This is a genomic window from Microvirga sp. 3-52 (assembly GCF_018383585.1).
GTDB lineage: Bacteria > Pseudomonadota > Alphaproteobacteria > Rhizobiales > Beijerinckiaceae > Microvirga.
On record NZ_JAHAMK010000001.1, the window covers coordinates 337094 to 394764 of the forward strand.

Genomic DNA, 57671 nt, shown 5'->3' on the forward strand with positions numbered 1-57671 from the left:
CAGTCGGAGGAGCTCCTGCGGCAACAGCAGGAGGCACTCCAGAAGACGAACGAGGAGCTTGAGGACAAGGCGCAGTTGCTCGAACTCCAGAAGAGGGAAGTCGAGGCGAAGAACCAGGAGGTCTCCGTCGCAAAGACGGCCTTGGAGGAGAAGGCCGAGCAGCTTTCGCTGACCTCGCGCTACAAGTCGCAGTTCCTGGCCAACATGAGCCACGAGTTGAGAACGCCGCTGAACTCGCTCCTGATTCTGTCGAAGCTCCTGACCGAGAACTCGGACGGCAACCTGACCGACAAGCAGAGAGAGTTCGCCAAGACCATTCACGCGGCGGGCTCGGACCTGCTTTCGCTCATCAACGATATCCTGGATCTGTCCAAGATCGAATCCGGCACCGTCAGCATGGAAGTGTCGAGCGTCGGCTTCAAGGATCTCGTCGAGAATATGGAGCGGACCTTCCGCCAGATTGCAGAGGAACGAAAGCTCGACTTCCATGTGGAGGTCGATCCCAAGCTGCCGCTGGCGATCAGGACGGATTCGAAACGGCTGCAGCAGGTGCTGCGCAACCTGCTCTCGAATGCCTTCAAGTTCACGGAGCGCGGAGGCGTGACGCTCCAGATCGGTTCGGCCGAGGGATCGCCGCTGCGAGCCGGCAGCCAGTGGATCGCCATGTCGGTGACGGATACCGGCATCGGCATCCCGGAGGAAAAGCAGCGGATCATCTTCGAGGCCTTCCAGCAGGCGGATGGTACGACGAGCCGGAAGTACGGCGGGACCGGTCTCGGTCTGTCGATCAGCCGTGAAATCGCCCGCCTGCTCGGCGGCGAGATCGTGGTGTCGAGCACACCGGGAAGCGGCTCGACCTTCACGCTCTTCGTGCCGGTTGAGCCTCCTGCAAGTCATGGGATCGCCGGAGCGGGATCGTCCGTACGGTCAAACGGCGACGGGGCGGGGCAATACACGCCGTCTGACGATTCGGCGGGAACGATGATCCGCCAGCCGTCGGCCGCGATGGCACTCTCGGCTTCCCTGGATGATCGCCACGCGATCACCAATGGCGACCGGGTCGTCCTTATCATCGAGGACGATGCAATGTTCGCCTCGGTGCTACTGGAGCTTGCCCGTGAGGAGGGCTTCAAGGGACTGATTGCCATGGATGGCGCTTCGGCGCTTGCCCTCGCGCATCGCTATAAGCCCCATGCGATCACTCTCGATATCGGGCTTCCCGATATGGACGGCTGGGCGCTCCTGGATTTACTGAAGCATGATCCGCGGACCCGCCATGTGCCGATCCACGTGATCTCGGTCGACGACCAGAAGAAGCGCGGTCTCAGGGCAGGGGCCTTCGGCTTCCTGGAGAAGCCTGTCGACCGGGAGGCTCTCATGGGAGCGCTCAACCGCACGAAGGAGTTCATCGACCGGCCCGTGAAGAAGCTGCTTCTCGTCGAGGATGACGACAATCAGCGCATGAGCTTGTCCGAGCTCATGAAGAGCGAGCAGGTCGACGTGACGGCGGTGGGAACGGCCGAGAGTGCCCTGGAGGTCATCCAGTCACGGCAGTTCGACTGCGCCGTCGTCGACTTGGGCTTGCCGGATCTTCCCGGGGCAGAGCTCATCGAGCGCATCCGCAAGACGAAGGGCGGTGAGGAACTGCCGATCGTCATCTATACGGGACAGGATCTAGCGAAGTCCGAGGAGCGTCGACTGCAGGGCATCGCTGCAACGCTCATCGTCAAAGGCGAGGGGTCGTCCGAACGTCTTCTCAACGACACGGCTCTGTTTCTGCACCGGGCGATCAGTGCCATTCCCGAAGAGAAGCACATCATTGTCGAACGGCGGGCCGATGGCTCGCTCGACGGCCGGAAGGTTCTGATCGTCGACGACGACATGCGCAACATCTTTTCGCTGACGAGTGCGCTCGAGCAGCACGGGATCTCGGTCGTCTTCGCCGAGAATGGCCTGGAAGGCATCGAAAAGCTCCAGGCCAACCCGGATGTCGATTTGGCCTTGATCGACATCATGATGCCGGAGATGGACGGCTATGAGACCATGCGGGAAATCCGGAACATCCCGCGTTACCGTGACCTTCCCCTTGTCGCAGTGACTGCAAAGGCCATGAAGGGCGATCGGGAGAAATGCCTCGAAGCAGGTGCGACCGACTACGTCTCGAAGCCTGTGGATGTGGATCAACTTCTGGCTGTCTTGCGCGTTCAACTCAGTCGGAGCACATATATCCCGGACGGGAGAATTGCTCCCAATGGTGCGGCAGAGACCGGGTTGAACTCATGACGGACGACGCAAGGCGAGGGGAGTCGGGTCCGAAGCTGGATGATTTTCATCTGGTCGCGGCCCGTCCTCAGTCCGATCCCATCCCCGCCAAGATTTTGGTGGTCGATGACGACCCGAGAAACCTTATCGCTGTCGAGGAGGTCCTCCGGTCTCCCGGTGTGGAGATCGTGACAGCCGATTCCGGCGAAGGAGCTCTGCGCCACGTTCTGAAAGATGATTTCGCCGTCATTCTGCTCGACGTGCAGATGCCGCGCCTCGACGGATACGAGGTTGCCAGTCTGATCCGGAACCGGCCCCGTTCTTCACGGGTGCCGATTCTGTTTCTGACGGCATTCAACAAGGACGAGATGCACGTCTTCAAAGGGTACTCGGCAGGTGCTGTCGACTACGTCTTCAAACCCATCGAGCCCTTGATCCTCAAATCCAAAGTCGACATCTTCGTCGATCTTTACCGGAAAACGGAAGAGATCCGCCGGCAGGCGGAGCAGGAGCGCCGCCTGCTGATGGACAACCTTCATGTCCGCAGCGAGAAATTGAAGGCGGAGCAGGCCCTTCGGCGCCGCGAGGAACATCAATCGATCGTTCTGCAATCGCTTCCGATCGCGCTTTATACGGCGTCCGTCGAGGAGGACCACCGGCGGCTTCATTTCACCAACGAGAGTATCGAGCGCATCACGGGATTTCGACCGGAGGCTTTCCTCGAGCGCCCGGATTTCTGGTCCTCCCGGATCAACCCGGACGACCAGGAGCGTGTCCTGGCCCAGTTGAAGCGGCTGGAGGAAGAGGGTTCCGTCAATCTCGAGTATCGCTGGCTTTGCGCCGACGACGTCGAGCGGCATTTCCTCGATCAGACGGTTCTGATGAAGGATGAGGACGGCCGTCCACGCGAATTCTTCGGTATGTGGTTCGATATCACCGAGAGCAAGCAGATGGAGCAGAACCTGCTCCACGCCAGCAAGCTTGAGGCGGTCGGCCGCCTCACGGGTGGGATCGCGCATGATTTCAACAACATGCTGAGTGTCGTGATCGGCAATCTCGATCTCTTGAAGAAATCCATTCAGGGCAATGAGAAGGCGGAGCGAAGGGTACGGATGGCCCTGGAGAGTGCCCAGCATTGTGCCGATCTCACCTACAGGCTGCTGACCTTCTCACGGCGTCAAGCCCTGCAGGTTTCAACGATCGATGTCACGAGCCTCATGCCGAGCCTTCTGGAGCTGATGCGTCGAACGCTTGGCGAGCATGTCAATGCGGATTTCCGCTCCGGCGCCAAAATATGGCCGGTCCAGGTCGACCGTGCTCAGTTCGAGGCAGCCCTATTGAACCTCGCGGTCAACGCCCGCGATGCAATGCCCGACGGCGGCGATCTGACGATCAGTGTCGAAAACCAGGTAGTAGAGGAGGGGAGATCCGCACCCAGCGGTGAGTTCGTCGTGATCTCCGTGAGCGATACAGGAATCGGCATGCCGCCGGAGGTGCTGGAGAAGGTGTTCGAACCTTTCTTTACCACCAAGGAAAGCGGAAAAGGCACCGGCTTGGGCCTTAGCATGGTGTATGGTTTCGTGCAGCAGTGCCATGGCCATGTGGAGGTTGAGAGTGCGCCGAACGCGGGCACGACCATCCGCATCTTCCTTCCTCGCTCCCACGAGACCGCGGAAAGTGCGCCGGATGACCAGTCGGCCATTACGCACCCTTTCGGTGAGGGGCGTACGGTGCTTGTGGTTGAAGATAACCCGGCTGTTCGTCAGGTAGCGCTCTCAACTCTTCACTCTCTCGGCTTTAGGGTGCTGGAGGCGGAGACCGGTGATGAAGCCGCTCGCCTCCTGAAGACGAAGAAAGATATCAAACTCGTGCTCTCCGATGTCAGGATGCCGGGAGAACTCAGCGGCATCGACTTGGCCCGGCTCATTCAGCGCGAGCAGCCGGATATCCAGGTGCTTCTGACGACAGGCTATTTTGACGGGGAGGACAAGCTCGAAGATCTCAATCTTCTCTACAAACCCTACCGGGCGACCGATCTTGCAGAAAAGATCCAGTCGCTGATGAAGACCCCGCACAAGATCGAATTCGAAGCCGCAGCGATCCACCAGGCTGCTGCCGTTGCATGATTCCCCTACGGCGTTGCACAGGAAACGAAGGTTGGATTTTGATCGATCGCGTGTCTTGGTCTCGGGCGCCGTCGACTCTGGATCAGATCGTCCCGATCATGCTGTTTCGTTGCAGCCCTCGCGACCGGCGCTTACGTCTCGGCGCTGAGACTGTCCCTGCCATCGCACCAGGCGGTATAGAAATCGCCGGTCCGGTCTAGGACAAAGACAGTCGGTCTGTTCGACACGGCCGACCAGCAGGCGGATTCAACGGCGAACTTCAGGGCCTTTGCGCGAAAATAGAACGATCCGAGATCTCTTCCGAATTGAGAAACCGTCCAACGATTATGCTTGAATGCAACGCAGTATGCTCCGTGGGGCATGAAGCACCTCCCAAGTAGCTTTTCTGGCAAATCACAGGTGCCGTAGCTAACGGTCCTGGACGGATATTGCAACCGCGAATGACGGTTTATGCCGACAAAGCTTAAGGATCAGTTTCGAGGCGGATTCAGAGTGAGGCCGTCACGCCTCCATCAACATAGATGATCTGCCCGTTGACGAAATTCGCGGCATCGGAGGCGAGATAGACCGCAGTACCAATAAGATCCTCCAGTTCTCCCCAGCGACGGGAGGGAGTGCGGGCAATGAGCCAGTCGGAGAAGGCTTTGTCGTCAACCAGGGCTTGGTTGAGTTCCGTCTTGAAATAGCCTGGCCCGATGCCGTTGACCTGAAGGCCGTACTTGCCCCAATCGATCGCCATGCCTTTCGTCAACATCTTCACGGCACCCTTCGTCGCCGTATATGGCGCGATGGAAGGGCGGCCCAGTTCACTTTGAACCGAGCAGATGTTGATGATCTTTCCCCGAGCGCGCGGGATCATCTTTCTGGCAACTGCTTGGCCCACATAGAAGACGCTGTCGACATTCGTCGTCATCAACTCGTGCCAGGTTTCCTCCGGATAATCCTCAAGGGGGGCTCGGCACTGCATTCCCGCATTGTTGATCAGAATATCAATGGGACCAATGCTGCCTTCGATCCGATCGACGGCAGCCTTGACGGCCGTGCTGTCCGTCACATCGAAGGGCATCTCGAAGACGTGCAATCCCTCATCTCGGAATTTTTGAGCCGCATTGGCGACTTTGTCCGGCTGGCGGCCGTTCAGGACGACACGTGCTCCCGCACGCCCCAGGCCAAGTGCGAGAGCAAGGCCAATGCCCGTGCTCGATCCCGTCACGAGGGCAATGCGTCCGGAAAGATCGAAGAGACTCGGCATTTTCACGTTCATCCTCCGCTCCTGAATGAGCGAATGCATTCTTAGAGAATGCGGCCCGGATTGAGGATACCCTCAGGATCAAGCGTTTGTTTCATCTTCATCATCAAGGCAAGCTCGGTTTCGGTCCGACTCAAAGCAAGGTAGGGGCGCTTGATGCGTCCGATCCCATGCTCCGCGGATATGGATCCACCGAGCCTTGAGACCAGTTCGTAGACGAGCCCCTGAACGCCTTTCTTGATATCGTCGGTCATGTCGTGGATTGCCACGTTGATGTGGATGTTGCTGTCGGCCACATGCCCGAAGACGACGTAAACGGCATCGGGCCATTGCTTCGGCATTTCCCGGCGCAGATGGGCGACCGCCTCCGTCATGCGGTTCAGGGGCACGCTGACGTCGAAGCGGATCTCTTCCGGCAGGAAGCGGCCATACTCGTAGGGTGTTTCCCGATAGGCCCAGAACCGGTTCCTGTCGGCTCGTGACTGGGCGATGACGGCATCCTTGATGAGATCCTGTTCGTAGAATTCACTGAGCAGGAGAGAGAACGCTTCTGTTCCTGCCGGACCCTCGCCCATATCGGCCTCGATCAGGAGTGTCACGTCGTGTTCCGACTCGAAGGCAGGCGGAAGTCCGCAGATCTCGGTTGCGACGGTCATGAATTCCCGCCACATGGCCTCGAAGACCAGCAGGCGTCCTGGATGAGCCTGCTGGAATCGGCGCAGGACAACGAGAGCATCATCGAATCGGTCGACGGCGCAGAGAGCCGTTTGAAGGCCTTGAGGTTTGGGATGCAGACCGATCACCGCCCGGGTGATGATCCCAAGTGTTCCCTCGCTGCCGATGAAGAGCTGCGTCCAGTCATATCCCGCATTGTTCTTCAGCATCTTGTTGAGCGAGCGCACCACGGTGCCGTCCGCGAGAACGACTTCGAGTCCGAGCGTGTTGCGCCTGGCCATGCCGTAGCGCAGCACCTGATTGCCGCCGGCATTGGTTGCGATGTTGCCGCCGATCGTGCAGGTTCCGCGCGCTCCGAGATCGATCCCGCACAGGAAGCCGGCCTCGTCCGCCGCCTGTTGAACGACCGCGAGGGGCGTTCCAGCGAGCGCCGTGAGCGTCGCGCTCGCCGGGTCGATCTCCTCGACCCCGTTCATCCGCTCGAGGGACAGCGCGATCTCACCCGTCTGCGGGTGAGCACCGCCGGCAAGTCCAGTCAGCCCTCCTTGCGTGACGACGGATTGGCGATGCTCATGGCAGATCCTCAAGGCCGTTGAGACATCCTCCGTCGTCTGAGGAAGGATGAGCGCCTGGGGAACTGCCGGCTGGAGACCGCTGGCATCCGCATGATTGCGGGAGGGAATGTCGGGGCCGGTGCGGATCTTTGATCCCAAGGCTTCGACAAGGGCGTCAATCACATTGCTCATCGTGTTCCAACTCAAACTCTCAAATCGTCGCGGTCGAATGACGTAGCCGTACGTGGTCCCTTTTTGACTAGGGCTCGTTCGTCAGCCGGATGATCGCGTCCGGGCGCTTCCAGAGTTCCGGCTGCAGTTCAAGCCCCAGACCTGGCTTCATGTTCACCGTGACCTCTCCTCTTCTGACCGTCGGCAACTCCGTCACGAGTTCCGTGTACCAGCCAGTATAGAAGGCCCGGACGCTCTCCTGAATCAAGGCATTGCGCGCATGCAGGGAGAAGTGACAGGAGGCGGCGTAGACCACGGGGCCCGTGCAGTCATGGGGCGCGACAGGAACATGCCAGGCTTCGGCCAGCGCTGCGATCTTACGTGCCTCTGTCAGACCGCCGCACCAGGACAGATCGAGCATGGCCACGCCGGCGACGCCGGTTTCGAGGTATTCCCGGAAGGCGTGGGTGTAGGACAGGGTCTCCGAGGCACATACCCAGGCCTTCGAGTGCTCCGCATATTCCTTGAGGTCGCCGATATTGTCGAGGCGGAAGGGGTCCTCGTGCCAGTAGGTCTCGAACTCGGTCAGCGCCGAAGCAAGCTTCTTGGCCATCGGCAGGCTCCACAGGGAGTGGAACTCGACCATGATGTCCATCTTGTCGCCCACGGCATTTCGAATCTTGGCAAAGGGCTCGAGCGCCGTCCTCATTTCGTCGGGTGAGATGTCGTATCCATGGCTCCGTTCGGCCGCGACGTCGAACGGCCAGATCTTCATGCCCGTGATGTCTTGCTCCAGGAGGGAATGAGCGAGATCGTCGGCATGGTGCAGGAATGCCTCCAGATCTTCATAGGCACCCTCGGCATCACCGATACCCCAGTTGGCGACTTTCTGGGCACGACTGTCGCGAATGTAGCGGTAGCCCGCACAGGTATTGTAAACCCGGATCTTGTCCCGGGAGCGGCCACCCAGCATATCGCAGACTGGTTTGCCATGAGCTTTGCCGAACAGATCCCACAAGGCGATGTCGATGGCCGAATTGCCACGTGTCTCGACGCCCGCGGAACGCCAGCCCAGATAGTTCTGGAGATCGCGGTTGATGCCTTCGATCTGAAGAGGATCGCGGCCGATCAACTTGGCCGCGACCGTCTCGTGAACATACGCCTCGACGGCCGCAGCTCCCATGAAGGTCTCACCAAGGCCGACAAGCCCCTCGTCCGTGTGGAGAAGGACCCAGATGATGTTTGCGAATTCCTGGAGACGGATTGTCTCGACGCCTGTGATCTTCATGGGATCCTCGTCGCGGCTACGCTCTTGTAATTGTCAGCAGAGGCGGAAGGAGCAATCCGTCTCCCGGATATCATCGAAGCTGCCGCGCCGGCGATATCCACGGAAATGCTCTGCATAAGCAGGTATTCATAAGTCTAAGATGAAACAAAGGTGCATTTCAATACGTGCTCTGGTTCGCCCGGATTACCCCAATGACACTCACCTTGAAATCAGCATTGATCCTGTTCCAGGCGAAAAAACAAGAGAACGAAACCACGGATGGGCCATCCCCGCTGTCATGCATGGCAGTTTGCCTTCGGAACCGTTCCATCCGCTGAATTGACACGTTATGTACCTGAGCCTTAGATCGGGCACCATGTTTCGCCTTCAGAGGACTTGAAGAGTCCTCCGGAGCGAACAGAATCAATGGGCGCCGAGAAGGGTCCAAGGGCAGGGAGAGATTGTGAGCAGGATAATTTCCTTCTTCTTCAAAGGCTTGGAAGGCCTGCTGGTTCTTCTGCTGGCGGCCATGGTCGTCATGGTCTTCGGCAATGTCGTATTGCGCTACCTTTTCGATACCGGGATCGACGTTTCGGAAGAGCTCTCTCGCTTCTTCTTCGTATGGCTGACCTTCATCGGTGCCGTGGTAGTGGGACGTGAGAATGCCCATCTGGGCGTCGAAACACTGGTCGCCCGGCTGGGCGATAACGGGCGTAAAGTTTGCATGGTCCTGTCCGACCTGTTCATCATCGGCTGCTGCGCCGTCTTCTTCTGGGGGACATGGCAGCAGGCCGAGATCAACGCCACGAATTACGCGCCTATCACCGAGATCTCGATGCTCTGGGTTTACGGGGTCGGGTTCTTCACAAGCATCGGTCTGGGACTGATGGCCATCCTTAGAATCCTGCGTGTCGTCACCGGGCGCGTGAGCGAGCATGAGCTCAAGGCCTTTGCCGGCGACTACAGTGGTGATGAAGCCCATGCTCTGAGGGAGCGACTCGAGTGACAATCGTCGTATTCCTCACATCGCTTCTCGGAGCCATGGCACTCGGAATGCCGATCGCCTTCGCGCTGATCGTCTGTGCTCTCGCGCTCATGCTCTGGCTCGGCAATTTCGACAGCCAGATCGTGGCTCAGAACATGATCATCGGTGCCGACAATTTTCAGCTTCTGGCCGTCCCATTCTTCCTGTTGGCCGGAGAATTGATGAATGTCGGAGGCCTGTCGAAGCGCATCGTCAATTTCGCCTTGGCATGTCTCGGGCATATCCACGGCGGCCTTGGCTATGTTGCGATTGTGGCCGCACTCATTCTCGCTGCGTTGTCCGGCTCCGCCGCCGCGGATACGGCGGCTCTCGCGGCGATCCTGATCCCCATGATGCGGAATGCCGGATACGATATTCCACGGGCGGCGGGTCTCATCGCGGCTGGCGGCATCATCGCTCCGGTGATTCCACCATCGATCGGCTTCATCGTCTTTGGCGTTGCGGCTAACGTTTCGATCTCCCAGCTCTTCCTGGCAGGCGTTGCGCCTGGATTGATGATGGGTCTGTCTCTTGTCGTCGCCTGGGCCATCGTCAGCAGAAGGGACAAGATGAAGACGGCCCCGCGCACCACCATGCGTGAGCGCGGCAAAGCCTTCATCGATGGATTCTACGCCCTGCTCATGCCAGTGATGATCCTCGGCGGCATCAAATGGGGCATCGTGACTCCGACCGAGGCGGCCGTGCTGGCGGCCGTCTATGCGCTCGTCATCGGCATGTTCGTCTATCGCGAACTGAAGCCGTCGATGCTCTACGGCGTCTTCCTCACGGCCGCTAAGACGACAGCCGTGGTGATGTTTCTTGTCGCCGCGGCGCTCGTTTCCGCCTGGCTCATCACCCAGGCGAACATACCGGCCGAAATCAGCGGTCTCATCGAGCCTCTGTTGGGCAACAAGACCCTGCTCATGTTCGCCCTGATGTTCCTGGTCGTCATCGTCGGAACCGCATTGGACTTCTCGCCGACGGTTCTGATCCTGACGCCTGTTCTCATGCCGATCGTCAAACAGGCTGGCATCGATCCGGTCTATTTCGGGGTGCTTTTCATCATCAACAACGCCATCGGTCTCATTACGCCTCCGGTTGGAATTGTGCTCAATGTGGTGAGCGGCGTGGCCCGCGTACCCATGGGGGCCGTTATCCGCGGCGTGAATCCGTTCCTGATCGCCCAGCTCATCGTGCTCGTTCTGCTCATCGTCTTCCCCGACCTGGTTATGGTTCCCTTTTCCTGGTTGCGGGGACGATGAGCATGCTGACAAATCAAAAGAGAGAGGAAACTACCATGAAAGCTTTCAAATTCGCTCTTGCTGCCGGTATCGCCGCAAGCGCAATGGCGGCCCTTCCGGCCTATGCCCAGTTCACGGAGCGCAACATCCGACTGTCCAACGGCGTGAACGAAGATCACCCCAACGGCAAGGGTGTCGAGAAGTTCAAGGTCTGCCTTACCGACAAGTCCGGTGGCAAGATGAAGGTCCAGGGCTTCTGGGGCAACGCCCTGGGCGGCGATCTCCAGGCCACCCAGGCTCTCCGCTCCGGCACGCAGGAGATGGTCGTCACCTCGAGCTCGCCGCTCATCGGCATCCTGCCTGAACTTGGCGTTTTCGACCTGCCGTTCCTGTTCGCCAATGAGAAGGAAGCAGACACCGTTCTCGATGGCGAGTTCGGCAAGCATGTGGACGCGAAACTCGAAACGGTCGGTCTCGTCAATCTGGCCTACTGGGAGAACGGCTTCCGTAACCTCACCAACTCACGTCGTCCCGTCGAGAAGTGGGAGGATTTCAAGGGTCTGAAGGTTCGTGTCATGCAGAACAACGTGTTCCTCGACACGTTCAAGAACATGGGCGCCAATGCTGTGCCGATGGCCTTCGGCGAAGTCTTCACGGCCCTTGAAACTAAGGCAATCGACGGGCAGGAAAATCCGTTCGTGACCATCGACACCTCCAAGTTCTACGAGGTGCAGAAGTACCTGTCCGTGACCCGCCATGCGTATACCCCGTTCCTCGTTCTCTACTCCAAGAAACTTTGGGACGGGCTGTCGAAGGATGAACAGGCGGCTCTGCGTGATTGTGCCGTCGTCTCTCGCGACGAACAGCGCAAGGTTTCGCGCGAGCTCTCGCAGGCCTCGTTGAACAAGATCAAAGGCGAAGGCATCGTGGTCAATGAGCTGAATGCCCAGGAAGCCAATCGCATGCGCGAGCAGGCGAAATCGGTCTGGGAGAAGCATGCGGCAACGATCGGTCCTGAGACGGTCAAGTTGATGCAGGCAGAGCTCGACAAGGTTCGGCAAAAGTAATCCAGTCGCTCTGATCGGAGCTGCGCCGCTCGAACAAGTCAAACATCGAGCGGCGTAGCGATCCTTTTTTCAACCTGGACGTCACTTGAGACGAACGGGTAAAATTTGAAAAGATTGTTGATCGATGCAGATCCTCATTCTCGGGGCGGCCGGGATGGTCGGCCGCAAGCTTACGGAACGCTTGGTGAAGGAAGGCCGATTAGGGGGAGACGCGATCACGCGTCTCGTTCTGCATGACGTGGTCGAGCCCGAGCGCCCTCAGGCATCCTTCGCCATCGATACGCTGAACTCCGATTTCTCCATTCCGGGAGAGGCGGCGAAGCTCGTTGCGAGCCGTCCCGATGTCATCTTTCACCTTGCCGCCATCGTTTCCGGCGAGGCCGAGGCCGATTTCGACAAGGGATATCGGATCAATCTCGACGGCACCCGGTTTCTGTTCGATGCTGTCCGCACCATTGGAGACGGATACAAGCCACGGCTCGTCTTCACGTCCTCCATCGCCGTCTTCGGTGCACCGTTTCCGGAGGCGATCGGGGATGAATTCTTTCTGACGCCGCTCACGAGCTATGGCGCGCAGAAGGCGATGGGTGAGTTGCTGCTGGCCGATTATACGCGGCGTGGATTCTTCGATGGCGTAGGAATCCGACTCCCTACCATCTGCGTACGGCCTGGGAAACCCAACAAGGCGGCATCGGGCTTCTTCTCAAGCATCATCCGCGAGCCACTGAATGGCCAGGACACGGTCTTGCCGGTCTCGACGGATGTTCGCCACGCCCATGCCTCGCCGAGATCGGCCGTCAATTTCCTTGTCCATGCGGCGACCATCGATACATCCAAGATCGGTCCGAGACGCAATCTGACGATGCCGAGCGTGTCGGTAACCGTGGGTGAGCAGATCGATGCGCTTCGTCGCGTTGCCGGCGAGGGGGCCGTTGCCCGAATCCGGCATGAACTCGACCCGAACATCATACGTTTCGTCGAGGGATGGCCTCGCCGCTTTGATGCCAACCGTGCTGAAAGTTTGGGCTTCCGTGCCGAGGCCAGTTTTGACGAAATCATATCCATCTACATCGAGGACGAACTTGGCGGCGTCGTTCCAGCGTGACCGATGCTCCATGGGGGAGTGATGGAGGTGATCGACCGTCGAGAAGGCTCTCAGCCCTGAGGTCGCTCAGGAAAGAAGCGCTGTCTGAAGGAAGCCCATTTATGGATTGCCCAGAGCGTGAAGCGTCCCACGGGCTTCTGCAATATGGGTACATCATAGGCGATCAACAGAAGCCCCAAGGGAAGCATCCATAATCCCAAGAACGGGAGGATGGAGAAGATCCCACCAAGGATGAGGAGGATTCCCGCCGGAATCCTGACCCATCGCGAATCGGGATGGCGGAGGCTGCGAAGGGCGCGGGCGACCTTTCCCGGCACCTCATGCTCCAGGCGTCTGAATGCCCTCCTCAAAACGGCTCTTCCGCTTTCCTGTCTCATGCTCTTTGCAATATCCATCGCCGAGAGGAGTTCCGTGAATGTCTCGGAAGAGAGGCTAGGATGCTCTCAGGCTCGGCCTTTCTGGTCTATGGATATTGAACGCAAGCTGAATCCGCGCCTTATGTTCCGGTGCACGTCAGACAAAGAACAGGTGCGGTTACGCCTGCATAGCGTTAGAGATTGAGATCGGAGAGTGCGTCGGCGACAGCCTGCGCACCTTGTTCCCGAACCCGCATGATCCTGAGAGCGCGTTCTTTCTGCTCAAGACGGTAGAGATAAGGATCGAACTCGAGCGGAAGGACCGGATCGCCGAGATAGCGCGGCTTTTCTCCCCGTTCGTGATAGTCTGCCCTCAGCATCTGCCCGAGATGTTCCTGTACCGAGTGGGGGAGCGGCGGCACGTTATGACGCGCCGATAGTGCCATAGAGCCCGGTTGAACGGAATTTAGACCATTTGCAATGTTATCAAGCATCGTGTAGCCCCGCAAAACTGCCTAGGTTAACGCGCAACCAGCGACCGGGTTTCAGTTCCGATCGGCACAAAATGACGCGGATTCCGCGTTCAGCCCTCGGGCGGGGTTGGTTCGGCAAGCCCCGACCAAGCCCGGCAACATAGAGATCTTCTCCATTACCGAGTTTGGAGAAGAACCTTGCAACACGACTCATTGCTTGCTGAACGGCTCAGGTTCATGGGCATCGATGGTGGGGTTTGCCACGATCTTCAGTCGGTATGGAAAGATATATCCCCTGAACTGCCGAAAATCCTCGAGCGCTTCTACACGCATATGCATCGGCAGCCGCAGCTGTCCAAATTGATTGGGTCGCAACAGTCCCGGCTCGTTTCAGCTCAGATGTTGCACTGGGGTAGGCTTTTCAGCGGCAGCTTCGACGCAACCTACGTGGAAGGTATTCGCCGCATCGGTCTGATCCATAACAGGATTGGCTTGGAGCCCCGCTGGTACATTGGAGGCTATGCCTTCATTCTCAATGAGTTGGTTCATGTCCTCTCGAAGAAGCATCGCTTCAGTGGGGCATCGTTCGCGCGCAAGCTGACGGTGGTGAACCAGGCGGTCATGCTGGACATGGACTTAGCCATTTCCGTGTATCAGGACGCCTTCGTTCAGGATCGTCAGAAGAAAGGTGAGGTTCTGTCGCAGGCAATCGATTCGTTCTCCAACGCGGTGCGGGAGAGCCTGCAGATCTCGGGCCAGGCGAGCGGCGCTCTCTCGGAGAGTGCGACGGTCCTCGATGAGGCAACCGGAAGTGCCAGTAACCTTGCCATTCAGGTCACGACGGCGGCCGAGCAGACGGCTTCCAACATGCAATCGGGAGCCGCCGCGACGGAACAGCTGGCATCGTCCGTTCGTGAGATCGGGCAGCAGGCCAGCCGATCGGCGGATGTCGCGCGGCACGCCCTCGAGAGCTCTCAACGCACGAAGGAATCCGTCAACGGATTGGCCGACCAGGCCAAGCAGATCGGGGATGTGGTCGATCTGATCGAGCGGATTGCGGCTCAGACCAATCTGCTCGCACTGAATGCCACGATTGAGGCGGCCCGTGCCGGGGAGATGGGAAAGGGCTTTGCCGTTGTGGCGCAAGAGGTCAAAACCCTCGCCAACCAAACCGCCAAGGCGACAACCGAGATCGGCTCACGTATCGGTGCGATCCAGGAAGCGACGCAGCGCAGCGTGTCCGATATCGACGACATAGGCCGCATCATGGAGGAACTGAGCGGCATTGCGACGGCAATCGCGGCTGCCGTCGAAGAACAGGCTGCCGTGACATCGGAAATCGCCGTAAACGTCAACCAAACCACCGATCATACCCACGCGGTTGTCCGGAGCATCGAGGCTTTGACCGGATCGACTGCCTCTGCGGCAGCCGCAGCGCAGCACGTCTCAAGCGCCAAGCATACCCTGGATCAACAGCTTCAGCGCCTGAGACAGGACATCGACCAATTCCTTGCAACGGCAAGGGCCGCCTGAAGAAGGAGCGCGGAGAAGAGCGAACGTCACCGGCTCCTCCCGGCTTCAGGCGTCGGTCGGAGCGGACACGGCACAGCTGGAGGAATAGGGCCGACAGGGTCCGATCTACTTGTCTTGTCTGCCTGTACAAAGTCGACGGAAGTAGTTTTGGCCCCGAATCGTGTCTTTTCGGGTACAGACAGGACTCCGCAAATCAGACATCTTGCCGACAGTTGATGCCGGAATTGCTTTCCGGGTATTTGACGGAGCCGTGGGGGCTTCTGTGTGGGGGCACAGGTGGATCAGACGGATCAGGAAATCGAGCATATCGCTCGGGCATTTTTTGTCGCTAGGCATGAAGCTGGGGTTTGGGAAACTGCGTCGCGGATTTTGAAGCACGAGTTCCGTCTTTATGCCCGACATGCTCTCTGTATGCTTGAAAAGAAGCAAGAGAACACTTGGGTCGACAGCTATGATGTGGCCCCGGCTCAATCCCTTGAGGCTGCCTGACGAAGCCCTCCTGCCGCCGGAGGGACAAAGGTTTGATCCCTAAAGCACCTCCGGGAATGGACCCTATGGTTAGACGTCTGATCGAGCCGATACAGGCATCACGGCTTTTTGTGCGTCAAAAGGGGGAGGCCTGTTGAAGGCTTCGCATTTCCTGCCATTTTGAATGGGTGCAGACTCTCTGCCGGGAGTCTGAGGAGCATTTCATGCAATCACCCGACGAATGGGAAATCCCTCCTGAGTACCAGCCTGATCCGAGAACCCTCGGGTATGACCTCAAGGATGCTCTGGCCGCCGTAGTTTCCCTTCGGGCACGGGTTTCCGACGATGCGTTCACCGCTGAGACGCTCGGTACGGAACGGGCAGGACAGGGTGTCGTCATCCGGGATGATGGCCTTGTCGTCACTATCGGCTACCTGATTGCCGAAGCCGAGGAGGTCTGGCTGACCACCAACAAGGGCCGGGTCGTCCAGGCGCATGTCCTTGCTTACGATTATGAGAGCGGTTTCGGATTGGTGCAGGCGCTCGAACCCCTGGGCGTGCCGGTGCTGGCCCTCGGCGACTCCCGCCATCTGGAACCCGGCGATCAGGTCGTCATCGGGGGCAGCGGAGGACAGAGCCATTCCCTCGCCGCACAGGTCGTCGCCTGCCAGGAATTCGCCGGCTATTGGGAATATCTCATCGATCCGGCCATCTTTACCGCGCCGGCCCATCCCAACTGGGGTGGAACGGCTTTGATCGGGCCGCGTGGGGATCTGGTCGGCATCGGTTCGCTCCAACTCCAGCATCAGGCTTCCGGCGGCACGGTGGTGCCCCTCAACATGAGCGTGCCGATCGACCTCTTGAAACCTATCCTGGATGATCTCTTGACCCGCGGGCGGACCAAGAGCCAGCCGAGGCCTTGGCTCGGATTCTATGTTGCGGAGGCAGAGGACGACCAGCTCACGATCATCGGCTTGGCCGGTGATGCGCCAGCACAACGGGCGGGGTTGCGGGCCGGGGATCAGATCCATGCGGTTGCCAGCCAGCCCGTGACATCCCTGGCGGAATTCTATCGCGCCATCTGGGCCCTGGGCGCCGCCGGCGTCGACGTGCCGCTGACACTTGAGCGGGAAGGGGACATGTTCGATGTGACCGTTCGGTCTGCTGACCGGGGCCGCTTCATGAAGGGGCCCCGCCTGCAGTAACCGTCGTCGGACGGAAGCGAGTGCTTTGCGCTGACCGCTGCGTCGTTCTCGCCACAATCCGGCAATTCCTGAACGGGCATCGATCCTCAGGTGGAGATTGAGACATGAGCCTGAAAGTCGCGCTGCCAAGTGGTGAAACCGTGCCGGCCCTCGGGCAGGGAACGTGGCAGATGGCCGAGACGGCAAGCCGCCGGGGGCAGGAGATCGAAGCGCTTCGCGTCGGTGTCGGGCTTGGGATGACGCTCATCGATACGGCCGAAATGTATGGCGAGGGCGCCGCAGAGGAGCTCATCGCCGAAGCTCTTGTAGAACAGCGGGAACGGCTTTTCCTCGTAAGCAAAGTCTACCCCCATAATGCGAACCGCGTTGGCGTCGTGCAGGCCTGCGAGCGCAGTCTCAGGCGCCTGAAGACAGACCGGCTGGATCTCTATCTGCTGCATTGGCGTGGAGGTGTGGCATTGGAGGAGACGATCGCCGGGTTCGAGGAGCTTCGCAGCTCCGGCAAGATCCGCCAATGGGGCGTCAGCAACTTCGATGTCGACGACATGCAAGAACTGCTTGAAATTCGTGGAGGAGAGAACTGCGTCACCAATCAGGTACTTTACAATGTGACACGCCGAGGTCCGGAGTTCGATCTTATCCCCTGGATGGCCGAGCATCGTATGCCGCTCATGGCCTACAGCCCGATCGAACAGGGCAGGCTTCCGCGTGGTGGTGTTCTACAAAAGATCGGACGGAAGCATGGAGCAAGCGCGTTCCAGATTGCTCTGGCTTGGCTTCTCCAAAAGCCGGATGTGATTGCGATTCCGAAGGCTTCCAGTCCCGGCCACGTGCGGGATAATCATCGAGCACTTGAGATCCGGCTCGATCCGGAGGATCTTGAGGCCATCGATGCAGAGTTTCCCCCGCCAGAGCGCAAGCGCCCGCTTGAGATGATCTGATACGCTATCGAGACGCAGGACACCGAAAACCCATGACCTTCACCCGAGCCGACGCACTCGCCGTCGCGGATATTCTCAGAACAACGGCGCAAGCCGAGATCCTGCCGCGCTTCCGGAACCTGTCGGCTGACGCCATCCGTACGAAGTCCTCGCAGCTCGATCTTGTAACGGATGCCGATGAGGCGGCCGAGCGTGTCATCGAGACCGAGCTCCTGCGCCGGTTTCCGGCGGCTATCGTCATCGGGGAGGAGGGTGTCAGCCGAAATGCGCGGCTGCTCGACGGACTCGGCGAGGCCGATCTCGCGTTTATTCTCGACCCCGTCGACGGCACCTTGAATTTTGCCTCAGGCCTGCCGCTCTTCGGCGTGATGGCCGCCGTGGCGATGAAGGGCGAGATCGTCTGCGGGGTGATCCTGGATCCGATCTCTGACGATTGGGCCATGGCGGTTCGCGGAGAAGGTGCCTGGACTCAGCGCCCGGACGGCAGCACCAGTCCGCTTCAGGTTTCTTCGCCGGTGCCATTGGCGCAGATGGCGGGCAACGTTTCATGGCGTTATCTGCCCGAGGACGTTCGCCCCATAGTGACGGGAAATCTGCCGAAGGTCGCTATGGCGGCCGATCTCCGCTGCGCGGCGCATACCTATCGCCAAATCGCGGCCGGTTACCTTCACTTCTCGTTCTCGTCGAGCGTGATGCCATGGGATCATGCGGCAGGCTGGCTGATCCATCGTGAGGCTGGCGGCTACACGGCGCATTTCGACGGTTCGCCCTACCGCCCTGTCAATCGCGGCGGCGGTCTCATCAGCGCGCCCGACAAGGAAAGCTGGCAGGCCGTGCGCGATGCGCTTCTCCCGCCTCAGGACTGATCTTTTTTAAGATAGTTGTAGACCGTTGCGCGGCCCAGACCCAGCAGGCGCGAGATATAGGCCGCTGCATTGCGCCCGCCGAAGGCCCCATCGCCGGCAAGATCGGTAACAAGCTGCTGTTTCTGGGCGCGGCTCATCTCTGCGATGGTGACGCCGCGTGCGCGGATCCATGACTGGATGTATTCGTTGATGCGCTCGTGCCAGTCCTCCTTGAACAGCGAGGCCGGCTTCTCGGGGGATTGAGGCACGGCAACGAGCGCAGTCAGGGTCTGCATCACGGCGTGAAAATGTGAAACATCCATGTTGATGCAGAGAATGCCGACGGCCTTTTCTGCTAAGCGCAGGACAGCACTGACCGATTTGATGCGCCGCCCGTCCCAGTTCACCTTCTCATAAGGTCCGATGATGATGTCCGACGGCTTGAAGTCGATCTCGTGCAGGAGAGACGGCTCACCGAGCTCCCGCTTGGAAAAGGGATTGGACAGGTAGACCACAGTCTCGGTCGAGAGATCGTGGAGCACCACCTCCGCATAGGGTTGGAAGAGCAGCGCGATGGCATCGCAGACAGGCGCATAGCTCGCCAGTTCCGGCGCGAGCGTCACCGTGGCGTCGGCTTTGCGCGTCCGGCTCATTTGAGCCCTGTACGCACGAAGGACGCAAGCCGATCCAATCCTGCCTCAAGATGATGGGCGGGTGCCCCGATTCCGATCCTGATGTAGTGATCCATGCCATAGACGTCGCCTGGCAGAAGCATGATGCCGCGCTCTTCGCGCAGGCGGTGCACCAGTTCGGTCGAGTTCATCGACATGGCGTAGCGGATGAAGGCCATGCCTCCGGCTTCGGGCGGCACGAAGGAGAAAAGGTCGCTGTTGGCATCGACCCAGCGCTGCAGCAGCGCAAGGTTCTCACGCAGGATGCGCTTGCTGCGGGCGAGGATCTCCTGCCGCTTGGCAGGCTGCACGGCGATCTCCGCCACGAACTCGCTCACGGCGCCCGTCGTGATCGAGGTGTAGTCCTTGCGCTGCCAGGAGGCGTAGATTTCCTGAGCAGGACCGACGAGCCAGCCGATGCGCAGGCCCGGAAGTGCCATCGCCTTTGACAGGCCACTCGTGATGATGGCTTTTTCATAGAGATCGGCGAAGCTCGGAGGCTCGTCCTGATTGAGCTCCGCGCCCTTATAGACCTCGTCCGCATGGAGGTAGATGCCGTGATGGCGGGCGATCGCGACGAGACCGTCCATCGTCTCGCGGGACAGAACGCTGCCGGTGGGGTTGTTGGGGTTACAGATCGTCATCATCTTCGTGCGATGCGAGATGGCCTTGCGCACGTCATCGAGATCCGGCGTCCACCCGAGTTCCTCGCGCAGCAGGACCTCCTTGACGGTCACACCGATGGCGCGGGCCCAGCCCCAGATCTGCAGGTAATTCGGAACGAAGACCACAAGTTCGTCCCCAGGCTCCAGGAGCGACATCACGAGAAGGAAGTTCGCCTCGGCCGAGCCGTTGGTGACGATTACGTGGTCCTCGTTGCGATCGGGGTGAAGGCTGGCAATTGCCCGCCGTAGCTCCACGCGGCCGTTGGTCCAGCCATAGCCGAGTTCCACGTCGAGCACCTGGCTTTGCTGCTCCGGCGTCAGAAGCTCGCGCAGGGAATAGGGGTGCACTCCGCTGTCGGACAGGTTGTACTCAACCGTATTCTCGTAGAGCGACTGAATGCGCTCGAGCGTGAACTCTTCGATCTTCATGGCGATCCCCGCATCGTAGGACAGTTTATCCGGGCTCTAACATTAGATTATTAGACTTCATAGTCCAAGTTGGACTTGACCGTTTAATTCCTTGTCTGCCATGGTCCGCCTCTGCCGGCTGCCATGACGATGCTGTGGCGCGGCAGGTTCTCTAAGCTTGCCTCGACGCCATACCTCATTGGAGCATTTGGGTGCAGTTCGATACTTTCCTGATGGAGCGAAACCAGACGCTGTTTGAGAACGGCGTCGAGATCAATCTCACGGAGAGCGGGGTGCATCCCTGCACCATCGAAGAGATCCTGCCGGGGGACGAGGCCCAGGCTCTGCTGCGTCAGCCCCTCGGCTATGGTTGGACGGACGGGCGGCCGGATCTCAGGGCCGCGATTGCGACCTGGTATTCCGGAGCCTCTGCCTCCAACGTTCTGGTGACGAACGGCTCATCGGAAGCGACGATGATCACGCTGATGGCGATGATCGATCCCGGCGACAAGGTACTCTTTGCCGTTCCCAACTTCATGCAGGTGGACGGACTCGGACGCGCCTTGGGCATGTCCATCCAGCGCCTTCCTCTGCTGGCCGATCAGGGCTGGCAGGTCGATCCAGAAGCTCTGAAGAAGGCGATGGAGGGCGTGAAGCTAATTTCCGTCACCAATCCCGCCAATCCGACCGGAGCCGTTCTGTCGCGCCGGAGCCGCGAGGCTCTTCTGGACGCAGCGCAGGGATCAGGCGCTTGGCTTCTCGTCGACGAGATCTATCGCGGCGGCGAGATCGACGGGGCGGAGACGGAGACTTTCTATGGCGACTATCCTCGCGTCATCGTCACCAGCAGTCTGTCGAAGTCCTTCGCGTGCCCGGGACTGCGTCTTGGCTGGATCGTCGGACCTGAAGGCGCGGTCGAGGAAGCGGCGAAGCGGCAGGATTACACGACCATCGGAAGCGGAATTCTGAGCCAGATCCTCGGGGCTGCCGTCATGGAGCCGAAGAACCGCGAACGCATTCTGGCCAGGGGGCGAGCCCTGCTGCGCGAGAATGCCGATATCGTGGAGCGTTGGGTCGAGAAGCGGAATCGCTGGTCCTGGCAGCGCCCTGATGCCGGCGGTATGGCGTTTCTTCGCTATGATTTCGACATGCCGTCAGAAGATTTATCGAACCAGCTGAGGGAAGAGGAAAGCGTCTTCGTCGTTGCGGGAAGCTGGTTCGGGGTTGAAAACCACGTCCGTATCGGCATCGGGGTGAAGACCGAGCATCTGGTGGAAGGATTGGCCCGTCTGGACGCATTCCTTTCCCGGCATGGCTTAGCCCAGAGAGCATAGACGATGCTACCGTCTGAACACCTGGTGCGGGCAAGAGAGGATCTCCGGCGCCTTGTCCGCATTCCATCGGTGAGTGCGCGGGGGGAATGCCTTTCCGAATGCGCCCATGCCGTTCGCGACCTGCTCGTCGCGGCTGGATTTCGGACGGAGATCTGCGCTGGGGAAATCGGCCCATTCGTCGTCGCCGAGATCGGTGACGGTCCCCTGGCCGTCATGGTGTACAACCATTACGACGTGCAGCCCGAGGACCCAGCACCATTGTGGAAAAGTCCTCCGTTTGAACTGAGCGAACGCGATGGGCGATGGTATGGACGCGGCGTTGCCGATGACAAAGGGGAGTTCATCAGCCGCCTCGAGGGCTGGCGCCTGTTCCGCGAAGAACATCCCGGACCTTTGCCCTTCCGATTCATCTGGCTCATCGACGGCGAGGAGGAGATCGGCAGCCCATCGCTCGAGACATTCCTGAAGACACGGTTCCAGGATGAGAAGGTCGATGTCTGCTGGTGGGAATATGGCGAGATCGACTCCACCGGCCGCCCCATCGTCCTCTGCGGCTTCAAGGGCGTGATGGCCGTCGAGCTGCGTTGCCGGACGGCCAGGGCCGATCTGCACTCGAGCCTGGGTGCGGTCTTCGACAACCCATTGTGGCGGCTTGCTGCCGCCACGGCCTCCTTGCGCGACGGGTCGGGCCGCGTTCTGATCGAGGGTTTCTATGATGCAGTTCGGCAGCCTGCGCAGGACGGGCTCGATGTCGCGGCCAAGCCTCCATTTTCGTTCGACAGCCTGGTTCAGGCAACGGGCGGACAGAAGGTTCTGGACGGCATCGATGAGGCCAATTTCTATGCGGCGATGAATTTCGAGCCGTGCATGAACGTCAACGGCTTTTCCGGCGGTTATGCCGGCGAGGGCGCCAAGACCGTGGTTCCGGCCGAGGGCTCCGTCAAAATCGATTTCCGCGTCGTGCCGGATCAGGATCCGCAGCACGTTGTACGTCTCCTACGAGCTCATCTCGACCGGCTCGGCTTCGAGGATGTCGAGCTCATCGTTCACGACGCCAATGTGAAGCCTGTCCGGTCGTCGACAGATCACTGGTTCATTCAGGATGCCCGAGAGATCCTGGAAAAACATTTTGAGCGACCCGTCATCGTGCAGCCGAGTTCGCCCGCCTCCGGCACGGCGCATCCCTTCGTCGAGCAGCTCGGCGCGGATATCGTGGGTATCGGACTTACCCATCACGGGGCCATGCTACATTCGCCGAACGAGAACATCATCATCGAACAGTTCGAGGCCATGATCGAATGCTCCGCGGCGCTCTTTCGGAGGTTTGCGGAGCGGGCAGCCGGAATGAGATCGGAGATCAAGTCAAACGACGTCTTTCCGATGAACGGGGTGACACCATGAACAGCATCGTTCTCGAAACCGCTGCACGGTCGGTTCAGGCGCGTCGGCGTATTCGCCAGCATATCTTCGAGACGCCATTGCTGCCGTCCCGCCAGATCGGCCCTCAGAGAGGATCCTCCGTCTTCTTCAAGGCCGAGAACTTTCAGCTCACCGGCTCCTTCAAGATCCGGGGTGCTGCGAGCAAGATGACAGCGCTCGGGCTCGACCGGGGCGTCATCACGGCATCGTCCGGCAACCATGGCATCGCATCGGCACAGGCTGCTGCGTCGACCAGGCAGGCCTTGACCGTCGTGCTGCCTGAGAACGTTTCGCAGGCAAAGCTCGAACGGATCCGCTCCTTCAACGTGGATGTGATCCTGCACGGCGCCGAGAGCGGAGAGGCGGAGCTTTACGCACAGCAGCAGGCTGCTTCCCGCGGCCTCGTCTATGTCTCACCCTATAACGATCCCGAGATCGTCGCAGGACAGGGCTCCATCGGACTGGAACTGCTCGAACAGGCCGACAGCATCGACAATGTCTTCGTTGCCATGGGCGGAGGCGGTCTGATCGGCGGCATCGGATCCGTGCTCAAGAGCTTCAGCCCGCGAATGCGGATTTACGGGGTGGCCGCTCAAAACTCGGCAGCCCTTGCAGCATCCATGGCAGCAGGGTGCGTGGTCGAAACCGAGCATTTCGACACACTTGCCGATGGTGTCGCCGGAGGCATGGACGAGGACAGTATCACGCTGCCGCTTGCACTCTCCGTCATTGACGAGGTCGTCACATGCACGGAAGCGGAAATTGCCGACGCCCTCAGGGACCTGGCCTTCAGGGAGAACCAGATCGTCGAGGGCGCGGCGGCTCTTGCCCTGGCAGGGTTCCTCAAGGTTGCGGATCGCTGCAAGGGGCAGACAAGCATCGTGATTCTTTGCGGAGCCAATTTCGATCGCGACAAGATTCTTTCTGTCCTGAACGGTTAGGCCAGTGAGCATGATGGCGGCTGCCTCTCCGATCGCCTTTCTCGATCTTCCGCAAATCGAGGAGCGCCTCAAAGGCCTTGATCTGGTCGGCCTGATGGAGGGTGCATTCGCGGCCTTCTCCCGTGGTGAGGCGGTGGTGCCGACACCCGGTGAACTGCTCCTCAGGGATCCGCCGGGCGAGGTTCATATCAAGTACGGGTATCTGACTGGAAGCGATACCTACGTGATCAAGATTGCTTCCGGATTCTGGAACAATCCGGAAAGAGGCCTCAGCAGCAGCGATGGCCTCCTTCTCGTCTTTAGAAAGGAGACGGGCGAGCTGGCCGCGGTGCTCAACGACAGGGGGCGGCTGACGGATCTGCGCACGGCTGCTGCAGGCGCGGTTGCTGCAAAGCACCTCGCTCCCGAGAGAGTCGATGCGATCGGTGTTCTCGGCTGCGGCATACAGGCGGACCTGCAGGTGCAATTGCTGCAATCCGTGCGGCCCTGCCGCGACATCGTGGTCTGGGGGCGCAATCCGGAGCGTGCATCGGCCTATGCGAGACGGATGCAGGACAAGGACTTTTCCGTCGAGATCGTATCATCGCCGTCAGAGGTTGCGTCTCGCTGCCGTCTGATCGTCACCGCAACCGCAAGCCCGTCGCCACTGCTCCAATGGAGCGATCTTCACCCAGGCACTCATGTTACTGCCATCGGGGCCGACAGCGCCAACAAGCAGGAACTCGATGAGACGATCATCCGTAATGCCGACGCTGTTGTGACTGACAGCAGGGTCCAGGCCCGGTCGCGCGGCGAGTTGGGGCGCGCCTTCGGGGTCGATATCAATGCTATGAACAGAGTGATCGAGATCGGCGAGATCGTTCTGGAAACGGCGAAGGGGCGTGTGAAACCGGACCAGATTACCGTATCGACCTTCTCAGGATTGGCTGTTCAGGACATCGCGATCGCATCGGCGGTTCTGAAGCAGCCATGAGGCGAATTCCGTCGTTCAGGCTGTCCGCGCGATGCGATCAATCAGAGCATCGATGTCCGCGATCTTCTTGAGACGGCGCTTGCATTGCCGGTCGAGATACCAGGCTCTGCCAATACTGAGGCCGAGAAAGGGCAGGGCCCAGAGGATGCTCACCGCATCAAGCAGAACCAAGCCCAGAAACGCGATGGAGAGAATCCATGCTTCCATCCGCCCAAAGCCTTCCGTCAGCCCGTTCTTCACCAGCAATTGCTGTCGCTCCATCAGAAGGTGAGCCTTGGCGTGGTCCATTCTGGACCTTTGCGCGACGGAGGGAAGAGCGCTGCGCAGGTTCCCGAGAGCCGCTTCGATATCCGTCAGGCGCGCTGCTCGTTCCGGCGTTTCGGGCTCTCGCGGAATTGGGACGAAAGCTGCAGCGATGCGGCGGTAGAACGCCACGAGCGCAGGCGGATGGTTATCCTGTTCGGTCCCGCACGGGCTGGATTGAAAGTTGCCCGTGATGCGGTTGCGGATCTGGACAACAACCGCCCCATCCTTGTTTCGCTCGTTTCTTTGAAAGGAACTGGCGACATGCTCGGCGATCGCAAGTTCCACCGCGGCCTCAGCCCTGTCCGTCGACATCAACAGCCTCCTTCGCCTCTGGTGCTTCGGTGGGGAACGGGCCGTGTTGGTGAAGCGAAATGCACAGGCCGAAACATCCGGCAGCGCCAATGTGGCGGCTTCCTCAAGGTGAAGGAGCATGGTTAATGGATGGTTAAGCTTGGCGCCAACCTCCACAGTATCAGGGAGATCACGCGCCCTTTCATCGGGAATGCCGATCGCTCTTCAGCGCTGATCGCCCGGGAGCATGTCTGCGAGATCCTGGAGGAACTTGATGGACGCGGGCGGCCGGCCCTCCTGTTCCGCGATCTTGATGATGTTGTGCAGGATATGGGCGATCTCGCTCAGCTTGGCGACGCGGCTCGCAGACAGGACGTGGAAGAATGTCGAGAAGGCGACGGCGATGGCTTGATCGTGTTCCTCGAGCCGGCGGTACTGCTCCTTGAGGGTCTTGATGTCCCTTTCCTGGGCCGAAACGATCTCGACCAGGGTCAGCATCTGTTCGGCCAGAGTATCCACGGAAGCGTTCATGTCGATCGGGCGTCCCAAGTCTTCGATGTTTGAGGGAGGAAGGGGATGAAAGTCGTCGGCAACGTGGTGCCGGAGCGACTCGCTGACGGCATGTAGCGCGGACAATACACGATCCGGTTCCTTCGGATGAGCGTCGGCCTTCGTGAGAGTCCGTTGACCAAGCCTGGCCTCAGACTCATCCGCGGTGATCCTGGGCAGTCCTGTCACCCGGCTGAACTTCGACACCGTCTGCCGCAGGATACGACGCAACTTTACCTGAACATCAACAATCACGTTCCCACGTCTGCTCCCGCCAACCTGCGCTCTTCCCTCTAAACAGGAAGGCACCGACGGTACCATGACTTCAGCGCAAATGCTTCAGGAAGCTCTTGGGCGGACGAGACAGGTTATCCTCTTGCATAGAGCAGCCGCGCCCGAATGGTCCCTTCCAGGGCACGGATCTCACCGAGGGTTTCGCGGCTTTGCTCGGGCAGCCCTTCCGCCTCGATCACGACATAGCCGATCTCGCCATCCGTCTGCAGATGCTGACCCGTGATGTTGAGGCCGCGTTGCGAGAAGGCATTGTTGAGGCGCCCGAGAATTCCAGGCACGTTCCGATGCACATGGATGTAGCGTGTGCCGGTGGCGCGGGACGGGAGCTGAACCTGGGGAAAGTTGACGGCTCCGACCGTCGTGCCGACATCGGAATACTCCACAAGCTTCTTCGCAACCTCGGCACCGATGCGCTCCTGCGCCTCTTCCGTCGATCCTCCGATATGAGGTGTCAAAATAACGTTGGCGAGCCCCTGCAGGGGCGTAACGAAAGCCTCCTTGTTCGAGGCAGGCTCGACGGGGAATACGTCCACGGCCGCTCCACGCAAGTGGCCGTTTCTCAGAGCCTCGGCGAGCGCGTCGAGATCGACGACCGTGCCCCGGCTGTTGTTGATGAGATAGGCACCTTTCTTCATCGCGGCGATCTCGGCCTTGCCGATCATGCCATGAGTGGCCGGCGTCTCGGGAACATGCAGGCTGACCACATCGCTCTGGTTCAACAGGGCATGGAGGCTGTCGGCCGGCTCCGTATTGCCGTGGCGAAGCTTGTCGGTCTGATCGAAGAAGATGACCCGCATGCCCATGGCCTCGGCCAAGTATGAGAGCTGCGAGCCGATATTGCCGTAGCCGACGATGCCGAGTGTCTTACCGCGGACCTCGTGGCTGTCGACGGCTGATTTGTCCCATCGCCCGTTATGGGCTGCGGTCGATTTGGGAAAAGTGCGCCGCAGCAGCATGACGATTTCGCCGATGACGAGTTCGGCCACGCTTCGGGTGTTGGAGAAGGGGGCGTTGAAGATGGGGATGCCCGCATGCCGGGCGGCTTCCAGGTCGACCTGGTTGGTGCCGACGCTGAAGCAGCCGACGGCGATCAGCCTGTTCGCAGCCTCTAGAACCTTGCTCGTCAGCTGGGTCCGGGATCGGATGCCCAGCAGATGGACACCCTGCAACGCTTCCACCAGCTGATCCTCGTCAAGGGCCGTCTTGAGAGAGGTCAGGTTCGTGTAGCCGGCGCTCCTGATCAGTTCGACAGCGCTGTCGTTCACCCCCTCGAGCAAAAGAACGCGAATCTTGTCTTTCTGAAGAGAGAACATCTCGGACATGTCGGCTCCATTCGGCGTGCGCCGGCATGCCATAGCGCGCCAGGGCGATGGCGCAAGCGTCTTTTGGGCATCGGGCCTATGCCTCGGACGGGAGAGCGCCCTCAATCGGAGCAGATCCCATACCCCCTATGCACCGTCACCCTTGATCGGGTCTGAGGTATGATGAACCAATCCGGTTGCAGCGGCGACCGGTCAAGGAGGCGGGAGCCGTTGCCGGATGTACGCACGGCTCCCGTTCCATTTTCAACGCGGCGCCATTCCATCCAGTATCAGGGCCTCCCACAGCTTGGCCGTTCTCTGCCATGTGAGCAATTTGGCCGTGCTGACCGCGCCGTTGTGGAGCAGGTTCCAGAGCTCATCATCTTCGGCAATCCTGCAGGCCTGAAGGCCAAGCTCCCGAAAATTCCTGCAGATGATGCCGTTGATCCCATGCTGAACCCTCTCGGAGAGGGAGCCGATGCCCAGCGTGATCACCGGCAGGCCCATGGCCTGCGCCTCGGCAGCTGCGATGCAGAAGGTCTCGTCGAGAGCGCCGGGATAGATCATGGCCTTGGCCGTGGCATAGAAATCGGCCAGCTCGCTCTTGAGCTTGGAGCCATGAAAGACAATGCGGCTCTCGGCCGCCTGAACATCCGTCAGACCGAGATCCTGGGCGAGGCTGCCGAAAATATGGAAGCTCGCATCCCTGATCCTGGGGGCGACATGGCGCGTCCAAGTGTCCAAGGTCTCCTTCAGACCGCGTTGGCGCTGAGAGGCCCAGACGAAATGCTTTTCGCGGGGGAGTTCGAGATTTCTGTTCAGAAAGAGGCCGGAAATCCCGTGCGGAATGACGTTTCGAGACCGGAACGGATAGAGAGACGTCATATCCTTTTCAGCGAACGTTCCGACGAACACCGCTTCCGGCCGGTGCCTGACGAGGGCCGGCAGCTGATGCTTGCGGATGGATTTTTCGAATGCCAGCGGATTGTGCAGCCACAGCAGCTTCCTCGTTCCCGGCTTCGCATGATCGAAGATGCGGGCGTCGTTGGAGCTGATCAGAACGTCGCAGCTCTGCTGCCCGATCGTGTCGAGAGGAACGGTCGTGACGCCGCTTCTCTCGAATGTATCCAAGGTCCGCGTTGCCAGAATGACCCTGTGCCCCCGATCTGCAAGAGCACGGGAGAGTTCGGCATTGGCCGTTTCCAGTCCACCGAGACGGGAATCCGATAGAGCCTCTATGGTGAATTCAGCCTTGGTGGGGCAGGCGACGACGATCTTCAGCACAAAGGGATTGCCTTGTTGTCTTCGGGCTTCAGGCCGATGGTTTCAGGGAGTCTCGTGGGCTTGCCGCCACAGCGGTATCGTCTTGCGGGGCGAGAGCCAAGAGCCCGCCGATCCAGACCGGCAGCCACAGGTAAAGGTAGAGGGTGTTCACAAAGGCGAACGGGTTCGAAAGGTCCGTGGCCACAAAGCTCATCGAGAAGAAGATTCCGAGGAGTGCGAAGGTGCGGCTCGGACTTGGCGATGCCGCGGCGGCCCGTTTCACGGCAAATGCAATGATGCCGAGGAACAGCAATGCCATCGGCAGGCCGAAATAGAAGGTCAGTCCGAGGATGCCGTTGTGAGGGTGGGACACGGCTCCTCCCGGGAAACGGTAGGTCGGCCCGATGCCGAACCAGAGCCGCTCCTGGATCATTCCCGATACGATGCTCCAGACATCCTGCCGGTTGGAGGGCCTGCACATGCTGAGGTGCGTGGTGCACGCCCAGGCCTTGAGCCAGGGCTCTGCGATGACGAGCGTTACCGGAAGGGCAAAGCAGAGAGCAGCCAGGACGAGCCCCGCCGAGACTCGTTTCGCAGAGGTCCGGAACAGTTCGAGGATGCTGGTTGCGACCAGGGCCAGGCCGATGGCGAGGATTGGACCTCTGCTTTGGGTGAGGACTACCGTTATGGCGATCAGGAGCAAGCCTGCCAGAATCAGGCGCTTTTGACGGAGAGCCGCCTTCGGATGGATGGCCAGGCCTGCGAAGAAGCAGGCGGCCAGTCCGCCGGAGCCCAGGATCTGGTGGCTTGCGCGTCCGATCGGCACCAATCTCTCTGCGAAAAGCTCGTTGACCGAGACGCGCCCGTCCTTCCCGAGGATGATGGCGTAGCGTACCAGCGAGATCGCCGCAGCAAGGCAGCCCAGAACGAAGAGGATCCTGAAAAGGCGGTTGAGGAATTCCGGATCGCGCTGCAGCGATGCAAGAAGCAGGGGAAGAAGCATGGCGATTCCGATGGCGCTGCCGAGAACCGCTGCGGCTTGCTTGTCGGTCGGTGTCCGGATGGCGATGCCCAGACATTGCCAGACCAGAACGCCTCCCATGAGGATCGTGAGAGGCAGAAGCTTTTTGGGGTCGAGCAGGGCGCCACGGGTGTCCGCATCGAACACGAGCGTGAGAATGCCTAAAATGACCAGCAGCCCTATGGTCGTGGACGAGACGATGCCTCCGATCGAGACGAGGAGAATCGTGGCCACGGTGATGTAGATCAGGAGAGCGTGGGCCTTTTGATCGGCAAAGGACCGATAGAATTGCTCAAAACGTGCTTTCATAGCTCAGCCACGGCATCAGATGGGCAAGAACGATCTGGATTATGTGATAAAGTTTCATTTAATCATGGCTCTATGCCGTTGAACGCATGGAAGCAACACAATCCAGAAATCGTTTGCGATGGCTTCATGCCGGCACTATGAGCGCTCGCGGAGCCTCCATACGGACGATAGAGTAGAGAAGCAATGGCACGGCATAAATCGAAGCTTACCCGAGCGCTGAATTTGAAGCCGCATGCCTATACGTTTTTCCGCCACCTCACGGCTCCTCTGCCCATCTCGCGGCACTTGCTTGGCTTCTATCCTGATATCGCCCCGCTTCCTGACCGGATCGATCGGATCAGCGAGTCCGTCGACTACCGAATCAGGCTCGTCGATCCGGCCTACAAGCCGGCCCTGGAGGTTCTGGCGGTTCACAACTGGGATATCGTCCGGCCCCATATCCAGCATCGGGATCCCTTCCTGGTGAGGCGGTTCGTCGGGATCGTCCGGGACGTGATCGTACCAGGACATACGCTCACGCCTGTCGACCCCCAGGGATGGCGTCAGATCGGTTTCGAGCTTTCAGGACGTTCGAACTGGAATTTCGCCCATCCGGGCCCCAGCATCTTCTCGAGCCGCCGCATTGCCGAGCCGGCCATCGTCGTTCCACCTTTCTGGAACTACTGGCACCTGTTCCTGGAGCACCTGCTGCCGCTCATTCAGGCCGCTCGGCTGAGGGCCTGGGGGGACGAGACCCTGAAGGTCATCACCAAATCGAAGAGGCCGCCCCTGATCGACGCCGTCATCGACGGATTACGGGAGGAGGGCGTCAATCTTTCCGTTGTGGAGGTCGGGCCGCGCGAGCACCTGCAGATCGACCGGCTGCTCGTTGCGGTGAACCAATGCCCGAATCTGGAGCGGATCTACGGCTTGGCCGAAGCAATCCCGACCGCGCGGCGGGTTTTCACCGCAGCCTATCGGCCGCGCCCTCAGCGCGAGAGCGTCGGGCCCCGCCTCTATATCAGCCGGCGCGGGACCAAGCTGCGCCAGATCGCCAATGAGGACGAGGTGGTCGCGGGGTTGAAGCGGCTGGGTTTCGCGGTTCTCCAATCGAAATGGGACAATCACCCTGAGCAGCTTGCCGCTTTCTCGGGGGCGGAGGTGGTCGTCGGCGTTCATGGGGCCGGCATGACCAACATCATCTTCTCGTCCCCTGGCACCAAGGTGCTGGAAATGTTCCCGAACAACCACCGCAAGACCTCCATGCTCCATCTCTCGGCGGAGCATGATCTGAGCCATCAGCCGTTCTTCGGGTCGGACGAAGGACACAACCAGACCTTTACGGTCGACGTGCCGCGTCTGCTCGAGCGGGTGGAAAGCCTGCTGCGCTGAATTGTCAGGCTTGGCGGGATCCAAGCCCCGCCGGTGTGTGTTTGGCTTCAAACCGTATTGGATGTGCCCTCCGGAGGCTGAGACGCCGTCGTGGCGAGGCATGACGAGAAGGGGGCCAAGTGCCGCGAATCCTGACCTACAACGTGCATCGCTGCCTCGGTACGGACGGTCGGCTCTCCCACTCGAGGATTGCGGATGTCATCGCGGCTTATGAGCCGGATGTGGTCGCGCTTCAAGAACTCGACGTGGGACGTCTCCGAACGGGCGGGATCGATCAGGCCCATGCGATCGCGCGGGCGCTCGGAATGCATGTGCATTTCCATGCCAGCCTGCGGGTTCTCGAGGAGGAATACGGCAACGCGATCCTGACCCACCGGCCGTCGCAACTGGTCAAGGCGGAAGCGCTTCCAGGGTGGGCCCGCAGGCCGAGCCTGGAGCCGAGAGGAGCCCTCTGGGCGTCGGTTCAGATCGGCGGTACCGAGGTTCAGGTGATCAACACTCATCTGGGTTTGCGCCGACACGAGCGGCTGGCCCAGGTCGATGCCCTGCTGGGTCCGCACTGGCTTGGCCATCCGGCCTGCCGCGAACCGGTGATCCTTGTGGGCGACTTCAATGCCACGCCTAGTTCCCGGGCCTACCGGCGCTTGTCTTCGCACCTGTCAGATGCTCAGGCCCAGACCAGGCTTTCCCGGCCCAAGGCGACCTTTCCCTCCCGCCTGCCGATGCTGCGCATCGACCATGCATTCGTCAGCCGTTCGATCCGCGTCCTGAGGGTCGAAACCGTGCGGACATCTCTCGCCCGCCTGGCCTCGGATCACCTGCCGCTGCTCGTCGAGTTCCAGATCGCCCATGGCAAGGGGCATAAGCCCAGCCTTGCCCATGCACAGGAATAGGAGACGCATGGTCAGGGTCACGGATCACCGGAGCCTGAACCGCGTTAGCTCCCTGGAGCGGAGGCGTTCGCAGCGAACGCGCTAACGGGATTGAGGAGAGCGGATGCGGAACTGGAAATATGTGATTGCTGCGGCGGCCATCGGCCTTGCAGCCTTCCTGCTCTACCGCACGCTCAGCCGCTACAGCCTGGACCAGCTGATCGCAGCCGTCACGGCCGTGCCCGTGCCGAGGCTCTTGGGTGCCGCCGGGTTCGCCGCTGCGAGCTACCTGTCCCTGACTTTCTTCGATTATCTGGCCCTTCACTACGTGAAGCGGCCGCTGCCCTATCCGAAGGCGGCCTTGGCCTCCTTCACTGCCCTGTCTCTTGGCCACAACATCGGATTGGCCGCCTTGAGCAGCGGCGCGGTCCGCTACCGTTTCTACAACCGATGGGGATTGAAGACGGGCGAGGTCGCCAAGGTGATCGTCTTCTGCGGCATCACCGTCGGACTGGGCCTCCTGGTTCTGGGTGGCGCGGCGCTTCTGCTGCGCTCCGGGCTGGCGGTGGAGATCACGGGTCTCACCAAGCCCGCTGTCGTGGCCCTGGGGCTCGGCTGTCTCGCGCTTCCGGCTTTGTACCTGATCCTGTCGGCCTACCTGCGGAAACCTCTGAGGATCAGGCGCTGGACCCTCGAGATGCCGCCTCTTCGGCTCGCCATCGGGCAGGTCATGATCGGATCCATCAACTTCGCATTCGTGGCGGCCTGCCTGCATCAGGCGCTCGCGGCCGTGGCCGACGTGGCCTATCTGGGCGTGGCGTCCGTCTATGTGATCGCCAACGCGACGGCGCTCGTCAGCCATGTCCCCGGCGGCCTCGGGGTCATCGAGAGCGTGGTCATGTACCTGCTGCCGCAAAAGGATCTGATCGGACCCCTCCTGGTGTTCCGGTTCGTCTATTTCCTCGCGCCGCTCGGCCTCGGGAGTCTTCTGTTTGCTGTCACGGAGCTGTTCTATCGACGCAGAAGCAGCGCTTGCGAGGCCAGCGCCGGAATGGAGGCCAAGGCGTAAGCCTCACTGCTTGCGGCGGCGGAACAGCGAGAGGGGCTCGAAGGGTTCGAGCGGATCCAGAAGGCCCGTCCCCGTTGCCGGTACATCCGGGCCGTCGTCCGACATGGCCCCGAATGGGCGAAGCCCGCGGGCGCCCGTGTTGAGCTGTTCGATGGCCGCGACGACGGATCCGCCGCTGTCGTCGAGAGCCCTGCCGAACGTCTCCGGATCGACTTCCAGATGTTCCGCAATCAGACGATCCCGAAGCCGGACGATGGTCCGGCGCATCTCCTCCGTCGTCGCCTCGATGGCGGCGTCGCATTCGCTGTCGAGGCCGATCGACCGGTTGTTCAGGTTCGACGAACCGATGCGCAGGAACACGTCGTCGACGATGATGAGTTTGGAGTGGATCAGAACCTGGCACTCTCCACCCTCGCCATTGGGGATGACCGGGTAATAGACCCTCAGCCGGTCATGATGATCCGATTTGCGCAGGCGGCGGATCAGCCGGTCGCGGTTGGTGCCCATGACCAACTCCTCGGCCCAGCCGTGGGACTCGTGGGTCTGGATGACGACGATTTCAGGGCCGTCAGGATCGGCGAGCCGCCGCTCCAGAACGTCGCCCACATAGGGGGCCGTCATGTATTGCGCTTCGATGTAGATCGTCTTCCGCGCAGCCGAGAGGGCATCGAGGGTCAGAGCCGCCGCCTCGTTGGCGGCAGGCTGCTCTCCCCAGGCCGGATAGGTGCGGGCGATGGCAATCGGCACATTGCGAAAATCCGGCACGAGGCCGGGCGGCCAGGGGTCGGATCCGCTCGGTGAAGCCGTCAGCGTTTCGCCGGTCGCAATCTTCCAGCGTTCATACCCCACTTCGGCGATGGACCGCGCAGCGTCGCCGTCCACGGCCATCTGGAGATCGTGAACCGGTTCGTAGATGCTTCCATCGTCCTTCAGCCGGATCGGATCGTCACAGGCATGACGATGGGTGTCCCAGCGCTCGACGGTCAGGTCCATGCCTCCGACAAAGGCGAGATTGTCGTCGATGCAGACGATCTTCTGGTGATGGGCCGCATAAAGAGGATGATGCGTATCGAGCTTGAGTTGCAGGCGCGGGTGGTTCTGCCAGTCGGCCCCGAAGATCAGAGGACCGGGCGCGCCGGGCGCATGCACGACGGCGATGCTCCACACGAGAATCCTGATTTCGAGATCCGGCCGCTCCTCGACAAGGGAGCGGAGCAGGGGGCCGAGAGGAGGCGAGTCCTCGGCGCTGACGTCGGGACGCAGGTGGATGCTCCCGTCGAAATCCCAGCCGATGATGAGGATCGAGCGCCGGGCTTTCCGCAGAGCAGCTTCGAGATGAGCGAAGTAGGGAGCCCCGTCGATCAGAACACTTGCTCGATCAGCTGGAGCCACACGCCAGCAGTTCCGCCCGGGACGCAGAATAGGATCCCCAGGCGATCGAAGCGCCTGGGGGGCGATGTCGGGTGCTTGCCGGCTCGTCGTTTCTTCCAGAAGTTGCACGTCAGCCACATTCATAACGGAATATCTTACCAACCAGGGACTGAAGCCAAGGTTCCGGGTGGAAACAGACCAGGGTTAAAGCGTTGCCCCTGTGAATCCGGCCCCAGCCAAGCCTGGACGGCGGACCGCAACTCAGCCCTCGGGATTTGGTGAAGCCACGTGTTCGACTGGATCGTCAGCCTCATCGACAAGGCCGGATATGTCGGCATTGCTCTCCTCATGCTGTTGGAGAATGTTTTTCCTCCGATCCCCTCGGAGGTGATCATGCCGCTGGCGGGCTTCTCGGCGGCCAAAGGAACGCTCAGCTTCGCCGGCGTGGTGATTTCTGGAACGGTCGGCTCGCTCGCGGGAGCCTATTTCTGGTTCCTGATCGGCCGCTGGATCGGTCCGAAGCGCCTGAAGCAGTTTGCAGGCCGGCACGGGCGCTGGCTTACGCTGCATCCCGATGAGGTCGAGCGAGCCAGGGCCTTCTTTGCCCGGTATCAGATCGTGGCGCTTTTTCTGGGCCGTCTGATTCCCGCCATTCGTTCGCTCATTTCCGTTCCAGCCGGGGTGAACTGCATTCCAACCTCCACCTTCCTTCTGTGGAGTTCTCTTGGAACGGCTCTCTGGACGCTCCTGCTGGCCAGCGCCGGGTATCTGCTGCAGAGCCAATACGAACGTGTCTCGGAATGGCTGAATCCCGTTTCGAACGTCGTCGTCGCCGGGCTCGCTGTCTGGTACATGTACAGGGTCATCCGTTTCAGGGCGCCGGAGCCGTCCTGATCCAGGCCGATGAAATCTTCATCTCGAAACGCTTCAACTCTGAGCAAACATTTGCCGTCGATTCGGCGCGCAGACGTTGCTATTCACGGGAACTGCCTAATAATTTACACAGTTCATATCCAACGGACGCGTAATCTTGTGACTGGAGCGTGAGACCGGCTCACTTGGCGCGTCGTCTGGGCGAGGCATGGCAGCAGGATTGAAGGTTGAACATGGACAAGGAACTCGAAGAAAGAATCCGTGAACGGGCATATGAGCTTTGGATGCGGCACGGGAGCCTCCCTGGCCAGGCCGATGAATATTGGTATCAGGCCGAGCGGGAGATCGTTGGGGAACGCGATCAGGATGCCGGCACGCAGGCTGCCCCCCTCATCGATCCCGCGCCTTTGGGCATGACGAGCATGACGGCGGACGAGATACTCTCCAGCCCGGCCGCACCGAAGACCCGCAAGAAGCGCAACCCCGCCGCCGCGCCTGAAGGAGGCGAGACGCCGGTCGAGGCTCCGAAGCGCAGGCGCTCGACCCGCGTGACCTGAACGGATGCTATGACATGAGCCTTCGGCCTGCGCGGCCGGAGGCTCAAGGGGCAAGAGCAAAACTGAAGCCGGAAAACATAAGCGCGAACTTGCGGCCGGTTTCAGCGTCTACAGAACGGGGCAGGTGGCTGCCGTTGATGTGAGGACCCGGTCTTGCCGAATTCCAGCGTTTCCTACGCACCTCTCTCCCGCCATGCGATGGCATATGTTCTGGCCGGTGGACGCGGCAGTCGATTGATGGAGTTGACGGATATCCGTGCCAAGCCGGCGGTTTATTTCGGCGGCAACACGCGGATCATCGACTTCGCGTTGTCGAATGCATTGAACTCCGGCATCAGGCGCATCGGAGTGGCGACGCAGTACAAGGCGCACAGCCTCATCCGTCATCTCCAGCGCGGCTGGAACTTCTTCCGGGCCGAACGGAACGAAAGCTTCGATATCCTGCCGGCCAGCCAGCGTGTGTCCGAGACCATGTGGTACGAGGGCACGGCCGACGCGGTGTATCAGAACATCGATATCATCTCGAGCATCGACCCCGAATACATCATCATTCTTGCAGGCGACCACGTCTACAAGATGGACTACGAGATCATGCTCCGGCAGCACGTGGACATGGGAGCCGATGTCACCGTCGGCTGCCTCGAGGTGCCGCGCATGGAGGCGACCGGCTTCGGCGTCATGGCCGTCGACGAGACCGACCGCATCATCTCGTTCCTGGAAAAGCCTGCCGATCCGCCCGGGATGCCGGACAATCCGGACATGGCGCTGGCCAGCATGGGCATCTACGTCTTCAACACGAGGTTTCTCTTCGAGCAGTTGCGGCGTGACGCGGGAACGCCCGGCTCGAACCGGGACTTCGGCAAGGACATCATCCCCTATCTGGTTCGGCACGGAAAAGCGGTCGCGCACCGCTTCACGCGCTCCTGCGTTCGCTCGGGCGCCGAAGCCGGCGGCAGCGATGCGGAGGCCTATTGGCGGGATGTGGGCACGGTCGATGCCTACTGGGAGGCCAATATCGATCTGACGGCGATCGTTCCGTCTCTCGACCTCTATGACCGAGACTGGCCGATTTCCACGTTCTCCGAGACATGGCCTCCGGCGAAATTCGTCCATGATGAAGAGGGCAGGCGCGGGCACGGCATCAACTCACTGGTCTCGAGCGGCTGCATCGTCTCCGGTGCCGCGCTGCGCCGGTCGCTCGTCTTCACGGCCGTGCATCTGCATTCCCACGCCGACGTGGAGGGGGCCGTCATTCTTCCTTTCGTGGAAATCGGCCGGGACGCCCGGCTGAAGAACGTGGTCATCGACCGAGGCGTACGCATCCCGGACGGGCTGGTGGTCGGTGAGGATCCGGAAGAGGATGCCCGCCGGTTCCGCCGCACCGACAAGGGCATCTGCCTCATCACGAAGCCGATGATCGAGAGACTGTCGGAATGAAGCCTCTGAACGTTCTGTCGGTCACGTCAGAGGTCTTTCCCATCATCAAGACAGGCGGATTGGCCGATGTGGCCGGAGCTCTGCCGTCGGCCCTCGCGCAGGAGGGCGTGACGGTCATCACGCTCGTGCCAGGCTATCCCGCCGTGCTGAAGGCCCTGGAACGCCCCGAAGTCCTGCACCAATATCCCGGCTTCTTCGGCGGAACGGCACGTCTTCTGTCCGGCAGGGCAGGAGGGCTCGACCTCTTCGTCGTCGATGCTCCTCATCTCTACGAGCGTTCTGGTTCACCCTATCTTGCGTCGAACGGTCGGGACTGGCCCGACAATGCCCGGCGTTTCGCGGCGCTCGGGCGAGCGGCGGCCGATATCGGGCAGGGACTGGCTCCGGGTTTCGTTCCTGACGTCATTCACGCCCATGACTGGCAGGCAGGCCTCGTGCCGGTCTATTTGAGCCTCTCCGACAGCCCGCGTCCCGGTACGGTCATCACCATTCACAATATCGCCTTTCAGGGCATCTTTCCGGCCGATCTTCTCTTCGAACTCGGCCTGCCCGCCAGCGTCTTCACGGTCGACGGGGTCGAATATTACGGACAGATCGGCTTTCTGAAGGCAGGGCTCCAGCTTGGGGACCGCATCACCACCGTGTCCCCGACTTATGCCAAGGAGATCCAGACGCCCGAGGGCGGAATGGGGCTCGACGGATTGCTGCGCGCCCGAACGAACATCGTGTCCGGCATTCTCAACGGCATCGACGACAAGGTGTGGGATCCCTCGACGGACGCGCATCTTGCGCGCACCTACGATCGCAACAGCCTTGAGGCGCGGGCGGTCAACAAGCGGGCGCTGCAGGAACGGCTGGGGCTGAAGCCCGATCCCGAGGCGCTCCTGTTCGGCGTCGTCAGCCGCCTGTCGGAGCAGAAGGGGCTCGACCTCGTGCTGGCAGGCCTTTCGCGGTTGCTCGCGGACGGAGCACAGTTGGCTCTGCTGGGAGCAGGGGACAAGGCACTGGAAGACAGTTTCCAGACCGCGCGCATCGTTTATCCCGGTCAGGTCGGTTGCTTCGTTGGCTATGACGAAGCGCTGGCACACCAGATCCAGGGTGGAAGCGATGCACTTCTCGTGCCTTCGCGGTTCGAGCCCTGCGGTCTCACGCAGCTCTGCGCCATGCGCTATGGGAGCATCCCTATCGTCGCGCGCGTAGGCGGTCTCGCCGACACGATCATCGACGCCAACGAGATGGCCGTCGCCACCGGTGCCGCGACAGGTTTCCAATTCGGGCCTGTCAATCTCGGCGCGGCGCTGGATGCCTTCGACCGGGCGAAAGACCTGTGGCGCGACAGGAGCGCCTGGCAGCGCCTCCAGGTGAACGGCATGGGAGCCGACGTGAGCTGGCATCGCCCGGCGAGGCAATACGCCAATCTCTATCGCTCCCTTCGCTCGCCCTAGAGCATCGGACCCAAAAGTGGATTCACTTTTGGGATCCAATCTGATGCTCAATTCCTTGAGCTGCGCATCGCCCGGAGCGAAAAACCGGATCCACTTTTCCGCACGATGCGCTAGGGCATCGGAGAAAAAGGGCCCCAGTTTTTGGGTGCGCTCCCCATCATGCTCCAGGTTTGAAGGCGTTCCGGCCTACTTGTGTCATCACCGGCCTTGTGCCGGTGATCCCGATTGGAAAACACGGCGCTTTTCAGCATCGGGATGGCCGGGACTGATCCCCGGATCAAGTCCGGGGACGGCCATGCCGGGGAAGGGGACATGACTGTCCTGAAAGGTCTCTTGGCCCAATATACACAGCCGAATGCCTGCGTCCGGCGTCCGATGAGTTCAGTTTCTGCGCGTTTTTCTAGATCAGGCGCTTTTCCTTTTCTCCGGTTTCCGCTGCTTCTCCGGTTTCAGCTGGAAGAGAAGCAGAGAATGGGCCGTCACGGTATATTCCTTGCCGAACCGGAATTCGGTGGGCGCTTCCAGATCGGGCTGATTGGTGTCGATGTGGCACATCCAGGCTTCGCCGCCGATCACCTCCGGCAATGTGCACTTCACCACGTCATGATGCGCATTCAGGATCAGCAGCAGGGTCACGTCCGTGCCGCGCCGGCGGATGCCGGTCGGCTGGGCGCGTCCGTCGAGCAGGATGCTGATGCACCGGGCATTCGGGTCCTGCCACTGCTCCGGCGTCATCTCGTCCCCGGCGGGTGTGAGCCAGGTCACGTCCTTGACGTCGAGTTCCTCGTTGTAGATCCCGGACAGGAAACGGCCTCTGCGCAGAATGGGAAGATCCTGACGCAGTTGGATGAGCTTGCGGGTGAATTCGAGAAGCTCGATGCCGTCCTCGTCGATGCCCTCCCAATCGATCCAGGAAATCTCGTTGTCCTGGCAATAGGCATTGTTGTTGCCCTGCTGGGTGCGCGCGAACTCGTCACCCGCGAGCAGCATGGGCGTCCCCTGCGAGAAGAGCAGAGTGGCGAGCATGTTGCGCATCTGGCGCAGCCGCAGCGTGCGGATCTTCGGATCGTCGGTCGGGCCTTCGACACCGTAGTTGAAGGACAGGTTGTGATCGTGACCGTCCTTGTTGTCCTCTCCATTCGCCTCGTTGTGCTTCTCGTTGTAGGAGACGAGATCGTTCAACGTAAACCCGTCATGGGCAGTGATGAAGTTGACGGATGCCCATGGCCTGCGTCCGCGCTTGTTGAAAATATCCGCCGACGCGGTGAGGCGGGAAGCAAGCTCCGGCAGTTTCCCTTCCTCGCCCTTCCAATAGGCCCGCACCGTGTCGCGGTACCGGTCGTTCCACTCGGCCCATCCGGGCGAGAAGCGACCGACCTGATACCCGCCGGGGCCGCAATCCCACGGCTCTGCGATGAGCTTGACCTGGCTGAGCGCCGGATCCTGACGGCAGGTATCGAGAAAACGCCCATCTTCGTCGAATCCATGCGGCTCGCGGCCGAGAATGGTTGCAAGATCGAAGCGGAAGCCGTCGATCTGCATCTCCTGCGCCCAATAGCGCAAGGAGTCCGTCACCATCTGCAAGACGCGGGAATGGCTGAGATTGACCGTGTTTCCGGTGCCCGTGTCGTTGATGTAGTAGCGCTTGTCCGGCGCAAGCCTGTAATAGGATGCGTTGTCGATGCCCTTGAAGGACAAGGTCGGCCCGAGCTCGTTGCCTTCGGCCGTGTGATTGTACACCACGTCCAGGATCACCTCGATCCCGGCGTCGTGAAGATGGCTCACCATCTCCTTCACTTCGTTCACGAAGGGAGTCGCCAGATAGCGCGGCTGCGGCGCGAAGTAACCGATCGTGTTGTAGCCCCAGTAGTTTCGCAGCCCCTTGTCGATGAGGTAGCTGTCGTCCACGAAAGCGTGGATGGGAAGAAGTTCGACGGCCGTGACGCCGAGATTCCTGATATACTCGATCACCTCGTGCTGCATGAGCCCCGAGAAGGTACCGCGCAGCTCTTTAGGAACCGCCGGGTGCTGCATGGTGAAGCCGCGAAGATGCGTCTCGTAGACGATCGAACGCTCCCATGGAGTCTGCGGCCGGCGCATCCGTCCCCAGGTAAAGGCCGATTCCACGACACGGCACTTGGGCATGAACCGCGCGCTGTCCCGCTTGTCGAAGGACAGGTCCGCATCCGGCGAGCCGATGGTGTAGCCGAACAGGGCCGGGTTCCAGACCAGATCGCCGACGAGCTGCCGGGCGTAGGGATCGAGCAGGAGCTTGTTCGGGTTGAAGCGATGGCCATCCTTTGGCTCATAGGGGCCATAAACGCGATAGCCGTAGGTCGTGCCGGGCCGGGCATCCGGCAGGTAGCCATGCCAGACCTCATCCGTGTATTCCGGCAGCTCGACCCGCTCCAGTTCGTTGCGGCCTTCGAGATCGAACAGGCAGAGCTCGACCTTCGTGGCATTGGCGGAGAAGATGGCGAAGTTGACGCCCAATCCGTCCCAGGTCGCTCCGAGCGGATAAGGCAAACCCTCGCGCACCCGGGATGTGCGCCTCACGTTCGGAGCAACGACCTGAGCTGCCGGGAGCTCACGGGTATCGACTTTGTCGTTCATCTAGAATCTCAAAACCAAGCGGAGAAAAATTGTTCATGTGACCAACGCACGAGCCTGCGGGAGGTCCCGTGCAAGCGGAACTATATGTTCGCTCTGGAGCCCTAAGGGTCGAGGGCGAGGATGACCGTCGCCAGCGGCGGGATCGTCAGAGTGAGCGAGCAGGGCTGACCGTGACTCGGCGTATCCTCGGCCATGACGCCGCCGAGATTGCCCACATTGGAGCCGCCATACTGGGCGGCATCCGTGTTGACGGCCTCGCGGTAGAAGCCGGGCAGCGGAACGCCGATGCGATATGTTTCACGTGGAACGGGGGTAAAGTTCGACACGACAATCGCAAGGGATTTCTCGTCATCGCCACGCCGCGCCCAGGCAATGACGCTGTTGTCGCGATCGTCGGCCACGAGCCACTCGAATCCCTTCGCTTCGCAGTCGCGCTCATGAAGGGCGGGAATGGATTGGTAGGCGCGGTTGAGGTCTCCAATCAGTAGCTGAACGCCTTTGTGGTAGGAATCGTCAAGAAGATGCCAGTCGAGGCTATCGTCATGGTTCCACTCGCGCTCCTGAGCGAATTCGCAGCCCATGAACAGAAGCTTCTTACCGGGATGTCCCCACATGAAGCCGTAATAAGCACGAAGATTGGCAAATCGCTGCCATTGATCGCCCGGCATTTTGCCGAGGAGGGATCCCTTGCCGTGAACGACTTCGTCGTGGCTTAGCGGCAGGATGAAGTTCTCCGAAAAGGCGTAGAGCAGGCCGAAGGTCAGATCGTGATGGTGGTAGCGCCGGAAGACGGAATCCTTGCTGATGTAACGAAGGGTGTCGTGCATCCAGCCCATGTTCCATTTGAAGCCGAAGCCGAGGCCTCCGGTATAGGTCGGCTGCGAAACGCCCGGCCAGGCGGTGGATTCTTCCGCGATGGTGACGGCACCCGGCGCGGTGGCATAGGCGACCTCGTTCATCTTGCGGATGAAGTCGATGGCACCGAGGTTCTCGTTGCCGCCGTAGCGGTTGGGGATCCACTCGCCCGACTTGCGCGAATAATCGAGGTAGAGCATGGAGGCGACGGCATCGACCCGTAATCCGTCGAGGTGATAGCGCTCGAGCCAGAAGCGAGCATTCGCCACGAGGAAGCTCATGACCTCCTGGCGTTCGAAGTTATAAATGTAGGTTCCCCAATCCTGGTGGAATCCCAGGCGTGGGTCGGCATGTTCATAAAGATGCGTCCCGTCGAAATAGGACAATCCGTGCGGATCGTTCGGGAAATGCGCCGGCACCCAATCGAGAATGATGCCGATCCCGGCCGCGTGCGCCGCCTCGACGAAAGCCGCGAAATCCTCCGGCGTGCCGAAACGGCTCGTCGGCGCATAAAGCGAAATGGGCTGATAGCCCCACGAGCCGTCGAACGGATATTCGGTGATCGGCAGAAGCTCGATATGCGTGAAACCAAGATTCTTTACGTAAGGAATGAGCCGTACGGCCAATTCGCGATAGGTCAGATAGCGATTTCCTTCCTCGGGAACGCGGGCCCAGGAGCCGAGATGGCACTCGTAGATCGACATCGCCGCCTTGCGGTGGTTCTGCGTGGATCGCGAGGCTATCCAATCCGCGTCCTGCCAGTCGAATGTCGGCGCGCCCTTGAGAATGGAGGCTGTCGCAGGCGGGTGCTCCGCGGCAAAGGCGATGGGATCGGCCTTGAGGGCGAGGAGATTGCCTTGCAGGCCGATGATCTCGAACTTGTAGCGTTGATCCGGCGTGACATCCGGAATGAACAGTTCCCAGATCCCGCCTTCATGGCGCCGCCGCATGAGGTGGCACCGCCCGTCCCAGGAATTGAAGTCGCCCACCACGCTCACCCGGCGGGCATTGGGCGCCCAGACGGTGAAGAGAAAGCCCTGGATCCCACCCAAGTCGAGAAAATGTGCGCCGAGCTTCGTATAGACGGCATCGCTCGTGGGGTCTCCGATCCGTATGAGATCGTCATGGGAGAGGAAGGTGCCGAAGCTATAGGGGTCATGCCGGATCTCGGTGTCGCCGTGCCTCTCGATCCGCAGCCTGTAGTCCGGTCGCCCGGGGGCACGGAACGAGGCGACGAGAAGGCCGTCCGGAGGCATCCGCTCCATCGCGCCGAGAACGGTCACTCCATCGCGGTCCAGCACGGTCACCGCATCGGCATCCGGCAGGATGGCACGGATCTCCCACAGGCCGGGCGAAATCTCGTGAGGACCGAGGACGGAGAATGGATCGCCCGAATTGACGATCTCGGCAACCGATGGCGGTTCGGTCGGGCGCGGCGGTGCGCTCTGCGATCCACGACGGTGCTGATCCATTCGGATATTCCCCTTCATATGCGGTCCCATGGGCGGCACCGGAGCGGTAGACCCCGGCAATCTGTTACGATCGTTTTAGAGACTTCATTATGGAGCAGGTCCTAGCTCGGACCAGAAGCAGCGAGGCCGGCTAAAGAGTGTTGCGATAATCTATATTAACGCGGAGCGTTCCCGTCTCCGTCGCGCCTGAGGACGGCAAAGGGAAGAGTGTTCATAAGTGCCGAAACCTTTTGCCGCTCTGAGTCGATGAGAATATAGTCTCCTGTCAGAATGTTTCGCCAGGTTCCATGGGGCAGAGCGACCGTCGTCTCGCTCCAGATTGCGTGATCGACGGACTGGCCGCCCCTGTCGGTCAGATCACGCCAAAGACGCGGCACGATGATCGCAAGAGCACCTTCGCCATGCTGCCTGATGTAGCCGAGCAGGTGAGACGCCCGCTCGCCCTCGATCGACAGGGGCCGATAATCGCCCTCGGCATAGAGGGCGGGCAATGCGGCACGGTCATGAAGCAGCCGCGAGAGGATACGCTGTTTGATCCGCCCATCGGACCAGTTCCTGATCGGACCCGCGAGCGGCTCATTCATGTCGAGAGCCTCGATGCGAGCTGTGTAATCCACGGGCCGCCGGTTGTCCGGATCGACGAGGGAAAAGTCCCAGAACTCGGTCCCCTGATACACGTCAGGCACGCCCGGCAGCGTCATCTTCAGGATGGTCCGTGAGAGGCCGTTCAGCATGCCAAGAAGGGAGAGATGCCGGGCAAGAGGCTGGAAGCGATCAAGGAACGCGTTCTTGGGGTCGAGCAGGGCCTGCAGGAGCTTGAGGGCTGCTGCCTCATAAGCCTCGTTGGGAGCAACCCAGCTCGTATGCCGTTTGGCTTCCCGGAGTGCCTTGGCGAGATATCCCTCCATGCGCTCCTGGAATGCGGCAAGCTGCCTGCTGTCGGTTCCCTCCAGAAGTTCCAGCGGCCAAGCGCCCAGAAGGGCCTGGAGCAGGATCATCTGATCGTTGGCATCTGGTGCGGGTGCGCCATCCACTTCGGACAGGTGAGTGGCGACTGTCTCCCGCCAGAGGTCGAGAGCCCGCATCCACTCTGCCGGCATCTCCGACAGGGCGAGCAGGCGGGCCCGCGCATCCTCGCCACGCTTGGTGTCATGCGTCGCGGTGGCGATCATCGCGTGCGGCCAGTGGCGGGCGCGGTCTGCATTCGCCTCGTGAAAGGCTTCCAGCGAGAGAGCGAAATGGCCCGGGTCGCCGCCGACTTCGTTGAGCGCGATCAGGCGGCCATAGCGATAGAACAGGGTATCCTCCAGGCTCTTGGCCATGACGGGGCCTGTAAGCTGCTGGAATCGCCGCCGGAAGTGGCGAATATCGGCGGGATCGGCGACCGTCTTGCCGAGAAGGGCGGAGGCGATGAAATCGTGCACGCTGCGATCAGCGAGGCTGCTAGATTGTTGCGCCGCCCCGAACGTTTCCTCGATCAGTCTCACATCCTCGGCCGCCGGTTCTGCGTCGCGGAGATAGCTGCGGTAGACGGGAAAGGCCGCGACGATCTCGATGAGGGCCCGGCGCAGGGCGAAGGCCGTATAGTCCCGCGTGCGCCGGTCCGCATCGGCAATTGCCTTGATGTCCGAGACCAGAACCTCCAGCTCACTGGCGAAATTTTTTTCCGTGATCTCGATCTTGGCCTGCTTCAGCAACGCGTCGTAGGAACCCTGAAGGCCTGAGGCCTCCCGATAGATGCGCTCGAACGTGTCGCCTGCTCGGGCATTCACCAGTATGCCGTCGATCAGGTTGAGCACGTCATAGCCCGATGTTCCGGCCACCGGCCAGGGTCGCAGGTTCTCCCCCGGCTCCAGGATCTTCTCGACCGCCACGAAGAAGCCCGGTCCCACCTTCTGCTGAAGGGCACGGGTATAGCCCTCCGGATCGGCGAGGCCGTCGATATGGTCGATCCGCAAACCGTGGACGAGGCCCTCGTCCACGAGCCGGAAGATGAGCTCGTGCGTCTTCTCGAAAACCTCCGGAATCTCGACCCGGATGCCCGCCAGGGTGTTGACGTCGAAGAACCGGCGGTAGTTGATGTCGCTCGATGCCACGCGCCAGTAGGAGAGGCGGTAGGCCTGCGCCTCCAGGAGACGGTGCAGGGTGTTGAAGCTCTCGGGTCGACCGGAAACGCCGTTGATGCCCGCAACGGCACTGTCGATGGCCTTCCGTAAGGCCGGCGAGGCAGCGACCGCTTGAGCGAGTGCGCGCTTTATCTGTTCCGCTTCTTCCGGCGCAGACGTGCGATCCCCCAGCGCTCGCAGGCGCTCGGTGAGGGCGCGTAAATCGCCAGACTTCGCCTGATCATTGGCGACAGCCAGCGCGTGATCGAGCACGACCGGATAGGACGTCGGGCAGATCGGGAAGCGGTGCTCCCAATGCCAGACGCTGAAGGAGCCTTCCGCCGGATCGAATCTCAGCTCGAGCTCGCCTTTCTCCAGGACCTCTCCGTAGAGCCCGCCCAGGGATGGGACGATCAGCTTGCCCTCGGTGTCGGGACGATTCCAGTCGATGTCGAAGGCTTCTGCCACGGGCGAGAGCCGGCCCCATTCGAGCACCGAGAGCCACCAGCCGTTATCCTTTCCGCCCACGCCCATATGGTTGGGCACGATGTCGAGCAGGAGCTTGAGGCCGTGCTCCTTCAGGGCGTCCGAGAGCCGGCGGAAGCCTTCCTCTCCTCCGAGTTCCGGATTGATAGTTGAATGGTCGACGATGTCATATCCATGGGTAGATCCGGGCGCAGCCGTCTGGATCGGTGAGGAATAGACGTGGCTGATGCCGAGCCGCGCAAGATAGGGCACGATCTTCACCGCATCGTCGAAGGTGAAGTCCTTGTGGAACTGCAGGCGGTAGGTGGCCCGAGGCGGGGGCGAGGCGAGGATGTTTCGACGGGAGCGGACGTCCCGTCCTTCTTCTGCCAGAGCGACGGCGAGCCTGGGCATCAGGTTTCCGGGCGAGGCGATGGACTCGATCGTGTTCGACAGGCGCCGGCGCCAGTTGGGGTGCCCCACATCCATGCCCGGTATGTTGGGCTGGTTCAATTCGCCCGAAGCATCCTCGATCTGCAGGCCTGTGAGCACGGAGGACGTGCGGGCGAGATAGCGCACCGTTTCCTCGAGCGGCGGCTTCTCCGGAATTGGCCCCGAGGGGAGGAGGCCTTCCTCGGCCAGAGCTTCTGTCAGGTGCCGTTTGTCGGCGGTCCTTGCCATGCGCTCGGCGGCAGCCTGTGCCGGCTCGAAGATGCCGAGCGTCTGGCGCAGGTCGATATCGAGGCCGCGCCACCACCCGGTGAGGGTCGGCAGGTCATGGGTGGTAATGACGGCCAGGGCCGGGCGGGGATACTGCTCCGGCTTCTTGAAGGCCGATCCTTCCCGCTCGAAGGGCAGTACCCGGTAGCTCAGGACCCCCGACTGCATGATGGCGTCGGAGAAGCCCTCGGGGGCCGTGCCGAGATCCTCAGCGATCACGAGGCAGCGGGCGCGGTGGCTCTCCACCCGCAGCACCGCGAGCATGGCCTCGAACGGGTAATCGATGTAAGCGCCCTGGGAGGCGGGGGCGCCGGACGGGATCAGGAACAGGCGCTGAAGCTGGAATGCGTGGTCGATCCGGATGGCGCCGGCATGGCGCATATTGGCCGAGACGAGGTCGCGGAAAGCGGCCAGGCCCTGCTCCTCCAGGGTGAGCGGGTTGAAGGGCGGCAGACCCCAGTCCTGACCCTGCGGTCCAAGCGGATCCGGAGGCGCTCCGATGGACAGTTTCGGGGCATAGCGCTCCGGCGTCGCCCAGATCTCAGACCCACCTCCATCGGCACCCACGGCGAGATCGCGATAGAGGCCGACCGGGAGGCCGGCGCCACGGGCCCGCTCGGCGGCCTCGCCCAGTTGAGCGTCCGCCAGCCATTGCAGCCAGGCGTGGAAGGCCACGCGCTCCGCGTGATCCAGGCGAAAGCGCCTGACGGCCACGGAATGGACCGCTCGATAATCCTCGGGCCAGTCGCCGAGCCAGGCACGGCCCTGCTCCCGGAAATGCTCGGAGAGCGCCTCGAAGGTCGCGTGGGCCTCCAAAGCCTCGCCGCCGGCCCGCCGGAACGCCTCGAACGCGGAGGACGCGCCGGATCTCTGGAAATGTGTCCAGAGGGCCTCGAGAAGCGGGCGCTTGATGGACCAGACCTCGGCATAATCGATGAGCTGAGCGCTGCGCAGCCGCGCCAGCCGCTCCTGCATGGTTGGATCGTCGAGAAGGGCTTGAGCGCCGCTCTCGACAAAACCTGCAACCGATGTCGGATCGATGTAGAACGCTTCGAGGAACAGGCGTGAGGATGGGGAATAGGGCGATATCTTGGAGCGATCCGACGCGAAGAGCGCGTGAACGGGACTGAGTCCCAGAAACGCCCCGCCCAGATGGCCGACGCTCTCGGCAAACAAGCCCACATCGGAATAGTCGCCGATGCCGAAATCGCGTTCCGAGCGCAGCGAATAGATCTGAGCCGTCGCGCCCCAGAGCCTTGCGTCGCCTTGGAAGGCTTCAGGCTCCCAGCATCGGGGTGGCGCAGCGATGACGGTCGTCTCCTTGTCGCCGAGCCGGAGGCGGTGATAGCCCAGCGGCAAGGCGGGGAGGTCCAGGGTGCGCTTACCCTCGGCGAGCCGTCCTTCATGGACCGCACCATCCTCTTCGATCAGGATCCATTCCGGCCGCCCGGGAGACGCGCGGAAATCGATCGTCCAGGGATTGTCCGCGTCAATCGTGATGACCGCCGGGAGCGGGCCATCTTTCAGACGCTCCAGCCGGGCGAGGCTCTCCCGCGCGCCGGACTCGGACGAGACGTCGAGGCCGAGCCCGGCCAGCAGCGCTTGCCGGGTCGCCGGGCTTGTCTGAACGCTCCTGCCGAAAGCGTCGGTGTAGTCCGGGGAAATACCGACAAGGGCGGCCATGCGCTCCACGAGAGCGTCCAGCTTGCTCATGCCGATCGTCCTTTCACGATGACACCCGACCAGGGTGGAAGTTGAAGAGTCTTTTCATTCGCATCGATGGCCTGGCTCGACCAGAGCACGCGAGCATCGTCCTCGATGTTCCGGTTCATCGGATTTCCGCTAAAATTCGCAACAAGGCGAAGGGTGCCGTCGGTAAAGGTCCAGGTCACGTCGAGCGTGTCGTCCGGCGAGATCCGATAACGCGACCCGCGGTACCGGCTCTTGAGAAGAGGAACGATTTCGGTCCGCCGCAGATCGAGCAGGCGACGGGTCTGCGCCAAGACTTCACGATGGGGCGATCGATCGGTCTCCGACCAGTCGATCCTGGATTGCTCGAACGTCCTGCGATCCGTCGGATCCGGAATCTTCTGCGACATTTCCGGATCCGCGAAGGCCTTGAAGCGCTTGAACTCGCCGCGCCGTCCGTCCCGAACGGCTTTCGCAAGATCGGGATCGTTCTCGAAATCGACGAAGAACTGGAACGGGGTCGATGCAGCCCATTCCTCACCCATGAAGAGCAGCGGGATCTGCGGAGAGAGAAGAAAGAGCGCTTGAGCGAGGGCAAGCCGCTCCGGTGGGATCAAATGAGACAGGCGGTCGCCGAAGGCGCGGTTGCCGACCTGATCATGATTCTGAAGGAAGGCTACGAAAGCCGTCGGCGGCAGGTGCCCGGACGGTTCTCCGCGAACGACGCCGTCCTTGTGCGGCGATGGATCCCCCTGATAGGCGAAGCCTTCGGCGAGCGCGCGCCCGAGGTGTTGGAGCGGCTTGTCGGCATAATCTTCGTAATATCCTTCGTTCTCGCCGGTCAGGAGGGCGTGCCAGGAATTGTGGATGTCGTCCGCCCACTGCGCCGTGTGAAGCTTCGGCTTCCGGTCGTTGTCGCGATTGATCCAGCGTGCCTGGTTTGCCTCGTTCTCCAGCACCAAATGAACATGGCGGTCGGGGATCGTCTGACGGATCCGGGTCGCCAGTTCCTCGATGAAGTGAGGCTTGCCGTCGTCGGTGATGGCGTGGACCGCGTCGAACCGCAGCCCGTCGAAGTGGTATTCCTCCAGCCAATAGAGCGCATTGTGGAAGAAGAAGTCGCGCACCACGCGGCTGCCTTCACCATCCACATTGATCCCGGCGCCCCAGGGTGTCGGGTGGCGATCGGTAAAGAAGCTCTTGGCGTAGGCGTGAAGATAGTTTCCGGATGGGCCGAAGTGATTGTAGACCACATCGAGGAACATCATGAGGCCCAGCTCGTGCGCCCGCTCGACGAGACGCTTGAGATCCTCCGGGCTGCCATAGGCCGCGTCCGGGGCATAAGGCAGGACGCCGTCATAGCCCCAGTTCCGCCGGCCCGGAAACTCGCCGATCGGCATGAGTTCGATCGCGGTCACGCCCAGGTCTCGGTAACCGTCGAGCTTGTCCATCAGGCCCGCATAGGTCCCCTCCGGCGTAGCCGTGCCGACGTGAACTTCGCAGAGGACTGTTTCTTCCCATGGCCGGCCCTTCCAGGACAAATCGGACCATTCGTAGGATTGGGGATCGACCACGAGGCTGAGGTCGTGAACGTCGTCGGTCTGAAAGCGAGACGCGGGATCGGGCACGACGAGATTGCCGTCGATCTTGTAACCGTACCGGCTTCCGGCTCGCGCCACCTGTGACACATGGCGGTACCATCCGCCGTGATCTGCGTTCAGCAGGCGCTCGTCACCATCGAGCACAAGGCTTACCTCGCGCGCCGTCGGTGCCCATAAGGCAAAGCGAACGCCATCGGAGGTTATCTCAGCCCCAAAGGGCATAGAGTGAACGCGCCGCATCGGATCCCCGGAAATCATGAAGGAAAGCACTTGCGAACGAGCATGTTGAGGCAATGTTCCAGGCTGGTTCAAAAAAACAGCCAAGCTCGGATCCGATGCGAGGATAGCCATGCAATTGCGGAATGGCAGCTCCGGCCGTCTGAGTTAGTCAGAAATTTTCCGAAAATTCTGTGGAACCTATTCGGGACCGAGAGAGTTAGACAGCGCGACTGCCTATGGCGCGGGGGGTCGCTGGGGATCGCGCCGCTGAGCGAACATGCTGGAATCATTGCACCTGGAGGCCAATGTGGCTCTCCCGACGGCGGCGCATGCCGAATTGAAGGACAACGTCCAGCCGTCGATTTCCGTCAGACGACGTCAGTCCATCCTTTTCGTCACCTCCGAGATCGCCGATTACATCAAGGCCGGGGGCCTCGGCGAGGTTTCCGCCGCCCTGCCGCGGGCGCTGCGCCACCATTACGACGTGCGCATTCTGATCCCGGGCTATCGCCAGGTTCTGTCGCAGATCGGACCTGTCGAGGAGATTGCGCGCCTGCCGGCCTCCTTCGGGATTCCCGCCTGCGGCCTGGGGCGCGGGACGACGCAGGATGGCTTGACGGTTTACGTTCTGCTCTGCCCTGAACTCTATGATCGCGATGGTTCGCCTTATGTCGACGGCTTCGGCGCGGACTGGAGCGACAACGATATCCGCTTCGCACGCCTCGGCCTGGCCGCCGCCGACATCGCCTGCGGCAACGGCGACCATCTGTGGCGCGCCGATCTCTTGCATCTCAACGATTGGCCGTCGGGGCTCGCATCGGCTTATCTTGCTTGGCGCGGTCAGCATATCCCGACGATCCTGACCATTCACAACCTTGCCTACCAGGGAAACTTCGATCGCAGCCGGCTGTCCCATCTCGGAATTCCCGATGCTGCCTTTCAGATCAACGGCGTCGAGTTCTATGGCAAGCTCTCCTTCCTGAAGGCGGGCATTTATTACTCGTCCCATATCACGACCGTCAGCTCCACCTACGCCCAGGAGATCACCCGGCCGGAATTCGGCTGCGGCCTCGACGGGCTGCTCCGGACCTGTGCGGAACAGGGACGGCTGGACGGCATCATCAACGGCATCGACGAAAGCTGGGATCCGAGCACGGATCCCTATCTGGTGAGCCCGTTCTCCGCGGAGAATTGCCGCGGCAAGCGCGCCAATGCCAATAATGTGCGCGACAATTTCGGGCTTGCGCTGTCGAACGGGCCGCTTTTCGCCGTGGTATCGCGTCTCGTCCATCAGAAGGGTGTCGACCTTGCCATTTCGGCGGCGGAAACCATCGTGTCGCAGGGCGGGCAGATCGCCGTCATCGGTCAGGGCGAGCCCCGCTTCGAGGCGGAGCTTCAGGCGCTCACCCGCCGTCATCCGGGTTCCGTCGGCGTGAAGATCGGCTATGACGAGGGAGACGCGCGGCGCATGTATGCGGGCAGCGACTTCCTGCTCATGCCCTCGCGCTTCGAGCCCTGCGGCCTGAGCCAGATGTATGCGCAGCGGTTCGGCTCGCTGCCGATCGCGCACAGGACGGGTGGTCTTGCCGACACCATCGAGGACGGCGTCAACGGGTTCCTGTTCGGAGAGCCTTCGCTCAACCGCTTCAAGGACGCCATCAGGCGCGGGCTCGACGCGTTCCGCTCACGTCCCCGTCTTACGGCCATGCGCCGGGCGGCGATGCAGCGGCCGCACGGGTGGGATCGTTCCGCGTCACGCTATCAGGAAGTCTACGAGCGGGCGCGCCGGGCCGCGTTCACGTGATCTTTCGGCACTCTGACGACACGGCATTCGGGAGCAAAATTCACCAGACTTGATCCGGTCGCCCCGGCCGCTTTTCCGGAGTGGTGCAGAGTGAGAGTTGAAGCAAAGCCGACGAAGATGCGCCAATTGTAGAGGAGCATCGGCGCCTGACTGCCCGATTCTGTTCGCCCTCGCTCCCCAGGCAGGCGGGCCTTGACCGGCGCGGCCTCACGCGAGACATGCATTCGCTGCGGACGAGAAGTACGCATCGGCTTCGAAGGCACGTGAGGCAGATGTCAGGGGCCGTTCGGAAGTGTAATCCCCACATGACCGCTGCGCGCGATGGCGTCCCGGACGAACCCGGTTCGGACACCCTCCCGTGCGAACGCCTCCAGGCAGGCCAACGCGGCGGGCCGGCCTTTCTGAAGTGAGAGGGCTACGGGTTGTGCTGCGAAGTTCTCGTCCAGACTACGGTGGCCCGGCAGCAGCTTCAGGCGGCCGGGCACGTTCCAGCGCGCAAGCGCCATCACGTCGGCATTCCCCGATCGCACGAGCTCAATGGACGCCTGCTCGTTCTCCGCCCGGATCAGCTCAGCGTGCCGTATGATGTTGGTCAGATAGAGATCGGTGGGGTTGTTCTTGACCACTGCAATGCGCGTGCCGGAACGATCGGCGTCAGCAGCGACGCGAATGTCTGACCCGGCCGGAACAAGGTAGGTGGCCTCGTCCAGCATGACGGTGGGGGAGTAGTCGAAAAGTGCGCGGCGCTCGGGCGTGACAACGCTGATCGCGATGTCCCACTCACCTGCGCGACCCTTCTCGATCAAACTCGACAGGTTGGAATGGGGCAACGGTGTCAGTGTGAGGCCGAGTTGTTTGCCGAGAGCGGTCCCGAGTTCGATGGCAAGGCCCTGAAGCCGGTCGCTTCCCGGATCGCGGGTCGCCCAGAGACCCACCAGCGCGAAGCCGAGCCGCAACGATCCTGTCGGGGCAACCTCCATCCGAGCCGCCGGGTTGGCACATGCCGAAAGCGGCGGGAGCTTCCCCGTGCCTTGTGCGCCGACCGGGCCGACCAGCGCAAGCAAGATCGCCACGACAGTGCTTGGGAGATACCGGAATGGATGTTGGGGTGTTCGCCACATGGCCGCACCTGTCCCGATTAGGCGGTCGTTTTATACCATGTTCGCGGATCCCTGTCCTTGCTGTTACCTCGTTCTCCTATTCCGATGGCTGCTCTGGAGCAGAATGCATTTCCCGTCAGTCAGTTATTCGAGGTGTGACGGATTCTGCCACCGAATGCCCTGACGACGGCGAGAATGGCCTGAACGCACGTCGGGCCATTCTCGCTCGCGCATGGGCTGACCCGAAGGGCCGCGCCAGCGAAAAGCGGATCCGGTTTCCGCGAAGAACGATGCGCTCTTCAAAAAAGTGGGTCCGCTTTTGGGTCCGATGCTCCAAGGCGCAAAAGTGATCTCCGGCGCCATGTTGTTGCAGCCCTATTCTTGAGCCTGTGCCGCTTTTTCAGGCAGATCGCGTGTGATCCTAGTCCCGCCGCCGAGACGATGGGCTTCCGGACACTCTGAAGCATCCGGGATCAATCGCACTGGCATGGTTCTTGCCTCATCACCCGACGCTGCACCTGAAACAGGGCAGCCAAGGGAGAGGATCCATGTCGATGTTGAATATGACCCGCAGACACCTGATGGCGCTGGCCTCCGCCGCGCTGGTTTCCGGCGCCGTGATGGGAACGGCGCAAGCGCAGGAGACGATCAAGGTCGGTGTTCTGCACTCCTTGTCCGGCACGATGGCGATCAGCGAGACGACGCTGAAGGATGTCATGCTGATGCTCATCGAGGAGCAGAACACGAAGGGTGGTCTGCTCGGCAAGAAGCTCGAAGCGGTCGTCGTCGATCCGGCTTCCAACTGGCCTCTCTTCGCCGAGAAGGCACGCGAGCTGATCAGTCAGAGCAAAGTCTCGGCCGTGTTCGGATGCTGGACTTCCGTGTCCCGGAAGTCCGTGCTGCCGGTGTTCAAGGAACTCAACAGCGTTCTCTTCTACCCGGTGCAGTATGAGGGTGAAGAGAGCGAGCGGAATGTGTTCTACACGGGCGCGGCTCCGAACCAGCAGGCCATCCCGGCCGTCGATTATCTCGCCAAGGAAGAGAAGGTCGAGCGCTGGGTTCTAGCCGGCACCGACTACGTCTATCCGCGTACGACCAACAAGATTCTCGAAGCCTATCTGAAGTCCAAGGGCGTGAAGTCCGAGGACATCATGATCAACTACACGCCGTTCGGCCACGCCGATTGGCAGACCATCGTGGCCGACATCAAGAAGTTCGGCTCGGCCGGCAAGAAGACCGCGGTGGTCTCCACCATCAACGGCGATGCCAACGTGCCGTTCTACAAGGAACTCGCCAACCAGGGCGTGAAGGCGACCGACATTCCGGTCGTGGCCTTCTCCGTCGGCGAGGAGGAGCTTGCGGGTATCGACACGAAGCCTCTCGTCGGACACCTGGCCGCCTGGAACTACTTCCAGTCCGTCGACACGCCCGACAACAAGGCGTTCATCGAGAAGTGGAAGACCTTCACCAAGAACGACAAGCGCGTCACCAACGACCCCATGGAAGCTCATGTGATCGGCTTCAACATGTGGGTCAAGGCAGTGGAGAAGGCCGGCTCTACGGATCCGGACAAGGTGATCGACGCCATCGTTGGCGTCGAGGTTCCGAACCTGACGGGCGGCGTCTCCAAGATGCTCCCGAACCACCACATCACCAAGCCGGTTCTCATCGGCGAGATCAAGGAGGACGGACAATTCGACACGGTGTCTCAGACCGACGCGCTCGTTCCGGGCGATGCCTGGTCCAAGTATCTCGACGGATCCAAGGATCTGATTGCCGACTGGAAGGATCTCAAGTGCGGCAACTACAACACCGCGACGAAGAAGTGCGGCGCCTGATCTGAGCGCCTGATGCAACGAGGGCGGCCCTGCGGCCGTCCTCGCCTTGTCCTCCGATTGAAGTTGATTGCATGACCAGCTTGCGCACCTTCCTGCAGGCCTTCGTCCTGCTCGTCGGAATGGCAGCCGCGGCGGTAGCCGGTCCCTATGAGGACGCTCTGCCCAGGTTCGCCGCCGACAGCTATGCCGACACCGAGGCCGCCATCGGGGCCGTGGCAGGCAGCGGCCATGGACAATCATTGAGCCTCGTCGAAGCTCTGCGCGACGAACGACTGATGATCGCCGCAGGGCAGGTCTATATCCGCGATGCTGCCGGCAAATTCGTCGATGCCGCAACCGGGCAGGCGGTCGAGCCTCCGGCCGGCGCAAAGCCCGTACGGGTCAACAACCGCGTTCGCCGCGCCATCGAGGCGGCTCTCGGCAGCATGACCTTGCTCAGCACCGATGCCGGAACACGCCTCGATGCAGCCCGGGCGGTTTTCCGCTCGCGCGACGCGGCAGCTCTTCCGGCGCTCGAGAAGGCCATCGCGCAGGAGAGCGACGCCGACTTGCGGAATGCCCTCGAGAGCGCACGTGCCGCGATCGTTTTGAGCAAACCGGATGCCTCATCGTCGCAGAAGCTGGCAGCCATCGAAATCCTTCACGCACGCGGCGATCAGGATGCGCTGGCTCTGCTCTCTTCGCTACCGCCCGGAACGTCGGCGGATGTGTCGGAGGCTGCAGCCAAGGCGGCCGAGGGCATTCGCTCGCGGCTGGCGCTCTGGAGTGCCGTTCAGAATGTCTGGTACGGTGTCTCCCTCGGCTCCGTCCTGCTGCTGGCGGCCATCGGCCTGTCGATCACCTTCGGCACCATGGGCGTCATCAATATGGCCCATGGTGAGATGGTCATGATCGGAGCCTATGCTACCTTCCTGGTGCAGGAAGTGATCCGGACCCATGCGCCCGGTCTTTTCGGCGCCTCCCTGTTCATCGCGCTGCCGCTCGCGTTCCTCGTGGCCGGCCTGATCGGCATTCTCATCGAGCGCACGGTCATCCGCTTCCTCTACGGGCGGCCGCTCGAGACGCTTCTCGCCACCTGGGGCATATCCCTCATCCTGCAGCAGGGGGTGCGCACGATCTTCGGCCCGACCAACCGCGAGGTCGGCACGCCGGCCTGGATGAGCGGGGCCCTGGAGCTCGGCGGCTTGAGCCTCACCTATAACCGTATCGCCATCGTCGTTTTCGCCTTCGCGGTCTTCGCGACCCTGCTTCTCGTGCTGCGGTACACATCGCTTGGGCTGTATGTTCGCGCCGTCACGCAGAACCGGCGCATGGCGGGCTCCATGGGAATCCGGACCAACCGCATCGACGCGCTGGCCTTCGGGCTCGGATCGGGGGTGGCCGGGATCGCCGGCGTGGCGCTCTCGCAGATCGACAATGTCAGCCCCAATCTCGGGCAGGGATACATCATCGACAGCTTCATGGTGGTGGTGTTCGGCGGCGTCGGCAATCTCTGGGGCACGCTGGTGGGCGCCATGACGCTCGGCGTCGCCAACAAGCTGCTCGAGCCCTATGCGGGCGCGGTGCTCGGCAAGATCGTGCTGCTCGTCGCGATCATTCTTTTCATCCAAAGGCGTCCGCGCGGTCTCTTCGCGCTCAAAGGCAGGGCGGTCGAAGCATGACAATGCAATCCGTGCTCGATCGTCAGAGCATCATCGTCCTCCTCCTGCTGGGCGCGGCCGCCATTCTGGTGCCCGTCCTGAACGTGGCAGTGGATCCGGCCTCCCCGTTCCACCTGTCGGACCACCTCGTGCCGCTGCTCGGCAAATATATCTCCTTCGCGCTGCTTGCGCTCTCGGTCGATCTGATCTGGGGCTTCTGCGGCATTCTCTCTCTCGGACACGGCGCC

43 protein-coding genes (2 of these 43 running past the window's edge) are annotated in these 57671 nt (G+C 61.2%); 26 read left to right on the forward strand and 17 right to left on the reverse strand.

The genetic code is table 11. From position 1 onward, the window contains the following. On the forward strand, nt 1-2283 hold the 3' portion of the coding sequence (locus KHP60_RS01580) for a HAMP domain-containing protein (RefSeq protein ID WP_213561775.1). 3567 nt of this gene lie to the left of the window's left edge; the window shows 2283 of its 5850 coding nt (coding positions 3568-5850); its start codon lies off the left edge, out of view; its stop codon occupies nt 2281-2283. Next, entirely contained in the window at nt 2280-4388 is a 2109-nt protein-coding gene (locus KHP60_RS01585; RefSeq protein ID WP_213561776.1) for a response regulator, read from the forward strand. The genes KHP60_RS01580 and KHP60_RS01585 overlap by 4 nt, the downstream gene beginning before the upstream one ends. Before the next feature lie 487 nt (nt 4389-4875). Here KHP60_RS01585 and KHP60_RS01590 read toward each other — a convergent pair whose 3' ends face one another. From KHP60_RS01590 to KHP60_RS01600, 3 genes are all read right to left on the reverse strand, one after another. Next, nucleotides 4876-5652 carry an SDR family oxidoreductase gene (locus tag KHP60_RS01590; protein ID WP_213561777.1) on the reverse strand — a complete coding sequence of 259 codons (777 nt, stop codon included), beginning with the start codon at nt 5650-5652 and terminating at the stop codon, nt 4876-4878. A gap of 29 nt (nt 5653-5681) precedes the next feature. After that, a complete protein-coding gene (locus KHP60_RS01595; RefSeq protein WP_213561778.1) occupies nt 5682-7058 on the reverse strand; it encodes an FAD-binding oxidoreductase in 1377 nt (458 codons plus the stop codon). Nucleotides 7059-7125: 67 nt separating this feature from the next. After that, the gene (locus KHP60_RS01600) at nt 7126-8325 is read right to left on the reverse strand and encodes a mandelate racemase/muconate lactonizing enzyme family protein (RefSeq protein WP_213561779.1); all 1200 of its coding nucleotides are present in this window, start codon (nt 8323-8325) and stop codon (nt 7126-7128) included. Between the two features lie 442 nt (nt 8326-8767). Between KHP60_RS01600 and KHP60_RS01605 the strand changes: the two genes are divergently transcribed. The 4 genes from KHP60_RS01605 to denD all read left to right on the forward strand — a co-directional run bounded on the left by KHP60_RS01605 (nt 8768) and on the right by denD (nt 12741). Then, nucleotides 8768-9310, forward strand: a complete 543-nt coding sequence (locus KHP60_RS01605; RefSeq protein WP_213561780.1) for a TRAP transporter small permease — start codon at nt 8768-8770, stop codon at nt 9308-9310. After that, nucleotides 9307-10590 carry a TRAP transporter large permease subunit gene (locus KHP60_RS01610; protein WP_213561781.1) on the forward strand — a complete coding sequence of 428 codons (1284 nt, stop codon included), beginning with the start codon at nt 9307-9309 and terminating at the stop codon, nt 10588-10590. The genes KHP60_RS01605 and KHP60_RS01610 overlap by 4 nt, the downstream gene beginning before the upstream one ends. 35 nt (nt 10591-10625) lie before the next feature. Further along, the gene (locus KHP60_RS01615) at nt 10626-11636 is read left to right on the forward strand and encodes a TRAP transporter substrate-binding protein (protein WP_213561782.1); all 1011 of its coding nucleotides are present in this window, start codon (nt 10626-10628) and stop codon (nt 11634-11636) included. Between the two features lie 124 nt (nt 11637-11760). Continuing rightward, on the forward strand, nt 11761-12741 hold the full coding sequence (gene denD, locus KHP60_RS01620; protein WP_213561783.1) for a D-erythronate dehydrogenase: 981 nt from the start codon (nt 11761-11763) through the stop codon (nt 12739-12741). A gap of 550 nt (nt 12742-13291) precedes the next feature. Here the strand turns inward: denD and KHP60_RS01625 are convergent. Continuing rightward, nucleotides 13292-13477, reverse strand: coding sequence for a hypothetical protein (locus KHP60_RS01625; protein WP_249688396.1), 186 nt, complete (start codon nt 13475-13477; stop codon nt 13292-13294). A gap of 306 nt (nt 13478-13783) precedes the next feature. Here KHP60_RS01625 and KHP60_RS01630 point away from each other — a divergent pair, with 306 nt between their 5' ends. The 5 genes from KHP60_RS01630 (at nt 13784) to KHP60_RS01650 (ending at nt 18583) form a co-directional block, all read left to right on the forward strand. Further along, nucleotides 13784-15103: a globin-coupled sensor protein gene (locus KHP60_RS01630; RefSeq protein ID WP_283770666.1), complete on the forward strand. Its 1320-nt coding sequence runs from the start codon at nt 13784-13786 to the stop codon at nt 15101-15103. A 276-nt stretch (nt 15104-15379) separates the two neighbouring features. After that, a complete protein-coding gene (locus tag KHP60_RS01635; RefSeq protein WP_213561785.1) occupies nt 15380-15592 on the forward strand; it encodes a hypothetical protein in 213 nt (70 codons plus the stop codon). A 203-nt stretch (nt 15593-15795) separates the two neighbouring features. Then, nucleotides 15796-16776 (forward strand): S1C family serine protease, encoded by a 981-nt coding sequence (locus tag KHP60_RS01640; protein ID WP_213561786.1) that lies wholly within the window; start codon nt 15796-15798, stop codon nt 16774-16776. A 104-nt stretch (nt 16777-16880) separates the two neighbouring features. Beyond that, nucleotides 16881-17717, forward strand: coding sequence for an aldo/keto reductase (locus KHP60_RS01645; RefSeq protein ID WP_213561787.1), 837 nt, complete (start codon nt 16881-16883; stop codon nt 17715-17717). A gap of 32 nt (nt 17718-17749) precedes the next feature. Next, nucleotides 17750-18583 carry an inositol monophosphatase family protein gene (locus tag KHP60_RS01650; protein ID WP_213561788.1) on the forward strand — a complete coding sequence of 278 codons (834 nt, stop codon included), beginning with the start codon at nt 17750-17752 and terminating at the stop codon, nt 18581-18583. Here KHP60_RS01650 and KHP60_RS01655 read toward each other — a convergent pair. Continuing rightward, on the reverse strand, nt 18574-19215 hold the full coding sequence (locus tag KHP60_RS01655; RefSeq protein ID WP_213561789.1) for a transcriptional regulator: 642 nt from the start codon (nt 19213-19215) through the stop codon (nt 18574-18576). The genes KHP60_RS01650 and KHP60_RS01655 overlap by 10 nt on opposite strands. Continuing rightward, complete coding sequence (locus KHP60_RS01660; protein ID WP_213561790.1) at nt 19212-20327, reverse strand: aminotransferase class I/II-fold pyridoxal phosphate-dependent enzyme; 1116 nt, start codon at nt 20325-20327, stop codon at nt 19212-19214. The genes KHP60_RS01655 and KHP60_RS01660 overlap by 4 nt, the downstream gene beginning before the upstream one ends. A gap of 191 nt (nt 20328-20518) precedes the next feature. Here KHP60_RS01660 and KHP60_RS01665 point away from each other — a divergent pair, with 191 nt between their 5' ends. From KHP60_RS01665 to KHP60_RS01680, 4 genes are read left to right on the forward strand one after another with little or no spacing between them, the layout of a single operon-like run. After that, nucleotides 20519-21640, forward strand: a complete 1122-nt coding sequence (locus KHP60_RS01665) for an aminotransferase class I/II-fold pyridoxal phosphate-dependent enzyme (protein WP_213561791.1) — start codon at nt 20519-20521, stop codon at nt 21638-21640. 3 nt (nt 21641-21643) lie between these two features. Beyond that, entirely contained in the window at nt 21644-23041 is a 1398-nt protein-coding gene (locus KHP60_RS01670; RefSeq protein ID WP_213561792.1) for a M20/M25/M40 family metallo-hydrolase, read from the forward strand. Further along, the gene (locus KHP60_RS01675; protein ID WP_213561793.1) at nt 23038-24000 is read left to right on the forward strand and encodes a pyridoxal-phosphate dependent enzyme; all 963 of its coding nucleotides are present in this window, start codon (nt 23038-23040) and stop codon (nt 23998-24000) included. Before KHP60_RS01670 ends, KHP60_RS01675 begins: the two co-directional genes overlap by 4 nt. 13 nt (nt 24001-24013) lie before the next feature. Beyond that, entirely contained in the window at nt 24014-24973 is a 960-nt protein-coding gene (locus KHP60_RS01680) for an ornithine cyclodeaminase family protein (protein WP_213561794.1), read from the forward strand. 15 nt (nt 24974-24988) lie between these two features. Here the strand turns inward: KHP60_RS01680 and KHP60_RS01685 are convergent, their stop codons facing one another. The 5 genes from KHP60_RS01685 to KHP60_RS01705 form a co-directional block, all read right to left on the reverse strand. Beyond that, on the reverse strand, nt 24989-25591 hold the full coding sequence (locus KHP60_RS01685) for a hypothetical protein (protein WP_213561795.1): 603 nt from the start codon (nt 25589-25591) through the stop codon (nt 24989-24991). A gap of 204 nt (nt 25592-25795) precedes the next feature. Continuing rightward, nucleotides 25796-26101, reverse strand: a complete 306-nt coding sequence (locus tag KHP60_RS01690; RefSeq protein ID WP_213561796.1) for a hypothetical protein — start codon at nt 26099-26101, stop codon at nt 25796-25798. Nucleotides 26102-26487: 386 nt separating this feature from the next. Continuing rightward, nucleotides 26488-27735, reverse strand: a complete 1248-nt coding sequence (gene serA / locus KHP60_RS01695) for a phosphoglycerate dehydrogenase (protein ID WP_213561797.1) — start codon at nt 27733-27735, stop codon at nt 26488-26490. A 243-nt stretch (nt 27736-27978) separates the two neighbouring features. Beyond that, nucleotides 27979-28998 (reverse strand): glycosyltransferase family 4 protein, encoded by a 1020-nt coding sequence (locus KHP60_RS01700; protein WP_213561798.1) that lies wholly within the window; start codon nt 28996-28998, stop codon nt 27979-27981. Between the two features lie 28 nt (nt 28999-29026). After that, nucleotides 29027-30307 (reverse strand): O-antigen ligase, encoded by a 1281-nt coding sequence (locus KHP60_RS01705; RefSeq protein ID WP_213561799.1) that lies wholly within the window; start codon nt 30305-30307, stop codon nt 29027-29029. A gap of 183 nt (nt 30308-30490) precedes the next feature. On the opposite strand from KHP60_RS01705, the gene KHP60_RS01710 reads away from it, so the two are divergent. The 3 genes from KHP60_RS01710 to KHP60_RS01720 all read left to right on the forward strand — a co-directional run bounded on the left by KHP60_RS01710 (nt 30491) and on the right by KHP60_RS01720 (nt 33619). After that, nucleotides 30491-31678, forward strand: a complete 1188-nt coding sequence (locus tag KHP60_RS01710; protein ID WP_213561800.1) for a DUF563 domain-containing protein — start codon at nt 30491-30493, stop codon at nt 31676-31678. 119 nt (nt 31679-31797) lie between these two features. Beyond that, the gene (locus KHP60_RS01715; protein ID WP_213561803.1) at nt 31798-32571 is read left to right on the forward strand and encodes an endonuclease/exonuclease/phosphatase family protein; all 774 of its coding nucleotides are present in this window, start codon (nt 31798-31800) and stop codon (nt 32569-32571) included. A 103-nt stretch (nt 32572-32674) separates the two neighbouring features. After that, nucleotides 32675-33619, forward strand: a complete 945-nt coding sequence (locus tag KHP60_RS01720; RefSeq protein ID WP_213561804.1) for a lysylphosphatidylglycerol synthase domain-containing protein — start codon at nt 32675-32677, stop codon at nt 33617-33619. Nucleotides 33620-33622: 3 nt separating this feature from the next. Here the strand turns inward: KHP60_RS01720 and KHP60_RS01725 are convergent, their stop codons facing one another. Continuing rightward, the gene (locus KHP60_RS01725; protein ID WP_311924534.1) at nt 33623-35011 is read right to left on the reverse strand and encodes a phospholipase D-like domain-containing protein; all 1389 of its coding nucleotides are present in this window, start codon (nt 35009-35011) and stop codon (nt 33623-33625) included. A gap of 267 nt (nt 35012-35278) precedes the next feature. Between KHP60_RS01725 and KHP60_RS01730 the strand changes: the two genes are divergently transcribed. The 4 genes from KHP60_RS01730 (at nt 35279) to glgA (KHP60_RS01745) (ending at nt 39302) form a co-directional block, all read left to right on the forward strand. Next, on the forward strand, nt 35279-35884 hold the full coding sequence (locus KHP60_RS01730) for a DedA family protein (protein ID WP_213561807.1): 606 nt from the start codon (nt 35279-35281) through the stop codon (nt 35882-35884). A 212-nt stretch (nt 35885-36096) separates the two neighbouring features. Then, complete coding sequence (locus KHP60_RS01735) at nt 36097-36420, forward strand: DUF2934 domain-containing protein (RefSeq protein WP_213561808.1); 324 nt, start codon at nt 36097-36099, stop codon at nt 36418-36420. Between the two features lie 153 nt (nt 36421-36573). Further along, nucleotides 36574-37857 (forward strand): glucose-1-phosphate adenylyltransferase, encoded by a 1284-nt coding sequence (glgC, locus tag KHP60_RS01740; protein ID WP_213561809.1) that lies wholly within the window; start codon nt 36574-36576, stop codon nt 37855-37857. After that, entirely contained in the window at nt 37854-39302 is a 1449-nt protein-coding gene (glgA, locus tag KHP60_RS01745) for a glycogen synthase GlgA (protein ID WP_213561811.1), read from the forward strand. Before glgC ends, glgA (KHP60_RS01745) begins: the two co-directional genes overlap by 4 nt. A gap of 405 nt (nt 39303-39707) precedes the next feature. Here glgA (KHP60_RS01745) and glgX read toward each other — a convergent pair whose 3' ends face one another. The 4 genes from glgX to treZ all read right to left on the reverse strand — a co-directional run bounded on the left by glgX (nt 39708) and on the right by treZ (nt 51062). Beyond that, the gene (gene glgX, locus KHP60_RS01750; protein ID WP_213561815.1) at nt 39708-41915 is read right to left on the reverse strand and encodes a glycogen debranching protein GlgX; all 2208 of its coding nucleotides are present in this window, start codon (nt 41913-41915) and stop codon (nt 39708-39710) included. 101 nt (nt 41916-42016) lie between these two features. Further along, on the reverse strand, nt 42017-44242 hold the full coding sequence (glgB, locus tag KHP60_RS01755) for a 1,4-alpha-glucan branching protein GlgB (protein ID WP_213561816.1): 2226 nt from the start codon (nt 44240-44242) through the stop codon (nt 42017-42019). A gap of 155 nt (nt 44243-44397) precedes the next feature. Continuing rightward, the gene (locus KHP60_RS01760; protein WP_213561817.1) at nt 44398-49245 is read right to left on the reverse strand and encodes a malto-oligosyltrehalose synthase; all 4848 of its coding nucleotides are present in this window, start codon (nt 49243-49245) and stop codon (nt 44398-44400) included. Beyond that, the gene (gene treZ / locus KHP60_RS01765) at nt 49242-51062 is read right to left on the reverse strand and encodes a malto-oligosyltrehalose trehalohydrolase (RefSeq protein ID WP_213561818.1); all 1821 of its coding nucleotides are present in this window, start codon (nt 51060-51062) and stop codon (nt 49242-49244) included. Before treZ ends, KHP60_RS01760 begins: the two co-directional genes overlap by 4 nt. Nucleotides 51063-51318: 256 nt before the next feature. Here treZ and glgA (KHP60_RS01770) point away from each other — a divergent pair, with 256 nt between their 5' ends. Beyond that, nucleotides 51319-52845: a glycogen synthase GlgA gene (glgA, locus tag KHP60_RS01770; protein ID WP_213561821.1), complete on the forward strand. Its 1527-nt coding sequence runs from the start codon at nt 51319-51321 to the stop codon at nt 52843-52845. A 275-nt stretch (nt 52846-53120) separates the two neighbouring features. Here glgA (KHP60_RS01770) and KHP60_RS01775 read toward each other — a convergent pair whose 3' ends face one another. Beyond that, entirely contained in the window at nt 53121-53918 is a 798-nt protein-coding gene (locus tag KHP60_RS01775) for a transporter substrate-binding domain-containing protein (RefSeq protein ID WP_213561822.1), read from the reverse strand. 608 nt (nt 53919-54526) lie between these two features. On the opposite strand from KHP60_RS01775, the gene urtA reads away from it, so the two are divergent. The 3 genes from urtA to urtC form a co-directional block, all read left to right on the forward strand. After that, nucleotides 54527-55783, forward strand: a complete 1257-nt coding sequence (gene urtA / locus KHP60_RS01780) for an urea ABC transporter substrate-binding protein (protein ID WP_213561898.1) — start codon at nt 54527-54529, stop codon at nt 55781-55783. Nucleotides 55784-55854: 71 nt separating this feature from the next. Further along, entirely contained in the window at nt 55855-57444 is a 1590-nt protein-coding gene (gene urtB, locus KHP60_RS01785; RefSeq protein ID WP_213561824.1) for an urea ABC transporter permease subunit UrtB, read from the forward strand. Beyond that, a protein-coding gene (gene urtC / locus KHP60_RS01790; protein WP_213561825.1) for an urea ABC transporter permease subunit UrtC crosses the window boundary here: on the forward strand, nt 57441-57671 show its start. The gene runs 906 nt beyond the window's last position; the window shows 231 of its 1137 coding nt (coding positions 1-231); it begins with the start codon at nt 57441-57443; its stop codon lies off the right edge, out of view. The genes urtB and urtC overlap by 4 nt, the downstream gene beginning before the upstream one ends.

Bases quoted from the DNA above. Each gene is read 5' to 3' on its own strand.
- urtB (WP_213561824.1), top strand. From the start codon at position 55,855: ATGACCAGCTTGCGCACCTTCCTGCAGGCCTTCGTCCTGCTCGTCGGA.
- treZ (WP_213561818.1), bottom strand. From the start codon at position 51,062: ATGCGGCGCGTTCACTCTATGCCCTTTGGGGCTGAGATAACCTCCGAT.
- KHP60_RS01655 (WP_213561789.1), bottom strand. From the start codon at position 19,215: ATGAGCCGGACGCGCAAAGCCGACGCCACGGTGACGCTCGCGCCGGAA.
- KHP60_RS01680 (WP_213561794.1), top strand. From the start codon at position 24,014: ATGGCGGCTGCCTCTCCGATCGCCTTTCTCGATCTTCCGCAAATCGAG.
- KHP60_RS01660 (WP_213561790.1), bottom strand. From the start codon at position 20,327: ATGAAGATCGAAGAGTTCACGCTCGAGCGCATTCAGTCGCTCTACGAG.
- KHP60_RS01590 (WP_213561777.1), bottom strand. From the start codon at position 5,652: ATGAACGTGAAAATGCCGAGTCTCTTCGATCTTTCCGGACGCATTGCC.
- KHP60_RS01650 (WP_213561788.1), top strand. From the start codon at position 17,750: ATGACCTTCACCCGAGCCGACGCACTCGCCGTCGCGGATATTCTCAGA.
- denD (WP_213561783.1), top strand. From the start codon at position 11,761: ATGCAGATCCTCATTCTCGGGGCGGCCGGGATGGTCGGCCGCAAGCTT.
- KHP60_RS01710 (WP_213561800.1), top strand. From the start codon at position 30,491: ATGGCACGGCATAAATCGAAGCTTACCCGAGCGCTGAATTTGAAGCCG.
- KHP60_RS01675 (WP_213561793.1), top strand. From the start codon at position 23,038: ATGAACAGCATCGTTCTCGAAACCGCTGCACGGTCGGTTCAGGCGCGT.
- KHP60_RS01670 (WP_213561792.1), top strand. From the start codon at position 21,644: ATGCTACCGTCTGAACACCTGGTGCGGGCAAGAGAGGATCTCCGGCGC.
- glgB (WP_213561816.1), bottom strand. From the start codon at position 44,242: ATGGATCAGCACCGTCGTGGATCGCAGAGCGCACCGCCGCGCCCGACC.
- KHP60_RS01600 (WP_213561779.1), bottom strand. From the start codon at position 8,325: ATGAAGATCACAGGCGTCGAGACAATCCGTCTCCAGGAATTCGCAAAC.
- KHP60_RS01625 (WP_249688396.1), bottom strand. From the start codon at position 13,477: ATGCTGAGGGCAGACTATCACGAACGGGGAGAAAAGCCGCGCTATCTC.
- serA (WP_213561797.1), bottom strand. From the start codon at position 27,735: ATGTCCGAGATGTTCTCTCTTCAGAAAGACAAGATTCGCGTTCTTTTG.
- KHP60_RS01720 (WP_213561804.1), top strand. From the start codon at position 32,675: ATGCGGAACTGGAAATATGTGATTGCTGCGGCGGCCATCGGCCTTGCA.
- glgA (WP_213561821.1), top strand. From the start codon at position 51,319: ATGCTGGAATCATTGCACCTGGAGGCCAATGTGGCTCTCCCGACGGCG.
- KHP60_RS01595 (WP_213561778.1), bottom strand. From the start codon at position 7,058: ATGAGCAATGTGATTGACGCCCTTGTCGAAGCCTTGGGATCAAAGATC.
- KHP60_RS01615 (WP_213561782.1), top strand. From the start codon at position 10,626: ATGAAAGCTTTCAAATTCGCTCTTGCTGCCGGTATCGCCGCAAGCGCA.
- glgX (WP_213561815.1), bottom strand. From the start codon at position 41,915: ATGAACGACAAAGTCGATACCCGTGAGCTCCCGGCAGCTCAGGTCGTT.
- KHP60_RS01685 (WP_213561795.1), bottom strand. From the start codon at position 25,591: ATGTCGACGGACAGGGCTGAGGCCGCGGTGGAACTTGCGATCGCCGAG.
- glgA (WP_213561811.1), top strand. From the start codon at position 37,854: ATGAAGCCTCTGAACGTTCTGTCGGTCACGTCAGAGGTCTTTCCCATC.
- KHP60_RS01760 (WP_213561817.1), bottom strand. From the start codon at position 49,245: ATGAGCAAGCTGGACGCTCTCGTGGAGCGCATGGCCGCCCTTGTCGGT.
- KHP60_RS01645 (WP_213561787.1), top strand. From the start codon at position 16,881: ATGAGCCTGAAAGTCGCGCTGCCAAGTGGTGAAACCGTGCCGGCCCTC.
- KHP60_RS01690 (WP_213561796.1), bottom strand. From the start codon at position 26,101: ATGAACGCTTCCGTGGATACTCTGGCCGAACAGATGCTGACCCTGGTC.
- KHP60_RS01640 (WP_213561786.1), top strand. From the start codon at position 15,796: ATGCAATCACCCGACGAATGGGAAATCCCTCCTGAGTACCAGCCTGAT.
- urtA (WP_213561898.1), top strand. From the start codon at position 54,527: ATGGCGCTGGCCTCCGCCGCGCTGGTTTCCGGCGCCGTGATGGGAACG.
- KHP60_RS01585 (WP_213561776.1), top strand. From the start codon at position 2,280: ATGACGGACGACGCAAGGCGAGGGGAGTCGGGTCCGAAGCTGGATGAT.
- KHP60_RS01705 (WP_213561799.1), bottom strand. From the start codon at position 30,307: ATGAAAGCACGTTTTGAGCAATTCTATCGGTCCTTTGCCGATCAAAAG.
- KHP60_RS01735 (WP_213561808.1), top strand. From the start codon at position 36,097: ATGGACAAGGAACTCGAAGAAAGAATCCGTGAACGGGCATATGAGCTT.